Source organism: Enterobacter sp. E12, from assembly GCF_014596715.2.
Classification (GTDB): Bacteria; Pseudomonadota; Gammaproteobacteria; order Enterobacterales; family Enterobacteriaceae; genus Enterobacter; species Enterobacter bugandensis.
The window spans coordinates 4766651-4824321 of record NZ_CP115601.1; the positions used below are offsets into that span (position 1 = coordinate 4766651).

At 54.0% G+C, this 57671-nt stretch carries 50 protein-coding genes, 1 tRNA gene and 3 rRNA genes (2 of these 54 running past the window's edge); 35 read left to right on the forward strand and 19 right to left on the reverse strand.

Annotation, left to right across the window (positions count from 1 at the left end; all coding sequences use genetic code 11):
- The 4 genes from glnA to IB212_RS22830 all read left to right on the forward strand — a co-directional run.
- Positions 1 to 298, forward strand: the end of a protein-coding gene (gene glnA, locus IB212_RS22815; protein WP_008501856.1) for a glutamate--ammonia ligase. The gene continues 1112 nt to the left of window position 1, outside the view; the window shows 298 of its 1410 coding nt (coding positions 1113–1410); its start codon lies beyond the left edge, outside the window; its stop codon occupies positions 296 to 298.
- A 169-nt stretch (positions 299 to 467) separates the two neighbouring features.
- The gene (glnL, locus tag IB212_RS22820) at positions 468 to 1517 is read left to right on the forward strand and encodes a nitrogen regulation protein NR(II) (protein WP_014172250.1); all 1050 of its coding nucleotides are present in this window, start codon (positions 468 to 470) and stop codon (positions 1515 to 1517) included.
- A gap of 11 nt (positions 1518 to 1528) precedes the next feature.
- Positions 1529 to 2941, forward strand: a complete 1413-nt coding sequence (glnG, locus tag IB212_RS22825; protein WP_028014893.1) for a nitrogen regulation protein NR(I) — start codon at positions 1529 to 1531, stop codon at positions 2939 to 2941.
- A gap of 110 nt (positions 2942 to 3051) precedes the next feature.
- Positions 3052 to 3162: a YshB family small membrane protein gene (locus tag IB212_RS22830; protein WP_017382667.1), complete on the forward strand. Its 111-nt coding sequence runs from the start codon at positions 3052 to 3054 to the stop codon at positions 3160 to 3162.
- 53 nt (positions 3163 to 3215) lie between these two features.
- Here IB212_RS22830 and hemN read toward each other — a convergent pair whose 3' ends face one another.
- A complete protein-coding gene (hemN, locus tag IB212_RS22835; RefSeq protein WP_188246132.1) occupies positions 3216 to 4589 on the reverse strand; it encodes an oxygen-independent coproporphyrinogen III oxidase in 1374 nt (457 codons plus the stop codon).
- A gap of 188 nt (positions 4590 to 4777) precedes the next feature.
- Complete coding sequence (yihI, locus tag IB212_RS22840) at positions 4778 to 5293, reverse strand: Der GTPase-activating protein YihI (RefSeq protein ID WP_028014895.1); 516 nt, start codon at positions 5291 to 5293, stop codon at positions 4778 to 4780.
- A gap of 577 nt (positions 5294 to 5870) precedes the next feature.
- Between yihI and yihA the strand changes: the two genes are divergently transcribed.
- Positions 5871 to 6500 (forward strand): ribosome biogenesis GTP-binding protein YihA/YsxC, encoded by a 630-nt coding sequence (gene yihA / locus IB212_RS22845; protein ID WP_014885764.1) that lies wholly within the window; start codon positions 5871 to 5873, stop codon positions 6498 to 6500.
- 312 nt (positions 6501 to 6812) lie between these two features.
- Here the strand turns inward: yihA and polA are convergent, their stop codons facing one another.
- Both polA and IB212_RS22855 read right to left on the reverse strand, forming a co-directional pair.
- A complete protein-coding gene (polA, locus tag IB212_RS22850; protein WP_188246131.1) occupies positions 6813 to 9605 on the reverse strand; it encodes a DNA polymerase I in 2793 nt (930 codons plus the stop codon).
- 361 nt (positions 9606 to 9966) lie between these two features.
- Entirely contained in the window at positions 9967 to 10206 is a 240-nt protein-coding gene (locus IB212_RS22855) for a hypothetical protein (protein ID WP_227013203.1), read from the reverse strand.
- On the opposite strand from IB212_RS22855, the gene IB212_RS22860 reads away from it, so the two are divergent.
- Positions 10103 to 10954, forward strand: coding sequence for an acyltransferase (locus IB212_RS22860; protein WP_223824783.1), 852 nt, complete (start codon positions 10103 to 10105; stop codon positions 10952 to 10954). The two genes, IB212_RS22855 and IB212_RS22860, sit on opposite strands and share 104 nt — an antisense overlap.
- 23 nt (positions 10955 to 10977) lie before the next feature.
- Here IB212_RS22860 and dsbA read toward each other — a convergent pair whose 3' ends face one another.
- From dsbA to IB212_RS22875, 3 genes are all read right to left on the reverse strand, one after another.
- Entirely contained in the window at positions 10978 to 11601 is a 624-nt protein-coding gene (dsbA, locus tag IB212_RS22865; RefSeq protein ID WP_028014899.1) for a thiol:disulfide interchange protein DsbA, read from the reverse strand.
- A 27-nt stretch (positions 11602 to 11628) separates the two neighbouring features.
- Positions 11629 to 12615: a serine/threonine protein kinase gene (locus IB212_RS22870; RefSeq protein WP_188246130.1), complete on the reverse strand. Its 987-nt coding sequence runs from the start codon at positions 12613 to 12615 to the stop codon at positions 11629 to 11631.
- Between the two features lie 75 nt (positions 12616 to 12690).
- On the reverse strand, positions 12691 to 12960 hold the full coding sequence (locus IB212_RS22875) for a YihD family protein (RefSeq protein ID WP_008501866.1): 270 nt from the start codon (positions 12958 to 12960) through the stop codon (positions 12691 to 12693).
- Between the two features lie 68 nt (positions 12961 to 13028).
- On the opposite strand from IB212_RS22875, the gene mobA reads away from it, so the two are divergent.
- On the forward strand, positions 13029 to 13613 hold the full coding sequence (gene mobA / locus IB212_RS22880) for a molybdenum cofactor guanylyltransferase MobA (protein WP_045630629.1): 585 nt from the start codon (positions 13029 to 13031) through the stop codon (positions 13611 to 13613).
- Positions 13610 to 14113 carry a molybdopterin-guanine dinucleotide biosynthesis protein MobB gene (gene mobB / locus IB212_RS22885; RefSeq protein ID WP_188246129.1) on the forward strand — a complete coding sequence of 168 codons (504 nt, stop codon included), beginning with the start codon at positions 13610 to 13612 and terminating at the stop codon, positions 14111 to 14113. The genes mobA and mobB overlap by 4 nt, the downstream gene beginning before the upstream one ends.
- Before the next feature lie 98 nt (positions 14114 to 14211).
- Here the strand turns inward: mobB and rrf are convergent.
- The 4 genes from rrf to IB212_RS22905 all read right to left on the reverse strand — a co-directional run bounded on the left by rrf (position 14212) and on the right by IB212_RS22905 (position 19181).
- Positions 14212 to 14327, reverse strand: a 5S ribosomal RNA gene (rrf, locus tag IB212_RS22890).
- 65 nt (positions 14328 to 14392) lie between these two features.
- A 23S ribosomal RNA gene (locus IB212_RS22895) occupies positions 14393 to 17296 on the reverse strand.
- A gap of 184 nt (positions 17297 to 17480) precedes the next feature.
- Positions 17481 to 17556 (reverse strand) — tRNA-Glu (locus IB212_RS22900).
- A gap of 85 nt (positions 17557 to 17641) precedes the next feature.
- Positions 17642 to 19181: ribosomal RNA gene (locus tag IB212_RS22905) — 16S ribosomal RNA — on the reverse strand.
- The 16S, 23S and 5S rRNA genes sit together here with 1 tRNA gene alongside, the layout of an rRNA operon.
- A gap of 453 nt (positions 19182 to 19634) precedes the next feature.
- Between IB212_RS22905 and IB212_RS22910 the strand changes: the two genes are divergently transcribed.
- Both IB212_RS22910 and mdtD read left to right on the forward strand, forming a co-directional pair.
- Complete coding sequence (locus IB212_RS22910; protein WP_028014903.1) at positions 19635 to 20342, forward strand: FadR/GntR family transcriptional regulator; 708 nt, start codon at positions 19635 to 19637, stop codon at positions 20340 to 20342.
- A complete protein-coding gene (gene mdtD / locus IB212_RS22915; RefSeq protein WP_028014904.1) occupies positions 20339 to 21772 on the forward strand; it encodes a multidrug transporter subunit MdtD in 1434 nt (477 codons plus the stop codon). The genes IB212_RS22910 and mdtD overlap by 4 nt, the downstream gene beginning before the upstream one ends.
- Here the strand turns inward: mdtD and rbsR are convergent.
- The 7 genes from rbsR to kup all read right to left on the reverse strand — a co-directional run bounded on the left by rbsR (position 21738) and on the right by kup (position 29687).
- Positions 21738 to 22730 carry a ribose operon transcriptional repressor RbsR gene (gene rbsR / locus IB212_RS22920; RefSeq protein WP_028014905.1) on the reverse strand — a complete coding sequence of 331 codons (993 nt, stop codon included), beginning with the start codon at positions 22728 to 22730 and terminating at the stop codon, positions 21738 to 21740. The two genes, mdtD and rbsR, sit on opposite strands and share 35 nt — an antisense overlap.
- 3 nt (positions 22731 to 22733) lie before the next feature.
- Positions 22734 to 23663 (reverse strand): ribokinase, encoded by a 930-nt coding sequence (gene rbsK / locus IB212_RS22925; RefSeq protein ID WP_045631283.1) that lies wholly within the window; start codon positions 23661 to 23663, stop codon positions 22734 to 22736.
- Positions 23664 to 23771: 108 nt separating this feature from the next.
- A complete protein-coding gene (rbsB, locus tag IB212_RS22930) occupies positions 23772 to 24662 on the reverse strand; it encodes a ribose ABC transporter substrate-binding protein RbsB (RefSeq protein WP_010426610.1) in 891 nt (296 codons plus the stop codon).
- 27 nt (positions 24663 to 24689) lie between these two features.
- Entirely contained in the window at positions 24690 to 25655 is a 966-nt protein-coding gene (gene rbsC, locus IB212_RS22935) for a ribose ABC transporter permease (protein WP_006808742.1), read from the reverse strand.
- Positions 25656 to 25659: 4 nt separating this feature from the next.
- The gene (rbsA, locus tag IB212_RS22940) at positions 25660 to 27165 is read right to left on the reverse strand and encodes a ribose ABC transporter ATP-binding protein RbsA (protein ID WP_041911754.1); all 1506 of its coding nucleotides are present in this window, start codon (positions 27163 to 27165) and stop codon (positions 25660 to 25662) included.
- Between the two features lie 7 nt (positions 27166 to 27172).
- A complete protein-coding gene (gene rbsD, locus IB212_RS22945; protein WP_003862392.1) occupies positions 27173 to 27592 on the reverse strand; it encodes a D-ribose pyranase in 420 nt (139 codons plus the stop codon).
- A 226-nt stretch (positions 27593 to 27818) separates the two neighbouring features.
- Positions 27819 to 29687, reverse strand: a complete 1869-nt coding sequence (gene kup / locus IB212_RS22950; RefSeq protein WP_045261172.1) for a low affinity potassium transporter Kup — start codon at positions 29685 to 29687, stop codon at positions 27819 to 27821.
- 221 nt (positions 29688 to 29908) lie between these two features.
- Here kup and ravA point away from each other — a divergent pair, with 221 nt between their 5' ends.
- Both ravA and viaA read left to right on the forward strand, forming a co-directional pair.
- Entirely contained in the window at positions 29909 to 31405 is a 1497-nt protein-coding gene (gene ravA, locus IB212_RS22955) for an ATPase RavA (RefSeq protein WP_188245842.1), read from the forward strand.
- Positions 31399 to 32850, forward strand: coding sequence for an ATPase RavA stimulator ViaA (viaA, locus tag IB212_RS22960; RefSeq protein ID WP_188245841.1), 1452 nt, complete (start codon positions 31399 to 31401; stop codon positions 32848 to 32850). Before ravA ends, viaA begins: the two co-directional genes overlap by 7 nt.
- On the opposite strand, the gene asnA is transcribed toward viaA, so the two are convergent.
- Positions 32851 to 33843 carry an aspartate--ammonia ligase gene (asnA, locus tag IB212_RS22965; protein ID WP_041911750.1) on the reverse strand — a complete coding sequence of 331 codons (993 nt, stop codon included), beginning with the start codon at positions 33841 to 33843 and terminating at the stop codon, positions 32851 to 32853.
- A gap of 151 nt (positions 33844 to 33994) precedes the next feature.
- Here asnA and asnC point away from each other — a divergent pair, with 151 nt between their 5' ends.
- The 23 genes from asnC to pstB form a co-directional block, all read left to right on the forward strand.
- Positions 33995 to 34453 carry a transcriptional regulator AsnC gene (asnC, locus tag IB212_RS22970; protein WP_188245840.1) on the forward strand — a complete coding sequence of 153 codons (459 nt, stop codon included), beginning with the start codon at positions 33995 to 33997 and terminating at the stop codon, positions 34451 to 34453.
- Positions 34454 to 34543: 90 nt separating this feature from the next.
- Positions 34544 to 34993 (forward strand): FMN-binding protein MioC, encoded by a 450-nt coding sequence (gene mioC / locus IB212_RS22975; RefSeq protein ID WP_041911749.1) that lies wholly within the window; start codon positions 34544 to 34546, stop codon positions 34991 to 34993.
- Between the two features lie 374 nt (positions 34994 to 35367).
- Entirely contained in the window at positions 35368 to 37257 is a 1890-nt protein-coding gene (mnmG, locus tag IB212_RS22980; protein ID WP_045261176.1) for a tRNA uridine-5-carboxymethylaminomethyl(34) synthesis enzyme MnmG, read from the forward strand.
- A gap of 106 nt (positions 37258 to 37363) precedes the next feature.
- Positions 37364 to 37987, forward strand: coding sequence for a 16S rRNA (guanine(527)-N(7))-methyltransferase RsmG (gene rsmG, locus IB212_RS22985; RefSeq protein WP_188245839.1), 624 nt, complete (start codon positions 37364 to 37366; stop codon positions 37985 to 37987).
- 616 nt (positions 37988 to 38603) lie between these two features.
- On the forward strand, positions 38604 to 38984 hold the full coding sequence (gene atpI / locus IB212_RS22990) for a F0F1 ATP synthase subunit I (protein ID WP_008500194.1): 381 nt from the start codon (positions 38604 to 38606) through the stop codon (positions 38982 to 38984).
- 8 nt (positions 38985 to 38992) lie between these two features.
- Positions 38993 to 39808 carry a F0F1 ATP synthase subunit A gene (gene atpB, locus IB212_RS22995; protein WP_028014916.1) on the forward strand — a complete coding sequence of 272 codons (816 nt, stop codon included), beginning with the start codon at positions 38993 to 38995 and terminating at the stop codon, positions 39806 to 39808.
- A 49-nt stretch (positions 39809 to 39857) separates the two neighbouring features.
- On the forward strand, positions 39858 to 40097 hold the full coding sequence (gene atpE / locus IB212_RS23000) for a F0F1 ATP synthase subunit C (protein ID WP_000429386.1): 240 nt from the start codon (positions 39858 to 39860) through the stop codon (positions 40095 to 40097).
- A 48-nt stretch (positions 40098 to 40145) separates the two neighbouring features.
- Positions 40146 to 40616: a F0F1 ATP synthase subunit B gene (gene atpF / locus IB212_RS23005; protein ID WP_003862370.1), complete on the forward strand. Its 471-nt coding sequence runs from the start codon at positions 40146 to 40148 to the stop codon at positions 40614 to 40616.
- A gap of 14 nt (positions 40617 to 40630) precedes the next feature.
- Complete coding sequence (gene atpH, locus IB212_RS23010) at positions 40631 to 41164, forward strand: F0F1 ATP synthase subunit delta (protein ID WP_003862369.1); 534 nt, start codon at positions 40631 to 40633, stop codon at positions 41162 to 41164.
- A gap of 12 nt (positions 41165 to 41176) precedes the next feature.
- The gene (gene atpA / locus IB212_RS23015) at positions 41177 to 42718 is read left to right on the forward strand and encodes a F0F1 ATP synthase subunit alpha (RefSeq protein WP_003862367.1); all 1542 of its coding nucleotides are present in this window, start codon (positions 41177 to 41179) and stop codon (positions 42716 to 42718) included.
- Between the two features lie 51 nt (positions 42719 to 42769).
- Positions 42770 to 43633 carry a F0F1 ATP synthase subunit gamma gene (gene atpG / locus IB212_RS23020; protein WP_003862364.1) on the forward strand — a complete coding sequence of 288 codons (864 nt, stop codon included), beginning with the start codon at positions 42770 to 42772 and terminating at the stop codon, positions 43631 to 43633.
- A 31-nt stretch (positions 43634 to 43664) separates the two neighbouring features.
- Complete coding sequence (atpD, locus tag IB212_RS23025) at positions 43665 to 45047, forward strand: F0F1 ATP synthase subunit beta (RefSeq protein WP_003862362.1); 1383 nt, start codon at positions 43665 to 43667, stop codon at positions 45045 to 45047.
- Positions 45048 to 45067: 20 nt separating this feature from the next.
- Positions 45068 to 45487 carry a F0F1 ATP synthase subunit epsilon gene (locus IB212_RS23030; protein ID WP_006177560.1) on the forward strand — a complete coding sequence of 140 codons (420 nt, stop codon included), beginning with the start codon at positions 45068 to 45070 and terminating at the stop codon, positions 45485 to 45487.
- A gap of 138 nt (positions 45488 to 45625) precedes the next feature.
- A complete protein-coding gene (gene glmU / locus IB212_RS23035; protein WP_041911746.1) occupies positions 45626 to 46996 on the forward strand; it encodes a bifunctional UDP-N-acetylglucosamine diphosphorylase/glucosamine-1-phosphate N-acetyltransferase GlmU in 1371 nt (456 codons plus the stop codon).
- 224 nt (positions 46997 to 47220) lie between these two features.
- On the forward strand, positions 47221 to 49050 hold the full coding sequence (glmS, locus tag IB212_RS23040; protein WP_041911745.1) for a glutamine--fructose-6-phosphate transaminase (isomerizing): 1830 nt from the start codon (positions 47221 to 47223) through the stop codon (positions 49048 to 49050).
- Positions 49051 to 49376: 326 nt separating this feature from the next.
- Positions 49377 to 49958, forward strand: a complete 582-nt coding sequence (locus IB212_RS23045) for a chaperone-usher fimbrial major subunit (RefSeq protein ID WP_041911744.1) — start codon at positions 49377 to 49379, stop codon at positions 49956 to 49958.
- 101 nt (positions 49959 to 50059) lie between these two features.
- Positions 50060 to 50713, forward strand: coding sequence for a fimbrial chaperone (locus IB212_RS23050; protein WP_080339190.1), 654 nt, complete (start codon positions 50060 to 50062; stop codon positions 50711 to 50713).
- 20 nt (positions 50714 to 50733) lie between these two features.
- Positions 50734 to 53262 (forward strand): fimbria/pilus outer membrane usher protein, encoded by a 2529-nt coding sequence (locus IB212_RS23055; protein ID WP_041911743.1) that lies wholly within the window; start codon positions 50734 to 50736, stop codon positions 53260 to 53262.
- Between the two features lie 4 nt (positions 53263 to 53266).
- Positions 53267 to 54343 carry a fimbrial protein StgD gene (stgD, locus tag IB212_RS23060; protein ID WP_081753000.1) on the forward strand — a complete coding sequence of 359 codons (1077 nt, stop codon included), beginning with the start codon at positions 53267 to 53269 and terminating at the stop codon, positions 54341 to 54343.
- A 257-nt stretch (positions 54344 to 54600) separates the two neighbouring features.
- Positions 54601 to 55641: a phosphate ABC transporter substrate-binding protein PstS gene (pstS, locus tag IB212_RS23065; RefSeq protein WP_041911742.1), complete on the forward strand. Its 1041-nt coding sequence runs from the start codon at positions 54601 to 54603 to the stop codon at positions 55639 to 55641.
- Positions 55642 to 55722: 81 nt separating this feature from the next.
- Positions 55723 to 56682, forward strand: coding sequence for a phosphate ABC transporter permease PstC (gene pstC / locus IB212_RS23070; RefSeq protein WP_041911741.1), 960 nt, complete (start codon positions 55723 to 55725; stop codon positions 56680 to 56682).
- Positions 56682 to 57572 carry a phosphate ABC transporter permease PstA gene (gene pstA / locus IB212_RS23075; protein ID WP_014881893.1) on the forward strand — a complete coding sequence of 297 codons (891 nt, stop codon included), beginning with the start codon at positions 56682 to 56684 and terminating at the stop codon, positions 57570 to 57572. The genes pstC and pstA overlap by 1 nt, the downstream gene beginning before the upstream one ends.
- A gap of 47 nt (positions 57573 to 57619) precedes the next feature.
- On the forward strand, positions 57620 to 57671 hold the 5' portion of the coding sequence (gene pstB / locus IB212_RS23080) for a phosphate ABC transporter ATP-binding protein PstB (RefSeq protein WP_010426574.1). 722 nt of this gene lie beyond the right edge of the window; only the first 52 of its 774 coding nucleotides appear in the window; the start codon lies at positions 57620 to 57622; its stop codon lies beyond the right edge, outside the window.

Sequence of the window (57671 nt, forward strand, 5' to 3'; positions counted from 1 at the left end):
CTTCGCAGCGCTGCTGATGGCCGGTCTGGACGGTATCAAGAACAAGATCCACCCAGGCGAAGCGATGGACAAAAACCTGTACGACCTGCCGCCAGAAGAAGCGAAAGAGATCCCACAGGTTGCTGGCTCTCTGGAAGAAGCCCTGCAGGCGCTGGATGCAGACCGCGAGTTCCTGACTGCGGGTGGCGTATTCACTGACGACGCTATCGATGCTTACATCGCCCTGCGTACTGAAGAGAACGACCGCGTGCGTATGACTCCGCATCCGGTTGAGTTCGAACTGTACTACAGCGTTTAATTTAGTTGTTTTACCCGGCGTCAAAAGCGCCGGGGGTAGTTGCCGTGGAAACTTTTAGCCCATCTCCGGATGGGCTTTTTTCTCCACCAACAACCTGATCTCACGCGCTTTTTACGCCGAAACCGCTATACTGCACTAAAACAGTGCAACGACTCCAGGAGACTGCTGAATGGCAACTGGCACGCTGCCCGATGCTGGGCAGATCCTCAATTCTTTGATTAACAGCATCCTGCTGGTCGACGACGAGCTGGCCGTCCATTACGCCAACCCGGCGGCGCAACAGCTGCTCGCCCAGAGTTCACGCAAACTGTTTGGCACCCCGCTTCCTGAGTTGTTGAGCTATTTCTCGCTGAATATTGGCCTGATGCAGGAAAGTTTGCAGGCCGGTCAGGGGTTCACCGATAACGAAGTCACGCTGGTGATCGACGGGCGCTCACATATTCTCTCTCTTACCGCGCAACGTCTTCCCGAAGGACTGATCCTGCTGGAAATGGCGCCGATGGATAATCAGCGTCGCCTGAGCCAGGAGCAGCTTCAGCATGCGCAGCAAATTGCCGCCCGTGACCTGGTGCGCGGTCTGGCGCATGAAATCAAAAACCCGCTGGGTGGGTTACGCGGCGCGGCGCAGCTTCTGACCAAGGCGCTGCCCGATCCCGCGCTGGCGGAGTACACCAACGTCATCATTGAGCAGGCGGACCGCCTGCGTAACCTGGTCGATCGCCTGCTCGGGCCGCAGCAGCCGGGTATGCACGTTTCAGAAAGCATTCATAAAGTCGCTGAACGGGTGGTGAAGCTCGTCTCCATGGAGCTGCCGGAGAACGTCACGCTGGTGCGTGATTACGACCCAAGCCTGCCGGAACTGGCGCATGACCCGGACCAGATTGAGCAGGTTCTGCTGAATATTGTGCGCAATGCCCTGCAGGCGCTGGGGCCGGAAGGGGGCGAGATTATTTTACGCACCCGCACCGCCTTCCAGCTCACGCTGCACGGCGTGCGCTATCGTCTGGCGGCACGCATCGACGTTGAGGATAACGGGCCTGGCATTCCTTCTCATCTGCAGGACACCCTGTTCTACCCAATGGTAAGCGGGCGCGAAGGCGGTACGGGACTGGGCTTATCTATCGCCCGCAGCTTGATCGATCAGCACTCCGGAAAAATTGAATTTACCAGTTGGCCGGGACATACCGAGTTTTCGGTTTTCCTGCCGATTAAAAAATAAAGGTGACGTTTATGCAACGAGGGATAGTCTGGGTAGTCGATGACGATAGCTCCATCCGTTGGGTGCTTGAACGCGCGCTCACAGGGGCAGGTTTAAGCTGCACGACGTTTGAGAGCGGCAGCGAGGTGCTCGACGCACTCACCACCAAAACGCCGGACGTTCTGCTGTCGGATATTCGCATGCCGGGCATGGACGGGCTGGCGCTGTTAAAGCAGATCAAACAGCGCCATCCTATGCTTCCGGTCATCATAATGACGGCTCATTCCGACCTGGATGCCGCGGTGAGCGCCTATCAGCAAGGGGCATTCGATTATCTGCCCAAACCGTTCGATATCGACGAAGCGGTGGCGCTGGTTGAGCGCGCGATTAGCCACTACCAGGAGCAACAACAGCCGCGCCACGCGCCCGATTTTGGGCCAACCACTGACATCATCGGCGAAGCGCCGGCAATGCAGGACGTGTTTCGCATTATTGGCCGTCTGTCCCGCTCGTCCATCAGCGTGTTGATTAACGGAGAATCGGGTACAGGTAAAGAGCTGGTGGCGCATGCGTTACATCGCCACAGCCCGCGGGCAAAAGCGCCGTTTATCGCCCTCAATATGGCGGCGATCCCGAAGGATTTGATTGAGTCCGAGCTGTTCGGCCACGAAAAAGGGGCGTTTACCGGCGCGAATACCATTCGCCAGGGGCGCTTTGAGCAGGCTGACGGCGGCACGCTATTCCTGGACGAGATCGGCGATATGCCGCTGGACGTTCAAACTCGCCTGCTGCGCGTGCTGGCCGACGGGCAGTTTTACCGCGTGGGCGGCTATGCGCCGGTGAAGGTGGACGTGCGTATTATCGCCGCGACGCACCAGAACCTGGAGCTGCGCGTGCAGGAGGGCAAATTCCGTGAGGATTTATTCCATCGCCTGAACGTGATCCGCGTCCACCTGCCGCCGTTGCGCGAGCGTCGGGAAGATATCCCGCGCCTGGCGCGTCATTTCCTGCAGGTGGCGGCCCGCGAGCTGGGCGTGGAAGCCAAGCAGCTTCACCCGGAAACCGATGCCGCCCTCACCCGTCTGGCGTGGCCGGGCAACGTGCGCCAGCTGGAAAACACCTGCCGCTGGCTGACCGTGATGGCCGCCGGACAGGAAGTGTTGATTCAGGATCTCCCTGCCGAACTGTTTGAGGCCACCGCGCCCGAAAGCAGCACCGGGCACGCGCTGCCGGACAGCTGGGCAACGCTGCTGGCGCAGTGGGCCGACCGCGCGCTGCGTTCCGGTCATCAAAACCTGCTGTCTGAGGCTCAGCCAGAGATGGAGCGTACGCTGTTGACCACCGCGCTTCGTCATACGCAGGGCCATAAGCAGGAAGCCGCGCGCCTGCTGGGATGGGGGCGTAATACCCTGACGCGCAAGCTGAAAGAGCTGGGAATGGAGTGATCGTACCCCGCTGTGTAAAGGTTATTAATTGAGCGCAAATTGCCGTTATTTTGCGCTTTACTGTTCCGATGAGTTTTGTATGATCGTGCCCGGAAATTGGGGGAACCATCATGCTGGAATCATTAGTGACTTTACTGTCGAGCGGAGCAGCTGAAAGCCACACGCCACAAACTGCCGTTGCGGCGGTATTATGTGCGGCGCTGGTTGGGCTGTTTAGCTAGCAGGGTGAAATGTAAAAGCCGGGTAGCGGCTTCGCCTTACCCGGCTTTGCGCCTTAAATCACCCGTGAAAACTGCTGCATACGCGCCTTCTGGCGCAGATACGCGTCAAAGCACATGCAGATATTACGGATCAACAGACGCCCTTTCGGCGTGACCTCAATCGCGTTCTCCGACACATCCACCAGCCCGTCTTTCGCCAGCGGCGCAATCAGCTTCAGGTCTTCCGCAAAATATTCGCTGAATGTCAGATCCCACTGTGCTTCCACGTCGCTAAAGTCGAGACGGAAGTTGCAGATAAGCGCCTTAATCACATCACGACGAATGCAGTCGTCACGGGTCAGCGCGATGCCGCGCCATAGCGCGTTGCCGGTTGCATCAACCTGCTGGTAGTAGAGCTTCAGCTCTTTCTGGTTCTGCGCGTAGCAGTCACCGATCATGCTGATGGCGGAGACACCCATGCCGAGCAGATCGGTATCGCCCTGAGTGGTGTAACCCTGGAAGTTGCGGTGCAGAACGCCGTCACGCTGGGCAATCGCCAGCTCGTCATCCGGACGGGCAAAGTGATCCATGCCGATAAATTGATAGCCGCTCTCGGTCAGAGAGGTGATGGTTTCCTGCAGGATATCCAGCTTCTGCTGGGCAGAAGGCAGATCGGCATCTTTGATTTTGCGCTGGGCGGCGAATAGCGTCGGCAGGTGCGCGTAGTTAAATACGCTCAGGCGGTCCGGGCTAAGTTCAGCCACGCGCTTCAGCGTGAAGGCGAAGCTCTCCGGCGTCTGCTTTGGCAGGCCGTAAATCAGGTCGATGTTGGTCGAGGTAAAGCCGATGTCGCGCGCGTGGTTGAGTAAGGCGAAGATAAATTCCTCGTCCTGCTCGCGGTTGACCAGACGCTGCACCTCTTTATTGAAATCCTGCACGCCCATGCTCAGACGATTAAAGCCTTCGGCGCGTAAGTGATCCAGTACATCCAGCTCAATTTCACGCGGATCGACTTCGATCGAGATTTCGGCGTCGTCGTTAAAATTGAAATTTCCGCGCAGCAGCGTCATCAGGCGGCTTATTTGCGCCTTATTGAGATACGTTGGCGTGCCGCCGCCCCAGTGAAGCTGGCTGACGTGACGCCCTCTAAAAAGCGGTGCGCGGTGCACAATTTCCTGTTCGAGCGCATCGAGGTATTGGTCGGCTTTATGCTGCTGACGGGTCACGATTTTATTACAGCCGCAGAAGTAGCAGAGCTTGTGGCAGAACGGAATATGGACGTAGAGCGACAGCGGACGCTCTGGATAGCGCGCGACGGCCTGAAGAAAATCCGCCTCGCCGAAGGCATCGGAGAACTCCAGCGCGGTGGGGTATGAGGTATAACGCGGCCCGGAATAGTTATACTTCTGGATTAGGGCCAAATCCCAGTCGATAGTTGGTGCTGACATGCTCACTCCTTCCGTTGGTGTCGCGTTCGTATACGGCGGCCCGTTCTGGCCCCATCGCGGGCCATCATTCGGGTGCGCAGCCACTTCTGTCGCCGCGACAACCGCCGTAGTTTAACGAATAACCACACCAGATAACATATAACCGGAAGGGTTATAAGCAGGACTATCGTGCCTGCCGGGTGCAAATGTTAGTTTCCACCTTTCAGAAGACGCATCATATCTTCCTGCTTTTCTTCTTCCTCTTCGTCGTCTTCGTCATCGTAAGACAGACCCAGCTTCTGCATTAGCTCATCAATGCGGTCCAGTTTGGCATCTACCCATGACTGCTCTTCGGCGGTCAGGGTTTCACCCTCTTCAAGACGTTCCAGCAGCGCGTCCAGGCGCTCATCGTTCTCCAGCATATCCAGCTCAGCCTGCGGTGAAAGCATAGGTTTCTCGCTCTTTGGTTTGTGCTGCTTAGTGACCGGGGTGTCTGTCACACCCAGTGGAATGGGAGTTTTACTGCCGATACGAGGGTCTTTCTGCTGTTTGCCTTTTGCAGAGGCGCCCGCTGCACCACCGCCGTTGGCACGGCTACCCGCAGCATGGCCACGATGCTTCTTGTCGCGTTTGCGATCGCGCGCTTCCTGGTTTAGTTCTTCGCGCGTTTTGCGGCGTGCTTTTGCAGGGCGTTTCGCGCCCGCAGCGGAGGTTGGTTTTTTCATGATGTTTTATCTTAAAGTCGTTTTCTTCAGTATAGAATTGCGGCGAAATCTAGCAGAAAGCAAGCAAAGAAAAAAGGCGACAGAGCAATCTGTCGCCTTTTTTCCTGACTCACAACCCTTAACGGGTCAGACATTCCATGTTTACCAACAACACACCCTGTTTATCCTTTGGCTGATACCGTCCGTGTATGGTTCCATTTCCTGTTAAAACGCCTCCAGGCGCTGGTCGTCCTGACTATCCTGCGTCTTCGCCTCCTGGCGCTCCTGACCCTAATCCTTAAGTCGATTTCCTGTTGGCTTCCTCGCCTTGCCGCATACTTTACCTTGTTCCGTTAAACTAACAAGCAACGAAACGGTACAAATACAGATTTTCAGATAATTACCTGGAAATAAGATTATGATTTAAAACAGTTTGCATTTTTTGACACATGCGAATTCTCTGAAATCTCCCATAGCAACATTAGCCGATCTCTCACAGCCGTTTGGGCATTCGCCTGCAAGCCTTGTGCAATCAGAAAAGCCTTTTGCCCGCATTCGGGTATAATCCCTCCAGATTACGATTTTTGGAGACGACCACGTGACTACCTGGAACTACCAACAGACGCATTTTGTCACCAGTGCGCCCGATATTCGCCACCTGCCTTCTGATACCGGTATTGAAGTTGCATTTGCTGGCCGCTCAAATGCGGGGAAATCCAGCGCCCTGAATACGCTGACCAATCAGAAGAACCTGGCGCGCACCTCAAAAACACCTGGCCGTACCCAGCTGATTAACCTCTTTGAAGTGGCTGAAGGCAAACGCCTCGTAGACTTGCCGGGATACGGCTACGCGCAGGTGCCTGAAGAAATGAAGATCAAGTGGCAGCGTGCGCTGGGCGAATACCTGGAAAAACGCATGTGCCTGAAAGGTCTGGTGGTGCTGATGGATATTCGTCACCCGCTAAAAGATCTCGATCAGCAGATGATCGACTGGGCCGTAGCAAGCGATATTGCCGTGCTGGTGCTGCTTACGAAAGCCGACAAGCTGGCAAGCGGCGCGCGTAAAGCGCAGGTGAATATGGTTCGCGAAGCGGTACTGGCCTTCAATGGCGATGTACAGGTTGAGCCTTTCTCTTCGCTGAAAAAACAGGGCGTGGACAAGCTGCGTCAGAAGCTCGACAGCTGGTTTAACGAGCTGGAACCCGCGACGGAAGCGGAAGAAGAGTAATACCGAGCGCGGCGATGTCCGCGCTTTTTTTTGCCCGAACTTTTATTTGCCGCAATAAAAAACGCCCCAGTCATTACTGACTGGGGCGGCTAAAATATTCAGCCAAATCCGATTACGTGAAGTAAAAGGTCTGAAAGATAGAACATCTTACCTCTGTACCCTACGTCGATAACTCTACCCCTTTTTTTGCTGTAGAAAAAGCACTTTTTGTAGTTTTTTTTCATTCTTTACATAGGGAATTCTAATGATCGTCACAAAACGCGCGTTGTTATGTTGCTAACTTACATAAAAAGCGCGTTATTCACAGAACCTTTAGTGAGCCTGATCCCAGTTTTCACCACTTCCCACTTCCACCAGCAACGGCACGTCCAGCGTCATGCTGCTTTCCATCAGTTCGTGGATCTTTTTCGACACAATATCGAGATCGTCTTTGTGCACTTCAAACACCAGTTCATCGTGTACCTGCATGATCATTTTCACGCGCGGCTTCTCTTTCTCCAGCCAGGCATCAACAGCGATCATTGCGCGCTTGATGATGTCCGCTGCGGTACCCTGCATCGGGGCGTTGATCGCCGCACGCTCTGCGCCAGCGCGGCGCGCCGCGTTGCTGGATTTGATGTCCGGGAGATAGAGACGACGGCCATCCAGGGTTTCAACGTAACCTTTCTCTTTCGCCTGCGCGCGGGTGCGTTCCATATATTCCAGAACGCCCGGATAACGCTCGAAGTAAAGATCCATATACTTCTGCGACTCTTTGCGCGGAATGTTTAGCTGCCGTGAAAGGCCAAACGCGCTCATGCCGTAGATTAGACCGAAGTTGATCGCTTTTGCACTGCGGCGCTGTTCGTTGGTCACGTTGTCCAGCGGTAAACCAAAGACCTCCGCCGCGGTCGCCCGGTGGATGTCTTTTCCTTCCGCAAATGCCGTCAGCAGACCTTTATCGCGGGACAGGTGCGCCATAATGCGCAGTTCAATTTGCGAGTAGTCCGCCGAGACAATCAGATAATCCTCTGGTGCGATGAAAGCCTGGCGAATACGGCGGCCCTCTTCGTTACGCACCGGAATGTTCTGCAGGTTAGGATCGGTTGACGAGAGACGCCCGGTTGCCGCTACCGCCTGATGATACGAAGTGTGCACACGGCCCGTTTTCGGGTTGATCATCAGCGGAAGTTTGTCCGTGTAGGTAGACTTCAGCTTCGCGAGACCACGGTACTGCAGAATCACTTTTGGCAGCGGGTAGTCCAGCGCCAGCTCTTCCAGCACCTCTTCAGAGGTTGACGGCGCGCCGCCAGGGGTTTTCTTCAGCGGCTTGATGCCCTGCTTTTCAAACAGAATGGTTTGCAGCTGCTTCGGTGAAGAGAGGTTAAACGGCTCGCCTGCAAGTTCATGCGCTTTCTGCTCGAGCTCGGTCAAACGCTGCGCGAGCTCGCCAGAGTGGTTATGCAGCACCGTTGGATCGATCTTAACGCCATTGCGTTCGATACGGGACAGCACGGGCACCAGCGGCATTTCAATATGCTGGAATACGTTCAGCGGACCTTCGTGCTTCTGCAGTTTCGGCCACATCTTCAGATGCAGTTGCAGCGTGACGTCGGCATCTTCCGCCGCGTAGCGCCCTGCTTCTTCAAGAGCAATCTGGTTAAAGGTGAGCTGATTTTTCCCTTTACCGGCAATCTCTTCAAAGGTAATGGTTTTGTGCTTGAGCCAGCGGTCAGATAAGGAATCCATATCATGACGGCCCGCCACGCTGTCCAGAATGTAGGATTCGAGCATAGTGTCAAAGGCAATCCCGCGCAGCTCAATACCGTAGTTCTGCAGAATGCCGCGGTCGTACTTGAGGTTTTGACCAACCTTCAGCGCCTTTTCGTCTTCCAGAATCGGCTTCAGTAGCTCGAGCGCGCGCTCGCGGGAGATCTGCTCCGGCGCATCCAGGTAGTCGTGCGCCACGGGAACGTAGGCGGCAATACCCGGCTCTGTCGCAAAGGACAATCCCACCATATTGGCTGAGATGTTGTCGAGGCTGTCTGTTTCGGTGTCAAAGGCAAAGACCGGCGCTTTTTTCAGTTTCTCGATCCAGGCGATCAGCTGTGACTCTTCCAGAATGGTTTCGTAGTTGTCGAAGGAGAGCGCTGCGGCTTCTTCTTCCGCCTGATCTTCGGCATCAACGACAATCGTCTCTTTCGGCTTAGCAGCAGGTTTGGCCCCTTTTGCCTGCAGCCATTTACCGGCTTCCACGTCAGTGGTCCAGCGCTTGAATTCGTATTTCTTAAACAGGCTCAGCAGGTCGTCAGCGGAAGGCTGTTGCACTTCCAACTGCTCACAGCCCAGCTCCAGTTCCACATCGGTTTTGATTGTTGCCAGCTTATAGGAGAGATAAGCCACCTCTTTGTTCTCTTCCAGCTTCCCGGCCATGGTTTTTGCGCCACGGAAGGAAAGTCCGGCGATTTTGTCTGATTCCGCGTAGAGCGTATCCAGGCCACCCAGCCCCTGAAGCAGCGCCTGCGCGGTTTTTTCACCGACGCCAGGAACGCCAGGAATGTTATCCGAGGAGTCGCCCATCAACGCGAGGAAGTCGATAATCAGCTCTGGCGGCACGCCATACTTAGTGACTACTTCTTCTGGCCCCAGAATGGTGTTGGTCATGGTGTTGATCAGGGTAATACCTGGCGTCACCAGCTGCGCCATATCTTTATCACCGGTGCTGATCAGCACCGGACGGCCCATTTTTTCAGCTTCACGCGCCAGCGTACCGATGACGTCGTCGGCCTCCACGCCAGAGACGGCCAGCAGCGGCAGGCCCATTGCTTTCACCATGGCGTGCAGTGGCTCAATCTGCGCACGCAGATCGTCAGGCATTGGCGGACGATGGGATTTGTAATGTTCGAACAGCTCATCGCGGAAGGTTTTGCCTTTCGCATCAAAAACGACAGCCGCATGGGTGGGCTGATACTGAAGAATCAGGCTGCGCAGCATGTTCAGCACGCCGTACATCGCGCCGGTAGGTTCCCCTGCGCTATTGGTCAGAGGAGGAAACGCATGGTACGCCCGATACAGGTAAGAAGAGCCGTCGACGAGAATAAGTGGGTTTTCTGGGATCTGAACCATAATGTCCGTGCCTTTAATCAATTTATGCGTAAAGGATGCCACAGAAGGATGAAAACATCAGTTATTCAGGTTCGATACAGGAAAAGATTTTGCGATCGTGAGGATCGCTCGCAAAATTCAAACTGTGGATAAGTTTGTGAATATTTTCACTTCAAATGAAAAACAGATACTAAAAGCAGGTGCGCGTTGAGAATAAATTATTACATATCATAACGTTAACAACTAACACTGCATGAAAATAGCCTGCTGATGGCAATTTAGTCTATGTGGATATAAGTCCTGATTAGCGCACAATAATAGAGAAATCTTCTGCTTCAGGGGAAAAGCCGTCTATTGACGATATGAAAGCGCCATAATTTTGTCACTTTTCTGATAAAATCAGCCCCCAGCGCCGTATCATCGGCGGGTCCATTAAAGCTAACCACCTGAAAAAGCTCATCATGTCGAGATTGCTCGCTGCAATAACATTACCGCTAAGCATCATTTTAACAATTCTGGTGACGATTGCGTGTTCTGTGCCAATCATTATCGCCGGGATCGTTAAACTGCTGCTGCCTGTGCCTGCGGTGTGGCGATCCGTCTCTGCGTTTTGTAATTTCATGATGTATTGCTGGTGTGAAGGGCTAGCGATCCTGCTGTGCCTGAATCCGCATCTGAAGTGGGATGTCGAAGGGCTGGAGAGCCTCAACAAAAAGAACTGGTACCTGCTGATCTGCAATCATCACAGCTGGGCGGACATCGTGGTGTTATGCGTGCTTTTTCGCAAACATATCCCGATGAACAAGTACTTCCTGAAGCAGCAGCTCGCCTGGGTGCCCTTTATCGGGCTGGCCTGCTGGGCGCTCGATATGCCGTTTATGAAACGCTATTCGCGCAGCTATCTGATTCGTCATCCGGAGCGTCGCGGTAAGGATGTGGAGACCACGCGCCGCTCCTGTGAAAAGTTTCGCGCACATCCAACGACCATCGTGAACTTTGTGGAAGGCTCACGGTTTACGGAAGATAAACGTCAACAAACACGCTCCCCTTATCAGAACCTGCTTCCGCCAAAGGCGGCGGGTATTGCGATGGCGCTTAACGTGCTGGGTGCACAGTTCGATAAACTTCTGAACGTTACGCTCTGCTATCCGGAAAATGACAGGACGCCATTCTTCGATATGCTCAGCGGCAAGCTGACTCGCATTGTTGTTCGGGTGAATTTAGTGCCGATCGATGCCGGCCTGCACGGTGACTACGTTAACGATAAGAATTTCAAACGTGGTTTCCAGCAGTGGCTTAATACGCTCTGGAAAGAGAAAGACGAACAGATAGACAGCATTAAATCTTCATACAAAAACGCCGGTCAGTGACCGGCGTTTTCATATCAACGAAATTACTTCTTCTCAACCAGATATTTCACGGTATCAGCATACTGCTGTACGAAAATATCCATGCTGCTGGTGTCCATGCCCTGCATGTTCAGCTGATATTTGCCGTTAACAAACATCGCCGGAACGCCCTGAAGCTGCAGATCAGCAGCCGCTTTTTCCTGCTGAGCAACCAGAGATTTCACTACAAAGCTGTTCCACGCGGCGTCGTACTCTTCACCTTTCACACCGGCATCAACGAACACTTTGCGGATATCCGCAGTGGTCTGAACGGTCTGGGTTTTCTGTACGGCCTCGAACATTGGAGCAGTGATTTTATCTTCCACGCCCAGCGCCATCGCAACCGCCCACGCCTGAGTCAGGTCTTTACCCAACGGGCCCAGGAATTCAACGTGGTACTTGGTCATTTTGGTGCCTTCCGGCAGCTTTTTCTTCACGTTGTCAGAAACATGCAGCACCTCTTCGAATTGATAGCAGTGCGGGCAATAGAATGAGAAGAACTCCAGAACCTGTGGCTCGCCAGCAACCGGCTTTTCCAGCGTGATAAACTGTTTACCGTCGGTAAACTGCGCAGCAGAAGCGCTAAATGCCAGAATCATACCTGCCAGCGCCAGCCAAATTTTTTTCATGATTAACTCTCTCCTGGGTGTGTCCAATTAATACATCGGCGTTAATTGCAGAGGGGGTTCCTGAAGAACCTTAACCTGCTGAGTGAATGTAGATATCTGGCTGCGCCAGTAATCTTCTCCGGTAAGCCACGGGAAATTACGAGGAAATGCGGGATCGTCCCAACGCCTGATTAACCATGCGAGATAATAAACAAAACGCATCGCACGTAAAGGCTCAATCAGGGCAATTTCGTCTGAATTAAACGGGCTAAATTCTTCATAGGCTTCAATAATCGTTTCAAGCTGCATGCGCTGCTCGGTTTTGTCGCCATTGAGCAGCATCCACAGATCCTGAACCGCTGGTCCCATGCGCGCATCGTCGAGATCGACAAACAACGGCCCATCGCGCCAGAGAATATTTCCGGCATGACAATCGCCATGCAGGCGCAGAACGGAAATATCATCACGCCAGCAGGTTTTCACCGCAGCAATAAGCTTATCGGTGGCGTTGAGGAAATCATCCTTTAACGCAGCGGGGATCAGCGCAGACGTTTCGAATATCTGACGTGGTTCGGTGAGATATTCATGAATCCCGATCGTTGGTCGGGCAGTGAACGATGTTTTACGTCCCGTCTGATGAATGCGTCCCAGATAGCGAGCAACCCACTCCATCTGATCGATATTATCCGCTTCAAACTGGCGGCCACCCAGACTGGGGAATACGGCGTAGTAAAACCCTTCATGCGTGAGCAGCGTTTGGTTATTGAACTTTATCGGCGCGGCAACGGGAACGTCATCAACCAGCAGATCGTGAGCAAACTGGTGCTCCTCCTGAATTTGCTGTGCAGACCAACGTTCAGGGCGATAGAACTTTACGACGAAGCGCTGACGATCCTCGTCCTGAAATTGATAGACGCGGTTTTCGTAGCTGTTTAACGGAGTTAGCCCGGAATCCACACGAATACCCTGTTCAAACAGGGCATCCATAATGGTATCCGGGTGTAGTGTCTGGAAAGTAAAAGCCTGGTCGTTCATCCGATCATCCGGAAATTATACGAATGATTCAGGATATCATCTTGTAGCGATTTCGGTGGCTCCGCTTACAAGCTTTTACTCTTTAATTACGCCTCGGGCGCGCAGCAATGCAGTTTTAAAATCTTCCTCATAATCCTTCTGAATACCAGGAATAACAGCATCTTTGGCTGAGTCGCGCATTTTGAGGTGGTAGATCAGGATGTCGTCAGAAAGGTCTGCCAGATCGCCGTCAAAACCTGACTCTTTTGCCAGTTTCTGTAAGAATTGCATCAGATTCAGCTCTGGCTCTTTTTGCCAGGCTGGCTGGAGGAGTTCAATGACTTCATTCAGACGTTTACATTTCATGGTGGTGCTCCTTTCATTTAGAGTGACACGTTAGCAGGGTCAATCCCACAATAAAAGAGGCGATATTCGTGAATCTTAGCCTGGAAATCACTGGGGTCGTTCTGGCAGGCGGCAGAGCTACGCGGATGGGCGGGGAAGATAAGGGACTGCAGCTCCTGAAAGGCAAGCCCTTATGGCAGCATGTCGCTGATACGCTTGTCGATCAGGTATCGGCAATGGCGCTGAGCGCAAATCGCCATATCGATATTTACCAGCGCAGCGGGTTTCCCGTTTATCAGGATAATCTCGCAGATTTTCCGGGGCCGCTGGCAGGCATGCTTTCGGTGATGCAGCAGTCGCAGGGAGAGTGGTTTCTCTTTTGTTCGTGTGATACGCCTTTTATACCCACCTGCCTGGTGGAACGGATGGTGCAACAGCGAGGTGATTCACCCGTGGTCTGGGTGCATGACGGCGAGCGCGACCACCCAACTATCGCGCTCATTAACCGATCCTTGATTCCTGCTATGAGCGACTATCTGGCTTCCGGAGAGCGAAGAGTGATGGTGTTTATGCGTAAGGTCGGCGGACATACTGTTGATTTTAGCGACATGAAAACATCGTTCGTGAATGTGAACACAATAGAAGATTTACAGGCCATGCAGGAGAAGAGATGAATTCTGTTTTAGCCATTTCAGCCTGGAGTGGGACAGGAAAAACCACGTTGCTGAAAAAACTGATACCCGCACTGTGCGCCCGCGGTATTCGTCCAGGCTTGATTAAGCATACTCACCATAATATGGATGTCGATAAGCCGGGCAAAGATAGCTATGAGCTGCGCAAAGCGGGTGCCGCGCAGACAATGGTAGCAAGCAACCAGCGTTGGGCATTGATGACAGAAACGCCGGGTGAGGCACCGCTGGATCTCGCGTATCTGGTGAGCCGGATGGATCACTCCATGCTGGATCTGGTGCTGGTTGAGGGATTTAAGCATGAGGCCGTGCCTAAGATCCTACTGTTCAGAAGCGATGCCGGGCACAATATCAGCGAGTTAACGCTGGATGAGCATGTGATTGCGGTGGCCAGCGATGTTGCTCTCGATGTTGAGGTTCCGGTGCTGGATTTAAATGATGAGGATGGGATTGCTGAGTTTATTGTGAAGTGGTGTGCGGTCTGACTTGCCGGGTGGCGGCTTCGCCTTACCCGGCCTACGGTTTGTGCAGCGCAGAAACGCAAAAAGGCCATCCTTTCGGATGGCCTCTTCACTTGTTTGATGCCTGGCAGTTCCCTACTCTCACATGGGGAGACCCCACACTACCATCGGCGCTACGGCGTTTCACTTCTGAGTTCGGCATGGGGTCAGGTGGGACCACCGCGCTAAAGCCGCCAGGCAAATTCTGTTATCTGTATCAGGCTGAAAATCTGTCTCTCACCGCCAAAACAGCTTCGGCGTTGTAAGGTTAAGCCTCACGGTTCATTAGTACCGGTTAGCTCAACGCATCGCTGCGCTTACACACCCGGCCTATCAACGTCGTCGTCTTCAACGTTCCTTCAGGAGACTTATAGTCTCAGGGAGAACTCATCTCGGGGCAAGTTTCGTGCTTAGATGCTTTCAGCACTTATCTCTTCCGCATTTAGCTACCGGGCAGTGCCATTGGCATGACAACCCGAACACCAGTGATGCGTCCACTCCGGTCCTCTCGTACTAGGAGCAGCCCCCCTCAATTCTCCAGCGCCCACGGCAGATAGGGACCGAACTGTCTCACGACGTTCTAAACCCAGCTCGCGTACCACTTTAAATGGCGAACAGCCATACCCTTGGGACCTACTTCAGCCCCAGGATGTGATGAGCCGACATCGAGGTGCCAAACACCGCCGTCGATATGAACTCTTGGGCGGTATCAGCCTGTTATCCCCGGAGTACCTTTTATCCGTTGAGCGATGGCCCTTCCATTCAGAACCACCGGATCACTATGACCTGCTTTCGCACCTGCTCGAGCCGTCACTCTCGCAGTCAAGCTAGCTTATGCCATTGCACTAACCTCCTGATGTCCGACCAGGATTAGCTAACCTTCGTGCTCCTCCGTTACTCTTTGGGAGGAGACCGCCCCAGTCAAACTACCCACCAGACACTGTCCGCAACCCGGATCACGGGTCCACGTTAGAACACCAGCCATTAAAGGGTGGTATTTCAAGGACGGCTCCACGCAGACTGGCGTCCACGCTTCAAAGCCTCCCACCTATCCTACACATCAAGGACCAGTGTTCAGTGTCAAGCTATAGTAAAGGTTCACGGGGTCTTTCCGTCTTGCCGCGGGTACACTGCATCTTCACAGCGAGTTCAATTTCACTGAGTCTCGGGTGGAGACAGCCTGGCCATCATTACGCCATTCGTGCAGGTCGGAACTTACCCGACAAGGAATTTCGCTACCTTAGGACCGTTATAGTTACGGCCGCCGTTTACCGGGGCTTCGATCAAGAGCTTCGCGTTGCCGCTAACCCCATCAATTAACCTTCCGGCACCGGGCAGGCGTCACACCGTATACGTCCACTTTCGTGTTTGCACAGTGCTGTGTTTTTAATAAACAGTTGCAGCCAGCTGGTATCTTCGACTGATTTCAGCTCCGTCCGCAGGGACTTCACCTACATATCAGCGTGCCTTCTCCCGAAGTTACGGCACCATTTTGCCTAGTTCCTTCACCCGAGTTCTCTCAAGCGCCTTGGTATTCTCTACCTGACCACCTGTGTCGGTTTGGGGTACGATTTCGTGTTACCTGATGCTTAGAGGCTTTTCCTGGAAGCAGGGCATTTATCACTTCAGCACCGTAGTGCCTCGTCATCACGCCTCAGTGTTAAAGTGAACCGGATTTGCCTGGAACACACACCTACACGCTTAAACCGGGACAACCGTCGCCCGGCTGACATAGCCTTCTCCGTCCCCCCTTCGCAGTAACACCAAGTACAGGAATATTAACCTGTTTCCCATCGACTACGCCTTTCGGCCTCGCCTTAGGGGTCGACTCACCCTGCCCCGATTAACGTTGGACAGGAACCCTTGGTCTTCCGGCGAGCGGGCTTTTCACCCGCTTTATCGTTACTTATGTCAGCATTCGCACTTCTGATACCTCCAGCATGCCTCACAGCACACCTTCAACGGCTTACAGAACGCTCCCCTACCCAACAACACATAGTGTCGCTGCCGCAGCTTCGGTGCATGGTTTAGCCCCGTTACATCTTCCGCGCAGGCCGACTCGACCAGTGAGCTATTACGCTTTCTTTAAATGATGGCTGCTTCTAAGCCAACATCCTGGCTGTCTGTGCCTTCCCACATCGTTTCCCACTTAACCATGACTTTGGGACCTTAGCTGGCGGTCTGGGTTGTTTCCCTCTTCACGACGGACGTTAGCACCCGCCGTGTGTCTCCCGTGATAACATTCTTCGGTATTCGTAGTTTGCATCGGGTTGGTAAGCCGGGATGGCCCCCTAGCCGAAACAGTGCTCTACCCCCGAAGATGAGTTCACGAGGCGCTACCTAAATAGCTTTCGGGGAGAACCAGCTATCTCCCGGTTTGATTGGCCTTTCACCCCCAGCCACAGGTCATCCGCTAATTTTTCAACATTAGTCGGTTCGGTCCTCCAGTTAGTGTTACCCAACCTTCAACCTGCCCATGGCTAGATCACCGGGTTTCGGGTCTATACCCTGCAACTTAACGCCCAGTTAAGACTCGGTTTCCCTGCGGCTCCCCTATACGGTTAACCTTGCTACAGAATATAAGTCGCTGACCCATTATACAAAAGGTACGCAGTCACACCACGAAGGTGCTCCCACTGCTTGTACGTACACGGTTTCAGGTTCTTTTTCACTCCCCTCGCCGGGGTTCTTTTCGCCTTTCCCTCACGGTACTGGTTCACTATCGGTCAGTCAGGAGTATTTAGCCTTGGAGGATGGTCCCCCCATATTCAGACAGGATACCACGTGTCCCGCCCTACTCTTCGAGTTCACAACCTGTGCATTTTCGTGTACGGGACTGTCACCCTGTACCGTGCGACTTTCCAGACGCTTCCACTAACACACAAGCTGATTCAGACTCCGGGCTGCTCCCCGTTCGCTCGCCGCTACTGGGGGAATCTCGGTTGATTTCTTTTCCTCGGGGTACTTAGATGTTTCAGTTCCCCCGGTTCGCCTCGTTAACCTATGTATTCAGTTAACGATAGTGTGACGGATCACACTGGGTTTCCCCATTCGGACATCGACGGGTCAAAGGTTCATATCACCTCGCCGTCGCTTTTCGCAGATTAGCACGTCCTTCATCGCCTCTGACTGCCAGGGCATCCACCGTGTACGCTTAGTCGCTTAACCTCACAACCCGAAGATGTTTCACTTCATGATTGCGAAAATTTGAGAGACTCGAACACACCATTTAAGATGTGTCGTTTCAATTTTCAGCTTGATCCAGATTTTTAAAGAGCAAATATCTCAAACATGACTCGCAAGTCAGTTTTGAGATATGACGGCAGGTGACTTTCACTCACGAACCAGCAAGTGGCGTCCCCTAGGGGATTCGAACCCCTGTTACCGCCGTGAAAGGGCGGTGTCCTGGGCCTCTAGACGAAGGGGACACTGAAGTCTCAATCGCAAGACGCCTTGCTGTTTACTTTTCATCAGACAATCTGTGTGAGCACTGCAAAGGCAGGTTCTTTAAGGTAAGGAGGTGATCCAACCGCAGGTTCCCCTACGGTTACCTTGTTACGACTTCACCCCAGTCATGAATCACAAAGTGGTAAGCGCCCTCCCGAAGGTTAAGCTACCTACTTCTTTTGCAACCCACTCCCATGGTGTGACGGGCGGTGTGTACAAGGCCCGGGAACGTATTCACCGTGGCATTCTGATCCACGATTACTAGCGATTCCGACTTCATGGAGTCGAGTTGCAGACTCCAATCCGGACTACGACGCACTTTATGAGGTCCGCTTGCTCTCGCGAGGTCGCTTCTCTTTGTATGCGCCATTGTAGCACGTGTGTAGCCCTACTCGTAAGGGCCATGATGACTTGACGTCATCCCCACCTTCCTCCAGTTTATCACTGGCAGTCTCCTTTGAGTTCCCGGCCTAACCGCTGGCAACAAAGGATAAGGGTTGCGCTCGTTGCGGGACTTAACCCAACATTTCACAACACGAGCTGACGACAGCCATGCAGCACCTGTCTCAGAGTTCCCGAAGGCACCAAAGCATCTCTGCTAAGTTCTCTGGATGTCAAGAGTAGGTAAGGTTCTTCGCGTTGCATCGAATTAAACCACATGCTCCACCGCTTGTGCGGGCCCCCGTCAATTCATTTGAGTTTTAACCTTGCGGCCGTACTCCCCAGGCGGTCGACTTAACGCGTTAGCTCCGGAAGCCACGCCTCAAGGGCACAACCTCCAAGTCGACATCGTTTACGGCGTGGACTACCAGGGTATCTAATCCTGTTTGCTCCCCACGCTTTCGCACCTGAGCGTCAGTCTTTGTCCAGGGGGCCGCCTTCGCCACCGGTATTCCTCCAGATCTCTACGCATTTCACCGCTACACCTGGAATTCTACCCCCCTCTACAAGACTCTAGCCTGCCAGTTTCGAATGCAGTTCCCAGGTTGAGCCCGGGGATTTCACATCCGACTTGACAGACCGCCTGCGTGCGCTTTACGCCCAGTAATTCCGATTAACGCTTGCACCCTCCGTATTACCGCGGCTGCTGGCACGGAGTTAGCCGGTGCTTCTTCTGCGGGTAACGTCAATCGATGAGGTTATTAACCTCACCGCCTTCCTCCCCGCTGAAAGTACTTTACAACCCGAAGGCCTTCTTCATACACGCGGCATGGCTGCATCAGGCTTGCGCCCATTGTGCAATATTCCCCACTGCTGCCTCCCGTAGGAGTCTGGACCGTGTCTCAGTTCCAGTGTGGCTGGTCATCCTCTCAGACCAGCTAGGGATCGTCGCCTAGGTGAGCCGTTACCCCACCTACTAGCTAATCCCATCTGGGCACATCTGATGGCAAGAGGCCCGAAGGTCCCCCTCTTTGGTCTTGCGACGTTATGCGGTATTAGCTACCGTTTCCAGTAGTTATCCCCCTCCATCAGGCAGTTTCCCAGACATTACTCACCCGTCCGCCACTCGTCACCCGAGAGCAAGCTCTCTGTGCTACCGTTCGACTTGCATGTGTTAGGCCTGCCGCCAGCGTTCAATCTGAGCCATGATCAAACTCTTCAATTTAAGTTTGATGCTCGTGAATTAAACTTCGTAATGAATTACGCATGTTCACTCAGAGACTTGGTATTCATTTATTGTCCGAAGACATTAAGAATCCATGTCACTTTGAGTGCCCACACAGATTGTCTGATAAATTGTTAAAGAGCAGTGCCGCTTCGTTTTCGCTGCGACGCGGGGTGTGCATATTACGCTTTCCCGCTTCAGAGTCAAGCGTTTATTTTCGCTGTTCTCTGCTGACCCGGCGGCGTGTGTGCCGTTGTTCCGTGTCAGTGGAGGCGCATTATAGGGCGTTATTCTTAAGTGACAAGAGGAAATTCAAAAAAAGTTTCTGACCGTGTTTTTTTTCACCAACAGAGGTGATATCAAGCTACAAATTGTTCTATTTGATGTATCTGCAACCACAATCACATTCGAGGTGGCATAATTAACAGCATGAAACATTAAGGAATAAAAGCGATGCCATTAAGCGCACAACAGCTGGCCGCCCAAAAAAATCTGTCCTATGTGCTGGCAGAAAAGCTGGCGCAGCGGATTTTAGCGGGTAAATATGCCCCGGGGAGCATCCTGCCGGGTGAATTGGAGCTGGGTGAGCAGTTTGGAGTAAGCCGTACCGCGGTTCGCGAGGCGGTGAAAACCCTGACGGCAAAAGGCATGGTGCTTCCACGCCCTCGTATTGGCACGCGCGTGATGCCACAGAATAACTGGAATTTTCTCGATCAGGAGCTGCTCTCCTGGTGGATGACCGAAGACAACTTCCATCAGGTCGTCGATCACTTTCTTGTAATGCGCAGCAGCCTTGAACCTCAGGCATGCCTGCTTGCCGCCACGCTCGGGACAGCAGAGCAGAAAGCGCAGCTTAACGCACTCATGGAAGAGATGGTGTTCCTGAAAAAACACTTCAACCGGGAACGATGGATTGAGGTCGATATGGCCTGGCATGAACATATCTATATGATGAGCGCCAATCCGTTCCTCACTTCCTTTGCTTCGTTATTCCATTCGGTGTACCACACCTACTTTACCTCTATTACACAAGACGAAGTGGTAAAGCTGGATTTGCATCAGGCGATAGTAGATGCCATTCAGGAGAGCGACGGGCAGCGAGCCCTGACTGCATGTCAGGCATTGCTGACCGCACCAACCCACCAGCAGGTAAATAAATGACAGAGAAAAAAGCGCGCAGCATGGCCGGATTGCCGTGGATTGCAGCCATGGCGTTCTTTATGCAGGCACTGGATGCCACCATCCTCAATACGGCGCTTCCCGCCATTGCGCAAAGCCTTAACCGCTCCCCGCTGGCAATGCAGTCCGCCATCATCAGCTACACCCTCACGGTGGCGATGTTGATCCCGGTAAGTGGCTGGCTGGCCGATCGCTTCGGTACCCGCAGAGTTTTCATGCTGGCCGTAACGCTGTTTACGCTCGGTTCACTGGCCTGCGCGCTCTCCACTTCATTAACGGAGCTGGTTATCTTTCGCGTACTGCAGGGAATAGGCGGCGCGATGATGATGCCGGTGGCGCGCCTCGCTTTGCTGCGTGCCTACCCACGCAGCGAACTGCTCCCCGTACTCAACTTTGTCACCATGCCAGGGCTGGTCGGCCCAATACTTGGCCCGGTCCTCGGGGGTGTGCTGGTTACCTGGGCAAGCTGGCACTGGATTTTCCTGATTAATATTCCGATTGGCGTGGCAGGGCTGATCTATGCCCGCAAATATATGCCGAACTTCACCACGCCAAGGCGCAGCTTCGATATGGGCGGCTTTTTCCTGTTTGGACTGAGTCTGGTGCTGTTCTCCAGTGGCATGGAGCTCATTGGCGAGAAGCTCGTTGAAACGTGGCTGGCGCTCGCCGTCATCCTCAGTGGTATTCTGCTGTTCCTTCTTTATATACGCCATGCGCGTCGTCACCCGACACCGCTTATCTCTTTATCTCTCTTTAACACCCGAACCTTTTCCGTCGGGATCGCGGGCAATATTGCCTCACGTCTGGGCACGGGCTGCGTACCGTTCCTGATGCCATTGATGCTGCAGGTGGGGTTCGGCTACCCGGCGCTGATTGCCGGCTGCATGATGGCGCCCACGGCAATGGGTTCCATTCTGGCGAAATCAACGGTCACGCAGGTACTGCGCTGGTTTGGCTATCGTAAAACGCTGGTTGGCGTGACGGTCTTTATCGGTCTGATGATTGCGCAGTTCTCGCTGCAATCCGCGGCGTTACCGGTCTGGATGTTGATCCTGCCGCTGTTTGTGCTGGGAATGGCGATGTCAACGCAGTTCACGTCGATGAACACCATCACCCTTGCGGACCTGACCGACGAGAACGCGAGCAGCGGCAACAGCGTACTGGCGGTGACCCAACAGCTGTCGATCAGCCTCGGGGTAGCCGTGAGCGCGGCGGTGCTGCGGTTTTATGAAGGGTTTGACGGCACGAATACCGTTGAGCAGTTCCACTATACCTTTATCACCATGGGCGCGCTTACCGTGGTGTCGGCGCTGGTCTTTATGTTGTTAAAACCGAAAGATGGCCGGAACCTGATTAAAGAGCGTCACAAAGAGAAAGCTAAACCGAACCGCGTTCCATCAGAACAGGAGTAAGCTGCAAACGTTGCTGTTGCAGCGTGGGCTGCGCCATACGGTGGATCAACACGTCGATGGCCAGCTCACCTAGTTCATCCTTCGGCTGATGGATCGTGGTCAGCGGCGGCGTCATGTAGCGCGCCAGTTCGATATCATCGTAACCGACGATCGCCATATCGTCCGGAACGCGCAGTCCCGCCTGATACAGCGCCTGATAGGCACCAAACGCCATCGCATCGTTGCCGATAAACACCGCCTGCGGGCGAGGCTCTTGCGCCAGCAGCGTCTGCATTGCCTCGAAACCGCCGTTAAACTCGAAATCGCCGGTGATGCGATAGCCATCAGGAATGGCAAGCCCTGCCCGCTCCATTGCCGAAAGATAGCCTTCCAGACGCAAGCGCGCCGGGGTTTTATCCAGCGGGCCGGTAATGCAGGCAATGCGGGTATGGCCTTTATCAATCAGGTGCTGCGTCGCCATATCGCCACCCAGCAGCGAGTTATCCTGAATCAGATCGCTGGTCCCGTCGAACGGCGCCCAGTCCATCATTACCGTGGGAATAGAAGGATAGCGCTGAATGATCTCTTTTGAAGGTTGATGCGTTTCGGTACAGAGCAGCAGCAGCCCGTCGACGCGTTTTTGCATCAGCGTTTCCAGGTTGCGGTTCATACGCTGCTCGTCGCCTTCAGTATTGCACAGCACCAGACTGTAGCCACGCTCGAAGCAGCTGCGCTCTACGCCACGAACAAGTTCAGAATAGAAAGGATTGGTACTGGCCGTGATCAGCATGCCGATGGTGCGCGTCTGGTTAAGCTTCAGACTGCGCGCCAGCGCCGACGGCGCATAGTTGAGATCTTTTACTGCGGCTTCGACTTTCTCCCGAATCGCCTCGCTGACGAAGCGGTCGTTATTAATAACGTGAGAGACGGTCGAAGTAGAAACGCCCGCCATGCGGGCGACATCTTTCATCGTAGCCAAGCGTTACCCCTGCTGACTTAAGAATTCATCGATCTCTTTACGCCACGGAACGGAAGGCTGTGCGCCTTTGCGCGTCACCGCAATCGCGGCGGCGGCATGCGCAAAGCGGATCGCGTCATCCATCGCTTTTCCTTCCAGCAATGCCGTCACCAGCGCACCGTTGAAGGTGTCTCCAGCGGCGATGGTATCAATGGCTTTGACCTTAAAGCCCGGCACGCGACGGCCTTCGCCATTGACGCTAGCCCACACCCCGCGGCTACCAAGAGTAATGATAACGGTCCCGATGCCTTTTGCATGCAGCACTTTCGCCGCACGCGCGGCATCATTGTCATTTTCAACGCGAATGCCCGTCAGCTTTTCCGCTTCGGTTTCGTTCGGGGTGATGATATCCACCAGCGCCAGCAGTTCGTCTGATAATACACGGGCAGGCGCAGGGTTAAGTACGACAGTGGTATGATTTTCATGCGCAATTTTCGCGGCGGTCAGCACGCTTTCAACCGGGGACTCCAGCTGCATCAGCAGGGCTTCCGCTCCGGCGATGATCCCACGCTGCGCTTCGACGCGTTCAGTCGTTAACGCGGCGTTAGCCCCCGCATGAATACCGATGACATTCTCACCTTCCGCATTGACGAAGATCAGCGCCACACCGGTAGATTCCCCTTCAACAACGCTGACGGGTGCAGTATCGATGTTGTCACTTGCCAGCTGCTTGCGTACGCGCTCGCCGGTATCGTCATCACCCGTACAGGCGATAAACGCGATATTCGCCCCGCTGCGCCCGGCGGCAACTGCCTGGTTTGCGCCCTTACCGCCGAACGCGACCTGATACTGATTGCCGGTGACGGTTTCGCCCGGAGTGGGGAACGTTTCAAGGTTAAGAATGTGATCGGCATTGATACTGCCAAGGACGACGAGGTTGCCTGCGGTTTTCATGTATTGAGGTGTCCATCTGAGAGCGCCACCGGTATTACCCGGTGGCGTATGCCACACTTTTCTTTTATTTGGTGTCCCTCAGGCAGCCAGCGACTGCCTGAATCGCCTTTACTGCTTAATGACCAGCTTCAGGTCAACAGGGTATTTGGCCTGAACTTTTTCGCCCTTCAGCACTTTGTCGGCAGTTTCAACGCCAGTCGCGCCAATCTGCTCAGGCAGCTGAGCGATGGTCGCAGCCAGTTTGCCATCATTTACTGCTTTTTCACCATCCGGCGTGCCGTCAAATCCGACAACCATCACATCTGATTTACCTGCGGTCTGGAGCGCACGCAGCGCACCGAGCGCCATCTCATCGTTCTGTGCAAATACCGCCTGCACATCTGGATGCGCGGTCAGCAGGTTCTGCATGACGTTCAGACCCTTAGTACGGTCGAAGTCTGCCGGCTGGCTGGCCAGCACGTTGAATTTGTGTGCAGCCACGGCCTGCTGGAAGCCTTCACCACGTTCACGGGCCGCGGAAGTACCGGCGATACCCTGCAGTTCGATAACTTTCGCGCCTTCACCGGCTTTCTTCGCGATGTAGTCACCAGCAATTTTACCGCCCAGCACGTTATCAGACGCAATGTGGCTCACAACTTCGCCTTTCGTTGCCTGACGGTCCAGAGTGATCACCGGAATTTTCGCCTGGTTTGCCATCTTCACGGCGTTGCCTACGGCATCAGAATCGGTTGGGTTGATCAGCAGAATTTTGGTGCCACGAACGGTTAAGTCCTGAACGTTAGCCAGCTCTTTCGCCGGGTTGTTCTGTGAATCCAGCACCACCAGGTTGTAGCCCAGTTTGTCCGCTTCTTTCTGCGCACCGTCCTTCAGGGAGACGAAGAACGGGTTGTTCAGGGTAGAGACAACCAGCGCGATGGTATCTTTCGCCATGGCGTTAGCACTTACGGTTGCGCTCAGCGCGACAGCAGAAACCAGGGTAGCCAGTTTTTTCATGTTCATATCTAAGATGTCCTGTAGTGTCGTCAGTTACTGTTTTTTGTTGTCTACCAGTACCGCCAGCAAAATCACCACTGCCTTAACGATCATCTGGTAATAGGAGGAAACACCTAACAAATTCAAACCATTATTCAGGAAACCGAGGATCAGTGCGCCGATCAATGTCCCAACAATGCGACCTTTACCGCCCGCAAGGCTCGTACCGCCCAGAACCACCGCCGCGATGGCATCCAGCTCGTACCCCGTCCCCGCCGTCGGCTGCGCGGAAGAGAGGCGCGCCACTTCGATGATGCCCGCCAGTGACGCCAGCAGGCCGCACAGGGAGTACACGATAATTTTGACTTTATTAACGCTGATACCGGACAGGCGCGTGGCCGCTTCGTTACCGCCCAGGGCATAGATATAACGTCCCAGACGGGTATGGTGCAGCATGTACCACGCCGCCAGGAAGACGATAGCCATGATCCAGACCGGGGTCGGGACACCCAGCGGGCGACCGATACCGAACCAGCCAAACAGATCCGCGTTATCCGTAAACCCGGTATTCACCGGGCTACCGTTGGTGTAAACCATGGTCACACCGCGCAGCAGCAGCATCATCACCAGCGTGGCGATAAACGCCTGAACGCGGCCTTTTGCCACAATCACACCGGTAACGGCACCAATCGCCGCGCCAGCCGCCAGTGCAGCCGCAACGGCCACCAGCGCGTTGACCTCAATTCCCACAATTGAAGCGGCGATCGCACCGGTGAGCGCCAGCAGGGAACCGACGGACAGATCGATACCCGAGGTCAAAATCACCAGCGTCATGCCGACCGCCATAATGGCGTTCACCGACGTCTGCTGCAGAATGTTGAACAGATTATTGACGGTAAAAAAGTTCGGGCTCATGGTCGAGACAATCGCGATCAGCACCAGCAGGGCAATCAGCGATTTTTGTTCCATCAGCCATGCCTTTGTGAAATAGCGGCGACCAGAAACAGCCTGGGTAGTCATCTTCTTACTCCTGATTCACGCGATTAAGCTTGCCCACAGCGGCAGCCATCAGAACTTCCTGGGTGGCCTGCTCGCGAGTGAATTCACCGCCGAGATGCCCTTCATGCATGACGATAATGCGATCGCTCATGCCTAATACCTCTGGCATCTCGGAAGAGACCAGAATGATGCTCAGACCGTCGGCCTTGAACTGGTTAATCAGCTGATAGATCTCTTTTTTCGCGCCCACGTCCACGCCGCGGGTTGGCTCGTCGAGGATCAACACCTTCGGGCGCGTCATCAGCCCGCGGGCAATCGCCACTTTCTGCTGATTCCCGCCGGACAACAGGCCAATAGCCTGCTCCATCGACGGGGTTTTAACGTTGAAGAGACGGATAAAATCACTGACCGCCTGCTGCTCATCTTTATGCTTCAGGCTGCCGCCGCTATGGCTGAAATAGCGCAGCGCGGTGAGGGACATATTCTCTTTCACCGACATGCCCAGCACTAAGCCGTCGCGCTTGCGGTCTTCGGAGATATAGACGATGCCGTTCGCCAGCCCGTCCTGCGGCGAGCGGGTCACCACTTCATGGCCGTCAAGAGTAACGTAACCGCTGGTGCGCGGCAGTGCGCCGTACAGCACTTTCATCAGCTCGGTACGGCCCGCGCCCATCAGGCCCGCCACGCCCAGGATCTCGCCCTGACGCAGGGTAAAGGTCACATCGTTTACGCCTGGGCCGCAGAGGTTATCTACCTTCAGGCGGATCTCGCCCGGCGCTTTGTCCAGATGCGGATATTGGTCTTCGAGCTTACGTCCCACCATCATTTCGATCAGCGTATCTTCGGTCAGCGTTGCCACTTCGCGCTCGGCGATAAACTGGCCGTCGCGGAAGACGGTAACGTCGTCGCAAATTTCGAAGATCTCTTTCATGCGGTGAGAGATATAGACAATGCCGCGTCCCTGCGCTTTCAGCTCGCGGATCACGCGGAACAGGGATTCGGTTTCGGTATCGGTCAGGGCGTCGGTCGGTTCATCCATAATGATGACCTTCGACTCGAAGCTCAGCACCTTCGCGATTTCCACCATCTGCTGATCGCCGATGGAGAGGTCGCCCACCAGGCGGTCGCTCTTAAAGCGCAGGTTCAGCTTCGCCAGCAGCTTGTCCGCTTCGGCGTACATGGTTTTCCAGTCGATTTTGCCGAACCGGTTCACGAACTCGCGGCCCAGGAAGATGTTCTCCGCAATGGTCAGCTGCGGGATCAGGTTCAGCTCCTGGTGAATAATGCCGATGCCCGCTTCCTGAGAGGATTTCGGGCCGTTAAAGGTGGTTTCTTTACCCAGCCAAACGAGTGAACCGGCATCACGCTGATAGATCCCGGTCAGCACTTTCATCATGGTGGATTTGCCGGCACCGTTTTCGCCCACCAGCGCCATCACGCGTCCTGGGTAGACGTTAAGCGCCGCACCGGAGAGGGCTTTTACGCCCGGGAACGACTTATCGATCCCTTTGAGTTGCAGTAATGCGTCCATGATGGCCTCAGAAGGTGACGCCAGCACAGAGAATGATATTCGCATACGGGGAACACTCCCCGCTGCGAATCACCGCCTGACTGTCTGCGGTTTGTTGTTTGAACTGTTCGTGCGTTGTGTAACGAATTTCTATGGTGTTTCCCTGGTGTTGTTGCAGTTGCTCAATGTGGCTGAGCAACGTTTCGTGGAGTTGCGGATTATGTTGTTTGATTTCCGCCGCGAGAATGGCCGCCTCAACCTGCATCTCCGCCGTCACCACCTCCAGTACCTGCATAAACGAGGGCACGCCCTGCGTTAACGCCATATCGATACGGGTTGTGCTGCGCGGAACCGGTAAGCCTGCATCGCAAACCACCAGCGTATCGGTATGCCCAAGACGGGAAATAACCGATGAGATTTCTGAGTTGAGAACCGTGCCTTTCTTCATTTTCTTGCTCCACTAGCGAAACGTTTCGCTAAAAATAGTGTAGCCGCATAAATGTTCAGAAAACCATCATGACGTAACGGATTTGTGATCAACGTCGAAACGTTTCGCTAAGTGAAATGGAAGGGGAGGTAAATGCAAAACGGTAACCGTCAGGTTACCGTTTTAGATGTTTGCGCCCTCTCCCTGTGGGAGAGGGACGGGGTGAGGCATCAGGCCGCACGGCGACTTAAATCTCGACCTGCGTCCCCAGCTCAATGACGCGATTAGGCGGGATCTCAAACTGGTCAGGCGCGCGCAGGGCGTTACGTTGCAGGATGAGATACAGCTTACCGCGCAGACGCAGGTACCATGGGCGCTTGCCGATGATTAGCGACTCGTGGGACATAAAGAACGACGTCTCCATCATCCGGCAGCTTAACCCTTCCAGACCGCAGCGGTGGAACACCTCTTCCACGTTCGGCGTTTCGCGCCAGCCGTAGCTCGCCACCACGCGCCAGAAGGTCGGGGACAGCTGCTCAATCTGTACGCGGCGCACGTTGTGAACGTACGGCGCATCTTCGGTGCGCAGCGTCAGCAGGATCACGCGCTCGTGCAGCACTTTGTTGTGCTTAAGGTTATGCATCAGCGCAAACGGGATCACATTCAGGGCACGAGACATGTAAACCGCGGTACCCGGCACGCGCACCGGCGGGGATTTCTCAAGCGACGCGATCATCGCCTCCAGAGAATTACCGTGCTCATGCATGCGGCGCAGCAGGCGGAAGCGCTCGCTTTTCCATGTGGTCATGACAATGAACATCAACAGGCCCAGCGTCAGCGGCAGCCAACCACCGGAGACAATTTTGTCGAGGTTCGCAGAGAACAGCGGCACGTCAATGCACAGGAAGCCCACCAGAATCATCCCCACGAGGAACTTATTCCAGTGCCAGTTGCGGTACGCCACCGTGGTGGAGAGAAGCGACGTCAGCACCATCGTACCGGTCACGGCAATACCGTAGGCCGCCGCCAGATTACTGGAGTGTTCGAAGCTAACAATCACGATCACAACAGCAAAATAGAGCAGCCAGTTAACGAACGGGATGTAGATCTGGCCCGACTCCATCTCTGAGGTATGGATGATGCGCATTGGCGAGAGATATCCCAGACGAACGGCCTGACGGGTCAGAGAGAACACCCCGGAAATCACCGCCTGAGAGGCAATCACGGTCGCCAGCGTTGCGAGGATCAGCATAGGCACCAGCGCCCAGTCAGGTGCCAGCAGGAAGAATGGGTTCTTAATCGCTTCCGGGTTCTTGAGCAACAGCGCGCCCTGACCGAAGTAGTTCAGCACCAGCGACGGGAGCACCACAATAAACCATGCCACGCGGATAGGCAGCTTCCCGAAATGCCCCATGTCAGCATAGAGCGCCTCCACACCGGTGATGGAGAGCACGACCGCACCCAGCGCCACGAAGGAAACCACTTTGTATTCAAGGAAGAAATGCACCGCCCAGTAAGGGTTCAGCGCATGCAGCACTTCCGGGTTCGCAATAATGCTGCGCAAACCGAGCGCCGCCAGGATCAGGAACCAGGCCAGCATAATCGGCGCAAACAGTTTGCCCACCAGCCCGGTACCGTGTTTCTGGATCATGAACAGCAGCGTCAACACGATGATTGCCAGCGGGACAACCCAGGCATCAAGCTGCGGGGCAATAATCTCCAGCCCTTCAATCGCCGAGAGCACCGAGATAGCCGGTGTTATCACCACTTCCCCGTAGAAGAAGCTGCCACCTATCAGGCCGATAATCACCAGCACAGACGTCATTCTGGCCGAGGTATTGCGACCGGCAAGGGACATCAGGGTCAGGATCCCGCCTTCGCCCGCATTATCTGCACGCATAACGAAGGAGAGATATTTAACGGAAACGACCAGGATCAGCAGCCAGAAGATGAGGGACAGGAAGCCAAACACGGCATCGCGCTCAACACCAAAGCCAAATTGGCCGGACAAACATTCACGAAGCGTATAAAGTGGGCTGGTGCCGATATCACCGTAGACAACCCCGATCGCCGCAAGCGTTATTGCGGGTAATGATTGCTTATTATCAGTGCTCATAGACTAGTCTTTTCGTTTAAATAACAAATGTGTTCCTGTCCCTTGGTCCACAAAAAGCGCACAGTATGCACGATTCATTGCAAAATCGTACCCCTAAATGCAACCGCATTAATGTAGCGCAAAGAAAATTGCGCCGCACTTCAGCCTATTACCAGCCCTGACTGAAACGTCTATACTCGCTTCAATTGGCCGCCACAACGGCGAAAGGATGCAAAACTATTATGGCTCACTCACATTTATTAGCAGAAAGAATTTCCCGCCTCAGCAGCGCGCTGGAGAAAGGCCTTTACGAGCGTAGCCACGCCATTCGCCTTTGCCTGCTGGCGGCATTGAGCGGTGAAAGCGTATTTCTGCTGGGACCGCCGGGCATTGCCAAAAGTTTGATTGCACGCCGCCTAAAGTTCGCTTTTCAGAACGCTCGTGCATTCGAGTATTTGATGACGCGCTTCTCCACGCCAGAAGAAGTTTTCGGCCCGCTTTCTATTCAGGCGCTGAAAGATGAAGGGCGCTATGAGCGTCTGACGGCGGGCTATCTCCCGGAAGCGGAAATCGTCTTTCTTGATGAGATCTGGAAAGCCGGCCCGGCCATTCTGAATACCCTGCTGACGGCAATCAACGAACGCCGCTTCCGCAACGGCGCGAGCGAAGAGAAGATCCCCATGCGCCTGCTGGTGGCCGCGTCAAACGAACTGCCCGAAGCCGACAGCAGCCTGGAAGCGCTGTATGACCGCATGCTGATCCGCCTGTGGCTGGATAAAGTCCAGGATAAATCAAACTTCCGTTCAATGCTGGTGAGCCAGCAGGACGAAAACGAAAACCCGGTGGCACCTTCACTGCAGGTGACGGACGAGGAGTACCATCAGTGGCAGGACGAGATCGGCAAAATTAAGTTGCCCGACGCCGTCTTTGAGCTGATCTTCATGCTGCGCCAGCAGCTTGATTCCCTGCCTTCCGCCCCGTACGTCTCGGATCGTCGCTGGAAAAAAGCGATCCGTCTGCTCCAGGCCAGCGCGTTGTTCAGCGGTCGCGACGCGGTCGCCCCTATCGATCTGATCCTGCTAAAAGACTGCCTCTGGCACGACGCAGAAGGCATGAACCTGATGCAGCAGCAGCTGGACGTTTTGATGACCGGGCACGCCTGGGGGCAGCAGGCGATGCTCAACCAGCTGGGGGTGATTGCCCAACGGCGCATTCAGCTCCAGCAGCAGCAAAGCGATAAAACCGCGCTAAAAGTGAACCGACTGGGCGGCATGTTCGCCCGCAAACCGCATTACGAGCTACCTGCCGATCTGACCGGCACGACGCTGACACTGCTGCTCCAGCAGCCCCTCAAGCTGCATGATATGCAGGTGGTGCACATTACGATTGAGCGCGAGCCGCTGGCGCAGTGGCTGGATAAGGGCGGGGAGATCCGCGGAAAGCTCAACGGCATCGGTTTCGCGCAGCCGCTGAATATGGAAGTGGACAGCAGTCAGCACCTTGTGATCCGCGACGTGAGCCTTCAGGGATCGCGTCTTGCGCTTCCCGGCACCGCCTCGGACAGCGTGCCGGAAGAGATTAAACAGCAGCTGGAAGCGCTGGATACCGAATGGCATCAGCAGCACACCCGCTTCAGCGAGCAGCAAAAATGCCTCTTTATTCATAGCGACTGGCTAGGTCGCATTGAAGCCAGCCTGCAGGACGTCAGCGCGCAGATCAAACAGGCGCGTCAATGCTAACGCTGGACACGCTCAATATGATGCTGGCCGTCAGCGAGGAAGGGTTGATCGAGGAGGTGGTGATTACCCTTCTGGCATCGCCGCAGCTGGCGGCCTTCTTTGAAAAATTCCCGAAACTCAAAAAAGCGATGACGGACGATCTCCCGCGCTGGCGCGACAATCTGCGGCAGCGGTTTAAGGAGACAGAAGTCCCGCCCGAACTGACGGAGGAAGTCGCGGCCTATCAGCAGTGTCAGCGGCTATCGACGCCACAGTTTATCGTCCAGATCCCGCAAACCCTTACCCTGCTCGATAAAGTCCACTCTCCGTTTGCCAGCCAGGCCAGAACGCTGGTCACAGAAAACGTCACCTTTACCCCGGCGCTGCACACGCTCTTTTTACAGCGCTGGCGCCTGAGCCTGGTCGTCCAGGCTACCACGCTGAACCAACAGCTTCTGGATGAAGAACGGGAACAGCTGCTCAGCGAAGTCCAGGAACGCATGACGCTGAGTGGCCAGCTCGAGGAGGTGCTGGTAGAAAATGAAAACGCCGCTGGTCGCCTCTGGGATATGAGCGCCGGGCAGCTGCGGCGCGGGGATTATCAGCTGATCGTGAAGTACGGCGACTTTCTTACCCAGCAGCCGGAGCTGATGAAGCTCGCGGAACAGCTCGGCCGCTCGCGAGAGGCCAAATCGGTCCCAAAGAAAGATGCCCCGATGGAAACCTTCCGCACCCTTGTACGCGAACCGGCTACCGTGTCGGAGCAGGTCGACGGACTCCAGCAAAGCGATGACATCCTGCGCCTGCTGCCGACCGAGCTAAGCACGCTGGGGATGACCGAACTGGAGTATGAGTTTTACCGTCGGCTGGTGGAAAAACAGCTTCTCACCTATCGGCTGCACGGCGAAGCCTGGCGAGAGAAGCTCAGCCAGCGCCCGGTCGTGCATCAGGACTTTGATGAGCAGCCGCGCGGGCCGTTTATTGTCTGCGTGGATACGTCCGGCTCAATGGGCGGCTTTAACGAGCAGTGTGCGAAGGCGTTCTGTCTGGCGCTGATGCGCGTGGCGCTCGCTGACCGCCGTCGCTGCTTTATCATGCTCTTCTCCAGTGAAGTCGTGGGCTACGAGCTGACGAACCAGCAGGGCATTGAGCAGGCCATCCGCTTTTTAAGCCAACGTTTTCGCGGCGGCACCGATCTGGCCAGCTGTTTTCGCAGCATTGTAGAACGGATGCAGGGCGGCGACTGGTACGACGCTGACGCGGTGGTGATTTCCGATTTCATTGCCCAGCGGCTGCCGGAAGATGTGGTAAATAAAGTGAAGGAGCTGCAACGCGTGCACCAGCACCGTTTTCATGCCGTGGCGATGTCCGCACATGGAAAACCCGGCATCATGCGCATCTTCGATCATATCTGGCGCTTTGATACCGGGTTGCGTAGCCGCCTGCTCAGACGCTGGCGGCGTTAATTAAAGAAGAGAATCGACGCTTTCACGTACCTGCTGCGGCCAGACCCCACACTGCACCTGACCAATGTGAGACAGTTGCAGCAGCAGCATGGTCAGACGGGACTGCCCGATACCGCCGCCGATGGTCTGCGGCATTTCACCGCGCAGCAGCGCCTGATGCCACTCTAATTTAAGGCGATCTTCATCACCGGTCACCGCCAGCTGGCGCTTCAGCGCCTCTGCATCCACGCGGATCCCCATCGAAGAGAGCTCAAACGCATCTTCCAGAACCGGGTTCCAGACCAGAATATCGCCGTTCAGACCGGCATATTCGCTTTCGCCCGCGGTGCTCCAGTCATCATAATCCGGCGCACGAACGTCGTGACGTTTGCCATCAGACAGTTTGCCGCCGATGCCAATCAGAAATACCGCGCCCAGCTCTTTGGCGATCGCCCGCTCGCGGCCTTTGGCATCAAGATCCGGGAAGCGGCTCAGCAGTTCCTGGCTGTGGACAAAGTGGATCGTATCCGGCAGGAACGGTACCAGACCAAACTCTTTGCTCACGGCAGCTTCGGTCGCTTTGATCCCCGCGTAGATCGCCTCAACGGTGGATTTCAGCGTACCGACATGACGCTCGCCGTCACCCATTACGCGCTCCCAGTCCCACTGGTCAACGTAGACAGAGTGAATCGGGGAGAGGCGGTCTTCATCGGGGCGAAGGGCTTTCATGTGCGTGTAGAGCCCTTCGCCCGCGCTGAAGTCGTGTTGTCCCAGGGTTTGACGCTTCCACTTCGCCAGGGAATGCACCACTTCGAACTGGGCGTCTGGCAGTGTTTTCACTTTTACCTGTACCGCTTTTTCGCAACCAGACAGGTTATCCTGCGTCCCGTCACCCACGCGGCTCAGAATCGGCGCCTGAACTTCAATAAGACCAAGCTTCTCTTCAAGCTGGCGGGAAAAATGGGATTTTACGAAACTGATCTGGCGTTGTTTTGCGATGTAAGCGGTTTTCATTATTTATACTCCTGCGTCCTGTTGATAATGATTAAGCAACAGAACCGACACTTAATTCAATAACCCATCAACAAAAAGCCACCTTCACTTTTGATTCGTTAAAATAAGACGCTAGAATAGACGTATTCATTAATCTTCGTAAGAAAAAGCTATGGAAAATTATCAGATCGACAATCTGGACCGCGGCATCCTTGAGACCTTAATGGCCAATGCCCGTACAGCCTACGCCGAACTGGCGAAACAGTTTGGCGTCAGCCCGGGAACCATTCACGTTCGCGTAGAGAAGATGAAGCAGGCAGGGATCATTACCGGTGCGCGCATCGACGTCAGCCCGAAGCAGCTGGGTTATGACGTCTGCTGCTTCATCGGCATTATTCTTAAAAGCGCAAAAGACTACCCCTCCGCGCTGGCAAAGCTGAACGCGCTCGATGAAGTCACCGAGGCGTACTACACCACCGGGCATTACAGCATCTTTATTAAAGTGATGTGCCGATCCATCGATGCCCTCCAGCAGGTACTTATCAACAAGATCCAAACAATCGATGAAATTCAGTCCACCGAGACACTGATCTCCCTGCAAAACCCGATCATGCGTACCATCCGCCCGTGATCGGGCAAATTCATTCCCACATTTTCCACAGGTAGATCCCAGCTCGTTCACAGCGTACAATGATCCCCTCTTTATCTGAGCGAGCGATCAATGGCGGACATTACCCTTATCAGCGGCAGCACTCTTGGCGGTGCGGAATACGTAGCGGAACATCTGGCTGAGAAGCTGGAAGATGCAGGCTTTTCTACACAAACGCTGCACGGGCCGCTGCTTGAAGATCTCCCGGCTGACGGGGTCTGGCTGCTGATCACCTCCACGCACGGCGCGGGCGATCTGCCGGATAACCTGCAACCTTTATATGACGAACTGCTGGAACAGCAGCCCGACCTGTCAAACGTCCGTTTTGGCGCAGTGGGGATCGGCAGTCGTGAATATGACACCTTTTGCGGGGCAATAGAGAAGGTCGAAGCCGCTGTTACCGCTTGCGGAGCAAAACAGCTGGGTGAAACGCTCAAGATTAACATCCTCGATCATGACATTCCGGAAGATCCAGCCGAGATCTGGCTCGCGGAATGGAAAAATTTACTCAAAAACGATTAAAGATCGCGCGAACAGATGTGGATAACTCTGGTTAAAAGCTCGTATTAACCCGTAGTTATCCAAAGAACAACCCTAGCGTCGTTTTTGGCCTGTGTATAAAGTCGCGATCTGATCCCAGCTTATACGGTCCTGGATCACCGATCATTCACAGCAAACGATCCTTCCTAACTGCATGATCTTATTTGCAGGATCGGACTTATCCACACGTGTCCGCGATCCTAATAAGAGATCACAATAGAACAGATCTCTAAATAAAAAGATCTTCTTTTTAATAGCCCAGGATCCCAATGCTTTCTCGAAAGACTAAAGTTGAGTAGAATCCACGGCCCGGGCTTCAATCCATTTTCATACCGCTTTACGCGAGGCAGACCACCATGTTTTATCAGGATCCTTTTGACGTCATCATCATTGGCGGGGGTCATGCAGGCACTGAGGCCGCAATGGCCGCAGCGCGAATGGGTCAGCAGACCCTGCTTTTGACACACAATATCGACACGCTGGGACAAATGTCCTGTAATCCGGCGATTGGCGGCATTGGGAAAGGACACCTGGTAAAAGAAGTGGATGCACTTGGCGGCCTGATGGCGAAAGCGATCGATCATGCGGGCATTCAGTTTAGGATACTAAACGCGAGTAAAGGCCCTGCTGTTCGCGCCACTCGTGCGCAGGCAGACCGCGTGCTTTACCGCCAGGCCGTGCGCACCGCGCTGGAGAACCAGCCGAACCTGATGATCTTCCAGCAGGCGGTAGAAGATCTTATCGTTGAGAACGATCGCGTCGTGGGCGCCGTGACCCAGATGGGCCTCAAGTTCCGCGCCAAAGCCGTGGTGCTGACGGTCGGGACATTCCTGGATGGCAAAATCCATATTGGTCTGGACAACTACAGCGGTGGCCGTGCTGGCGATCCGCCGTCCATTCCGCTGTCTCGTCGTCTGCGTGAACTGCCGCTGCGCGTCAGCCGTCTGAAAACCGGCACGCCGCCGCGTATCGATGCGCGCACCATTGATTTCAGCGTACTGGCCCAACAGCACGGCGATAACCCGATGCCGGTTTTCTCGTTCATGGGCAACGCGGCGCAACACCCGCAGCAGGTACCGTGCTACATCACGCATACCAACGAAAAAACCCATGACGTGATCCGCAATAACCTCGATCGCAGCCCAATGTACGCTGGCGTGATCGAAGGGATCGGCCCACGTTACTGCCCGTCGATCGAAGACAAAGTGATGCGCTTTGCCGATCGTAACCAGCATCAGATCTTCCTGGAGCCGGAAGGGCTGACCTCGAACGAAATTTACCCGAACGGCATCTCCACCAGCCTGCCATTCGACGTGCAGATGCAAATTGTTCGCTCAATGCAGGGGATGGAGAATGCGAAAATCGTTCGCCCTGGCTACGCTATTGAGTACGATTTCTTCGACCCACGTGACCTGAAGCCGACGCTGGAGAGCAAATTCATCCACGGTCTGTTCTTCGCGGGGCAGATTAACGGCACCACCGGCTACGAAGAAGCGGCTGCACAGGGCCTGCTTGCCGGTCTGAACGCCGCCCGCTTCTCTGCCGAGAAAGAGGGCTGGGCGCCGGCGCGTTCTCAGGCCTATCTGGGCGTTTTGGTCGACGATCTCTGCACGCTGGGCACCAAAGAACCGTACCGTATGTTTACCTCTCGCGCGGAATATCGTCTGATGCTGCGCGAGGACAACGCCGACCTGCGTCTGACCGAGATAGGCCGCGAGCTGGGTCTGGTGGATGACGAACGCTGGGCGCGCTTCAACGAGAAGCTGGAACGTATTGAACAGGAACGTCAGCGCCTGAAAACTACGTGGGTAAACCCACAGGCGGAAACCGCTGCCGAAGTGAACGCTCACTTAACAGCGCCGCTGTCGCGTGAAGCCAGCGGCGAAGATCTGCTGCGTCGTCCTGAAGTCACCTACGAGAATCTGGTCAAACTGACCGCGTTCGCACCGGGCCTTGAAGACGCTGAAGCTGCCGAGCAGGTCGAAATTCAGGTGAAGTACGAAGGCTACATCGCGCGTCAGCAGGATGAGATCGAAAAACAGCAGCGCAACGAAAACACGCTGCTGCCGGAAATGCTGGATTACCGTCAGGTGACGGGCCTTTCCAACGAAGTGATCGCTAAGCTGAACGATCACAAACCGGTATCGATTGGCCAGGCCTCCCGTATCTCGGGCGTTACGCCGGCAGCGATTTCGATCCTGCTGGTGTGGCTGAAAAAGCAAGGCATGCTGCGCCGTAGCGCGTAATTGACATTGCTTTTGGCGGGTGGCGCTTCGCTGACCCGCCCTACTTATTCGTAGGCCCGGTAAGCGGTAGCGCCACCGGGCAAAAAACTCTCAACAGGTATTCACCGTGCTCAACAAACTCTCTCGTCTGCTGGATCAGGCTGGTATTTCGCTCACCGATCACCAGAAAAGCCAGCTGGTGGCGTATGTCGATATGCTGAACAAATGGAATAAAGCGTACAACCTGACGTCTGTGCGCGATCCCAACGAGATGCTGGTTCGCCATATTCTCGATAGTATCGTGGTGGCGCCGTACCTGAAAGGTGGACGTTTTATCGACGTGGGAACGGGGCCGGGTTTGCCGGGCGTTCCGCTGTCGATTGTCCGACCTGAGAGCCATTTCACGCTGCTGGACAGCCTGGGCAAGCGCGTGCGCTTTTTACGCCAGGTTCAGCATGAACTGAAGCTCGATAACATCACGCCCGTACAGAGCAGGGTAGAAGAGTTTCCGGCAGAGCCGCCGTTTGACGGCGTTATCAGCCGTGCGTTTGCTTCGCTCAATGACATGGTGAGCTGGTGTAAGCATCTGCCGGCAGAAGATGGCCGTTTTTATGCGCTGAAAGGACAGCTGCCCGGTGATGAAATTGAACAGCTTCCGGACGGTTTTAGCGTTGAAACCATCGAGAAATTAAACGTTCCGCAGCTCGACGGTGAACGTCATCTGGTGATAATTAAGCCAAACAATTTTTAAAAAAATAATAAAAAATGTGGAATTTGTGCTGTTCTGAGTATGTTAAAAAACAGCACAACTAACCGGGATTAACCAGAGAGCGTTTAACCGCTTTTTTACCAGGGATTTTCTTGCGGTTAACCTCAAGTCGATTATTCATCGCGAAGATAGTCAACTATGAAAATATCAGCCTGCTAAAAGTGGAAGGCTGTAACCAGAACGCAATGTTAATTATTTATTAAGAATGTCAATAAAAGGTTTTTATTGTGTACGGGGCTGTTTTGAAAATAGTTGCGATATTTTGTGTTTAATTTCAGAAGGATAATCCTGGGCGATTTACGGCTTTGATAAATACAACCTTATCGCAAATGTGTGTTTTGTGATCTCGTGCACGCTTTGTAGTCAACGTTTTCGCGCTGTTTGCAGTTTTGCTCGAAGGTCGGTGCTTTCTTCGAAAGTTAAAAAATAGCGCTGGGGAAAAATATTTAAACATTTATTCACCTTTTCGCTACTTAATGTTTGAAATCACGGGTACGCACCGTATAATTTGTCCGCTTTTTGATGCTTGACTCTGAGCCTTAAAGGACGTTTTATACGACACGCGGCATACCTCGAAGGGAGCAGGAGTAAAAACGTGATGTCTGTGTCGCTCTTGAGTAGAAACGTTGCTCGTAAGCTTCTGTTCATTCAGTTTCTGGCTGTGATAGCAAGTGGACTGCTGTTTAGCCTCAAAGACCCCTTCTGGGGCATCTCCGCCGTGTGCGGGGGTTTGGCGGTCGTGCTGCCAAACGTGTTGTTTATGATTTTTGCCTGGCGTCATCAGGCGCATACACCCGCCAAAGGCCGCGTGGCCTGGTCCTTCGCCCTCGGCGAAGTGTGTAAGGTGTTGCTGACCTTTGCTCTACTGGTGATGGCGCTGGCGGTTTTGAAAGTGGTATTCATGCCGCTGATAGCAACGTGGGTTTTGGTGCTGGTGGTACAAGTTCTGGCTCCAGCTGTAATCAATAACAAAGGGTAAAAGGCATCATGGCTTCAGAAAATATGACGCCGCAGGATTACATAGGTCACCATCTGAATAACCTTCAGCTGGACCTGCGTACATTCTCGCTGGTGGATCCACATAACCCCCCGGCCACCTTCTGGACGATCAACATCGACTCCATGTTCTTCTCGGTGGTTTTGGGTCTTCTGTTCCTGGCCATGTTCCGCAGCGTTGCTAAAAAAGCGACCAGCGGTGTTCCAGGGAAATTCCAGACGTTCGTTGAGATGATCATCGGCTTCGTCCATGGCAGCGTGAAAGACATGTACCATGGTAAGAGCAAGCTGATTGCTCCGCTGGCCCTGACCGTGTTCGTTTGGGTCTTCCTGATGAACCTGATGGACCTGCTGCCAATTGACCTGCTGCCGTTCATCGGCGAGCACATCTTCGGCCTGCCTGCGCTGCGTGTTGTACCGTCTGCGGACGTGAACATCACCCTGTCAATGGCGCTGGGCGTGTTTATCCTGATTCTTTTCTACAGCATCAAAATGAAAGGCGTAAGCGGCTTTGTGAAAGAGCTTACCTTGCAGCCGTTCAACCACTGGGCGTTTATTCCGGTCAACCTGATCCTGGAAGGCGTTAGCCTGCTGTCCAAACCTGTTTCACTGGGTCTGCGACTGTTCGGCAACATGTATGCGGGTGAGCTGATTTTCATTCTGATCGCGGGTCTTCTGCCGTGGTGGTCACAGTGGGTTCTGAATGTGCCATGGGCCATTTTCCACATCCTGATCATTACGCTGCAAGCCTTTATCTTCATGGTTCTGACGATCGTCTATCTGTCGATGGCGTCTGAAGAGCACTGATTTTTTACCAACACTACTACGTTTTAATTGAAACAAACTGGAGACTGTCATGGAAAACCTGAATATGGATCTGCTGTACATGGCTGCCGCTGTGATGATGGGTCTGGCGGCTATCGGTGCTGCGATCGGTATCGGCATCCTCGGAGGTAAATTCCTGGAAGGCGCAGCGCGTCAACCTGATCTGATTCCTCTGCTGCGTACTCAGTTCTTTATCGTTATGGGTCTGGTGGATGCTATCCCAATGATCGCTGTAGGTCTGGGTCTGTACGTGATGTTTGCTGTCGCGTAGTAGTTGTTTTAAAACCCCAAGCCACAGAAATTTAAGAGGTATTGTGCTGTGAACATGAACGCAACAATCCTCGGCCAGGCCATCGCGTTTATTCTCTTTGTCTGGTTCTGCATGAAGTATGTATGGCCGCCTTTAATGGCTGCCATCGAAAAACGTCAGAAAGAAATTGCTGACGGTCTGGCTTCCGCAGAACGCGCTAAGAAAGATTTGGACCTTGCACAGGCCAACGCGACAGACCAGCTGAAAAAAGCGAAAGCTGAAGCTCAGGTAATCATTGAACAGGCTAACAAGCGCCGTTCTCAGATCCTGGACGAAGCCAAAGCTGAAGCAGAACAGGAACGTACTAAGATCGTGACACAGGCTCAGGCTGAAATTGAAGCTGAGCGTAAACGTGCTCGTGAAGAACTGCGTAAGCAGGTTGCGATTCTGGCTGTTGCTGGCGCCGAGAAGATCATCGAACGTTCCGTGGATGAAGCTGCTAACAGCGACATCGTGGACAAACTTGTCGCTGAACTGTAAGGAGGGAGGGGCTGATGTCTGAATTTGTTACGGTAGCTCGCCCCTACGCCAAAGCAGCTTTTGACTTTGCTGTCGAACACCAAAATGTCGATCGCTGGCAGAATATGCTGGCGTTTGCCGCTGAGGTGACGAAAAACGAACAAATGGCCGAGTTGCTTTCCGGTGCGTTAGCGCCTGAAACCCTCGCCGCGTCGTTTATCGCCGTGTGCGGAGAGCAACTGGATGCCAACGGCCAGAACCTGATTAAGGTCATGGCAGAAAATGGTCGTCTCCGTGTGCTCCCGGATGTTCTCGAGCAGTTTGAGCACTTACGTGCCCTTAGTGAAGCAACTGCAGAAGTCGAAGTGACTTCCGCGACTGAACTGAGTGACGAACAGCTTGCGAAAATCACCGCCGCGATGGAAAAACGTCTGTCACGCAAAGTTAAGCTGAATTGCAAAATCGATAAGTCTGTAATGGCAGGCGTAATCATCCGCTCGGGTGATATGGTCATTGATGGCAGCGTACGCGGCCGTCTTGAGCGCCTTGCAGACGTCTTGCAGTCTTAAGGGGACTGGAGCATGCAACTGAATTCCACCGAAATCAGCGAACTGATCAAGCAGCGCATTGCTCAGTTCAATGTTGTGAGTGAAGCTCACAACGAAGGTACTATTGTTTCTGTAAGTGACGGTGTTATCCGCATCCACGGCCTGGCCGATTGTATGCAGGGTGAGATGATTTCCCTGCCGGGTAACCGTTACGCTATCGCACTGAACCTGGAGCGCGACTCCGTAGGTGCAGTTGTGATGGGTCCATACGCTGACCTCGCCGAAGGCATGAAGGTTAAGTGTACTGGCCGTATTCTGGAAGTGCCGGTTGGCCGTGGCCTGCTGGGTCGCGTTGTTAACACCCTGGGTGCGCCAATCGACGGTAAAGGTCCGGTTGAGCACGATGGCTTCTCCCCAATCGAAGTTATCGCACCAGGCGTTATCGACCGTCAGTCCGTTGATCAGCCAGTGCAGACTGGTTATAAGTCCGTTGACGCCATGATCCCAATCGGTCGTGGTCAGCGTGAACTGATCATCGGTGACCGTCAGACCGGTAAAACCGCGATGGCAATCGACGCCATCATCAACCAGCGTGACTCCGGCATCAAATGTGTGTACGTGGCTATCGGCCAGAAAGCGTCCACCATTTCTAACGTGGTTCGTAAACTGGAAGAGCACGGCGCACTGTCTAACACCATCGTTGTGGTAGCAACCGCGTCTGAATCTGCTGCACTGCAATACCTGGCGCCATACGCCGGTTGCGCAATGGGCGAATACTTCCGTGACCGCGGTGAAGATGCGCTGATCGTATACGATGACCTGTCTAAACAGGCTGTTGCTTATCGTCAGGTTTCCCTGCTGCTCCGTCGTCCACCAGGACGTGAAGCATTCCCGGGCGACGTATTCTACCTCCACTCTCGTCTGCTGGAGCGTGCTTCCCGCGTTAACGCGGAATACGTCGAGAACTTCACCAAAGGTGAAGTGAAGGGCAAAACAGGTTCTCTGACCGCGCTGCCGATCATTGAAACCCAGGCGGGTGACGTTTCTGCGTTCGTTCCGACCAACGTAATCTCCATTACCGATGGTCAGATCTTCCTGGAAACCAACCTGTTCAACTCCGGTATTCGTCCGGCGGTTAACCCGGGTATCTCTGTATCCCGTGTGGGTGGTGCTGCTCAGACCAAGATCATCAAGAAACTGTCCGGTGGTATCCGTACCGCGCTGGCACAGTATCGTGAACTGGCTGCGTTCTCTCAGTTCGCATCAGATCTGGACGAAGCAACCCGTAAACAGCTGAGCCACGGTCAGAAAGTGACCGAGCTGCTGAAGCAGAAACAGTACGCTCCAATGTCTGTTGCTCAGCAGGGCCTGGTACTGTTCGCGGCTGAACGCGGTTACCTCGAAGATGTGGAACTGGCGAAAATCGGTAGCTTTGAAGCCGCTCTGCTGGCTTACGTCGACCGTGATCACGCTCCGCTGATGCAAGAGATCAACCAGACCGGTGGCTATAACGACGAAATCGAAGGCAAGCTGAAAGCTATCCTCGATTCCTTCAAAGCAACCCAATCCTGGTAATCGTCCGGCGGCTTGTCTCAGGGCAAGCCGCCTGGCATTGAGGAGAAGCTCATGGCCGGCGCAAAAGAGATACGTAGTAAGATCGCAAGCGTCCAGAACACGCAAAAGATCACTAAAGCGATGGAGATGGTCGCCGCTTCCAAAATGCGTAAATCGCAGGATCGCATGGCGGCCAGCCGTCCTTATGCAGAGACCATGCGCAAAGTGATTGGTCACCTTGCAAACGGTAATCTGGAATATAAGCACCCTTACCTGGAAGAACGCGACGTTAAGCGCGTGGGCTACCTGGTGGTGTCGACTGACCGTGGTCTGTGTGGCGGCTTGAACATTAACCTGTTCAAAAAACTGCTGGCGGATATGAAAGGCTGGTCTGATAAAGGCGTTCAGTGCGATCTGGCACTGATTGGCTCTAAAGGCGTCTCTTTCTTTAACTCCGTTGGTGGCAACATTGTCGCTCAGGTGACCGGTATGGGTGATAACCCGTCCCTGTCCGAACTGATCGGCCCGGTTAAAGTGATGTTGCAGGCCTACGATGAAGGCCGTCTGGACAGACTGTACGTTGTCAGCAACAAATTCATTAACACCATGTCTCAGGTTCCAACGCTCACTCAGATGCTGCCGTTACCGGCATCAGAAGATGACGAGCTGAAGCAGAAAGCCTGGGATTACCTGTATGAACCCGATCCGAAACCGCTGCTGGATACCCTGCTGCGTCGTTACGTTGAATCTCAGGTTTATCAGGGCGTTGTAGAAAACCTGGCCAGCGAGCAGGCCGCACGAATGGTGGCGATGAAAGCCGCGACCGATAATGGCGGCAGCCTGATTAAAGAGCTGCAGTTGGTTTACAACAAAGCTCGTCAGGCCAGCATTACTCAGGAACTCACCGAGATCGTCTCGGGGGCCGCCGCGGTTTAACCAGGTTTACGAATTACGTAGAGGATTCAAGATGGCTACTGGAAAGATTGTCCAGGTAATCGGCGCCGTGGTGGACGTCGAGTTCCCTCAGGACGCCGTACCACGCGTGTACGACGCGCTTGAGGTACAGAATGGTAACGAGAGCCTGGTGCTGGAAGTTCAGCAGCAGCTCGGCGGCGGTATCGTGCGTACCATCGCCATGGGTTCTTCCGACGGTCTGCGTCGTGGTCTGGAAGTCAAAGACCTTGAGCACCCGATCGAAGTCCCGGTAGGTAAAGCAACGCTGGGTCGTATCATGAACGTATTGGGTCAGCCAATCGACATGAAAGGCGACATCGGTGAAGAAGAGCGTTGGGCTATCCACCGCGCGGCACCTTCCTACGAAGAGCTGTCCAGCTCTCAGGAACTGCTGGAAACCGGCATCAAAGTTATCGACCTGATGTGTCCGTTTGCGAAGGGCGGTAAAGTTGGTCTGTTCGGTGGTGCGGGTGTAGGTAAAACCGTAAACATGATGGAGCTGATCCGTAACATCGCGATCGAGCACTCCGGTTACTCCGTGTTTGCGGGCGTAGGTGAACGTACTCGTGAGGGTAACGACTTCTACCACGAAATGACCGACTCCAACGTTCTGGACAAAGTATCCCTGGTTTACGGCCAGATGAACGAGCCACCAGGAAACCGTCTGCGCGTTGCGCTGACCGGCTTGACAATGGCTGAGAAATTCCGTGACGAAGGTCGTGACGTTCTGCTGTTCGTTGATAACATCTACCGTTACACCCTGGCCGGTACTGAAGTATCTGCACTGCTGGGTCGTATGCCTTCAGCGGTAGGTTATCAGCCTACGCTTGCGGAAGAGATGGGTGTTCTTCAGGAACGTATCACCTCTACCAAAACCGGTTCTATCACCTCCGTTCAGGCGGTATACGTACCTGCGGATGACTTGACTGACCCATCTCCAGCAACCACCTTTGCGCACTTAGACGCAACCGTGGTACTGAGCCGTCAGATCGCGTCTCTGGGTATCTACCCGGCTGTTGACCCGCTGGACTCCACCAGCCGTCAGCTGGATCCACTGGTTGTTGGTCAGGAACACTACGACACCGCGCGTGGCGTACAGTCCCTGCTGCAGCGTTACCAGGAACTGAAAGACATCATCGCCATCCTGGGTATGGATGAACTGTCTGAAGAAGACAAACTGGTGGTAGCACGTGCGCGTAAGATCCAGCGCTTCCTGTCCCAGCCGTTCTTCGTTGCGGAAGTATTCACCGGTTCTCCGGGTAAATACGTTTCCCTGAAAGACACCATCCGTGGCTTTAAAGGCATCATGGAAGGCGAATACGATCACCTGCCAGAGCAGGCGTTCTACATGGTTGGTTCCATCGAAGAAGCCGTGGAAAAAGCCAAAAAACTTTAACGCCTTAATCGGAGGGTGATATGGCAATGACTTACCACCTGGACGTCGTCAGCGCAGAGCAACAAATGTTCTCTGGTCTGGTCGAGAAAATCCAGGTAACGGGCAGTGAAGGTGAACTGGGTATTTTCCCGGGTCACGCACCGCTGCTCACCGCCATTAAGCCTGGTATGATCCGCATCGTTAAACAGTTCGGTCACGAAGAGTTTATCTATCTGTCCGGCGGCATTCTTGAAGTGCAGCCTGGCAGTGTGACCGTTCTGGCCGATACCGCTATTCGTGGCCAGGATCTCGACGAAGCGCGAGCCCTGGAATCGAAGCGTAAGGCTGAAGAGCACATTAGCAGCTCTCATGGTGACGTGGATTACGCTCAGGCGTCTGCGGAGCTGGCCAAAGCGATCGCGAAACTGCGCGTTATCGAGTTGACCAAAAAAGCGATGTAACACCGGCTTGAAAAGCACAAAAGCCAGTCTGGATACCAGGCTGGCTTTTTTTTTCATCCTTAATTCATGATGAAAAAGATGTAGAATTTTAGGCATCAAACGTTTTTACTTCTCACTCAAACTACCGTCAGGATGCGTATGTCAAACAGTGCGATGAGCGTGGTGATCCTTGCCGCTGGCAAAGGTACCCGCATGTATTCCGATCTGCCTAAAGTGCTCCACACGCTGGCAGGAAAGCCAATGGTGCAGCATGTCATTGATGCAGCGAATGAACTGGGTGCCCGTCAGGTTCACCTGGTCTACGGCCACGGCGGCGATCTGCTTAAAAAGACGCTGAGCGATGATGCGCTCAACTGGGTGCTTCAGGCTGAACAGCTGGGTACCGGTCATGCGATGCAACAGGCTGCGCCGTTCTTTGCCGATGACGAAGATATTCTGATGCTTTACGGCGACGTTCCACTGATCTCCGTTGAAACGCTGACTCGCCTGCGTGCAGCCAAGCCGCAGGGCGGCATCGGTTTATTGACCGTTGTTCTGGACGATCCAACGGGCTATGGCCGTATCACGCGTGAAAACGGTAACGTGACGGGGATTGTTGAGCATAAAGATGCCAGTGATGAACAGCGCAAGATTCAGGAGATCAACACCGGCATCCTGATTGCCAATGGCGCGGACATGAAGCGCTGGCTCTCTCAGCTCGACAACAATAACGCGCAAGGTGAGTACTACATCACCGACATCATTGCGATGGCGTATTACGAAGGGCGTGAGATCGCCGCCGTTCATCCGGCGTGCATCAGCGAAACGGACGGCGTGAATAACCGCCTGCAGCTTTCCCGTCTTGAGCGTATTTATCAGTCCGAGCAGGCAGAGAAGCTGCTGCTTGCTGGCGTCATGCTGCGCGATCCGGCGCGTTTCGATTTGCGCGGCACCGTGTCTCACGGGCGCGATGTTGAGATCGATACTAACGTTATTCTTGAAGGCAACGTCACGCTGGGCAACCGCGTCAAAATTGGCGCCGGCTGCGTGATTAAAAACAGCGTCATCGGTGACGACTGCGAAATCAGCCCGTACAGCGTGGTGGAAGATGCTCATCTTGAAGCCGCGTGTACCATCGGCCCGTTTGCGCGTCTGCGCCCGGGTGCTGAGCTGCTGGAAGGCGCGCACGTGGGCAACTTCGTGGAAATGAAAAAAGCGCGTCTGGGTAAAGGCTCCAAAGCGGGTCATTTAACCTATCTGGGCGACGCGGAGATTGGCGATAACGTGAACATTGGTGCAGGAACCATTACCTGTAACTATGACGGCGCCAATAAGTTTAAAACCATCATCGGCGATGACGTGTTCGTGGGCTCGGACACGCAGCTGGTGGCACCGGTTACCGTGGGTAACGGCGTGACCATTGCCGCCGGCACGACCGTCACGCGCGACGTAGCGGATAACGAGCTGGTGTTAAGCCGCGTGCCGCAGGTACACAAGCAGGGCTGGAAACGCCCGGTGAAGAAAAAGTAACAACAAGGCGGGTGGCGCTACGCTTACCCGCCCTACGATGGAGTAGGCCTGATAAGGCGTAGCCGTCATCAGGCAAACCCGGGAGAGGAGATAAATATATATCTCCCCCCACAAGCAGTACCCATAAAAATAACCCCACTCTCTACAAGGCTCGGGGCGCCCGGAAAGGGTAAATACAGGTCAGCGACAACGCAGGCATAATGCCTAAATTCGGAATCTAAAATATGTGTGGAATTGTTGGCGCAGTTGCGCAGCGTGATATTGCTGAAATCCTTCTCGAAGGTTTACGTCGTCTGGAATACCGTGGTTACGACTCTGCCGGTCTGGCTGTCGTGGATGCAGAAGGGCATATGACCCGTCTGCGTCGTCTCGGTAAAGTGCAGATGCTGGCCCAGGCTGCGGAAGAACATCCGCTGCACGGTGGTACCGGTATCGCGCACACCCGCTGGGCGACGCACGGCGAACCGTCTGAAGGTAACGCGCACCCGCATGTGTCTGAACACATCGTGGTGGTGCATAACGGCATTATCGAAAACCACGAACCGCTGCGCGAAGAACTGAAAGCGCGCGGCTATACCTTCGTCTCTGAAACCGACACCGAAGTGATTGCTCACCTGGTGCACTGGGAGCTGGCAAAGGGCGGTACGCTGCGTGATGCGGTGCTGCGCGCTATCCCTCAGCTGCGCGGTGCGTATGGTACGGTGATCATGGACTCCCGCGATCCATCTACCCTGCTGGCCGCGCGTTCCGGTAGCCCGATGGTTATCGGTCTGGGCATGGGTGAAAACTTTATCGCCTCCGATCAGCTGGCGCTCCTGCCGGTCACCCGTCGCTTTATCTTCCTGGAAGAGGGCGATATCGCGGAAGTGACGCGCCGCAGCGTGACCGTCTTCGACACCAAAGGCGAGCAGGTGAAGCGTCAGGAGATCGAATCTAACCTGCAGTACGACGCGGGCGACAAAGGCGCTTACCGTCACTACATGCAGAAAGAGATCTACGAGCAGCCGAACGCTATCAAAAACACTCTGACCGGGCGCATCAGCCACGGCGAGGTGGATCTGAGCGAGCTGGGGGCAAACGCCAACGAACTGCTCGGCAAGGTTGAACATATTCAGATCGTAGCCTGCGGTACCTCATATAACTCCGGTATGGTCTCTCGCTACTGGTTTGAATCCCTGGCGGGTGTGCCGTGCGACGTGGAAATCGCATCTGAGTTCCGCTATCGCAAGTCTGCGGTGCGTCGTAACAGCCTGATGATCACCCTTTCCCAGTCCGGCGAAACGGCGGATACGCTGGCAGCGCTGCGTCTGTCTAAGGAATTGGGTTATCTGGGCTCGCTGGCCATCTGTAACGTCCCGGGCTCATCCCTGGTGCGTGAGTCCGATCTGGCGCTGATGACCAAAGCGGGTACCGAAATCGGCGTGGCCTCCACCAAAGCGTTTACCACTCAGCTGACCGTTCTGCTGATGCTGGTGGCGAAGCTGGCGCGTCTGAAAGGCGAAGATGCTTCCGTTGAGCACGACATCGTTCACGGTCTCCAGGCGCTGCCGAGCCGTATTGAGCAGATGCTGTCTCAGGACAAACGCATTGAAGCGCTGGCGGAAGACTTCTCTGACAAACATCACGCGCTGTTCCTGGGGCGTGGCGATCAGTATCCGATCGCGCTGGAAGGCGCACTGAAGCTGAAAGAGATCTCCTACATCCACGCTGAAGCCTACGCGGCAGGCGAGCTGAAACACGGCCCACTGGCGCTGATTGATGCGGATATGCCGGTCATCGTTGTGGCACCTAACAACGAACTGCTGGAAAAACTGAAATCCAACATCGAAGAAGTACGCGCCCGCGGCGGTGTCCTGTACGTCTTCGCCGACAAGGATGCCGGTTTTGTCAGCAACGACAACATGCACATCATTGAGATGCCACATGTGGAAGAGGTGATTGCACCGATCTTCTACACCGTTCCGCTGCAACTGCTGGCCTATCACGTGGCGCTGATCAAAGGCACCGACGTTGACCAGCCGCGTAACCTGGCGAAATCGGTTACGGTGGAATAATAGTCCGTTTATTTTCGATAAAGCCTTAGCGCCATGCTAAGGCTTTTTTATTTCTATATAAATATAATCTGAAAAACAAACCCCGTTTTTTCTTCTCATACACGCTTATTGTAAACTTAAATTTATACGAAATAATATTGATTCGGGCCTGGTGTTTTATTCGTTTATTATATTATTCCTCCTTACATAATAACTCCTTTAAAAATATAATTTTATTTCTTGCTGAGTTTAATTTTATTTGTATTATATCGGCCGAACGCAGGTTCCATGATTTATTTAAATCATGAATGTAATAGATGGATTTATTAATTTAATGGCGGAGTACTATGAAACGTAATATTTTTACAGGGATTTTGGCGTTATCTTCACTGTTTTTAGCGAATCAGGTTATCGCATCTGACGGTATTGTACACTTCCGTGGCGAAGTGGTGGATACCACATGTGAAGTCACTTCAGATACGGCTGGGCAGACGGTGAATATCGGTAAGGTGGGTAAAACTGCTTTCACGGGTATTGACTCTACGGCATCGGTAAAAGATTTTCATATCCGACTGGATAAATGCCCAACCACATACACTCAGGCTGCCGTTCGCTTTGATGGTACGGAAGATAAGGACACTATCGGCAAGGGCTATCTTGCCATCGGTACGCCTGTTGCAGGTGAAACGGGGACCGACGGTACCTTCACCGGTGGGGATACCGCTGTCACAGCAACGGGGGTAGCGATTAAACTGTACAACCTGAAGGACGATACTGCTGTCCCGCTGTACGGCAATTCTGCTTATAGCCCCATCACCGCAGGCAAAGCCGATTTAGGGTTTAAAGCGAAATATGTGCAGACCCTGGCTACGGTCACGCCGGGTACGGCTAACGCTGATTCTCAATTTACTATTGAATATTTGAAATAATATCACCCCGCACACTCTGTTGAGCCTGATGGTTGCCCTTTTTCTGCCAGGCTCTTTATATAAAGGATTATTTCGTGATAAGAGTGTTATTCGGCGTACTCATGACGCTGTGGCTGGTCTTTTTTTCATGTTTTTCAACCGCGGGCATCATTATTGGTGGAACGCGTATTATATATTCCAGTGATAAATCCGATGCGACCATTTCGGTTCGTAACAATGATAATACGCTGCCCTATTTGATTCAGACATGGGTTGATCCCTTCGAAAGTCGCGATCGCTCTTCACCGCCTTTCACCGTTATTCCTCCAGTTTCCCGGCTGGAGCCGCAGCAGGAAAAAATTCTGCGAATTATGAAAGTCAAAGGGGCACTGCCTGACGATCGCGAATCCGTCTTTTGGCTGAACGTAAAAAATATTCCGCCTTCGGGCAACAGCCCAAACCGGCTGGAAATCGCCATCAAAACGCGCATCAAACTCTTCTGGCGTCCGGCTGCGCTCAAGGTCACCCCGGAAGCCGCCGCGCCGAAAGTCACCTGGCATACCGAAGGCGGTTTTTTGGTTGTGCATAATCCCAGCGCCATTCACGTCAACGTGATGAATGTGACGGTCGACGGGAAGGATGTGCCTTTGAATATTATCCGCCCGTTTGAAACCCTGCGTCTTCCGCTGCCTGCGGGAACGTCCGGTCATAACATGGTCTGGCGCTACGTCAATGACTACGGCGGCATCAGTAACACTATTGCGCTTACCCTCTGATCATCGGGATATCCTGGCAAATGGCCTCCTCACCGCTCGTAAAACTCCTGATGATCTCAGGGATATTCTTTTCTGCTGCGAAAATGTCTGCGGCAAACGATCTGTTTAATCCCGCCTTGCTGGAGATCGATCACCCCGTTGATGTGGACATCAGCCAGTTCAACCGGGCAAACAGCCTGCCTGCCGGGGATTACAAGGTCGATATTTTTGTTAACGGTAAGCGTATTGAACAACGCGTCGTGACGTTTGTTCAGGATAATGCAGAGGCGGAAATCACCCCCTGTTTTGTGGATGCGAAAAGCGTCCTGGCCTCCTTTGGCGTAAAAGTTGAAGCGGTAAAGGCGCTGGCAGAGATCGACGAGAAGCAGTGCATCCGTCCTGCGGCGGTGATAGAGGGGGCGACCTCGACGTTTAATACGGATGAGCTGGCCCTCAATCTGACCATCCCGCAGATTTATATTGATGCCGCTGCCCATGATGCGATAAGCCCTTCCCGCTGGGATGAAGGCATTAACGCGTTGATGGTGAATTATGATTTTTCAGGCTCTGAAACGCTTCGCGACGATGACGGTGATGACGAGGCGTTTTACTACCTCAACCTGCGCAACGGGATAAACGTGGGGGCATGGCGCCTGCGTAACTACAGTACCCTCAATATCAGCAACGGGCAGTCAGCCTATGACACTATAAGCACCTACGCCGAGCGGAATATTGCCGCGCTTCGTAGCCAGGTGATGATTGGAGATACGTTTACCGCCAGCGATGTGTTTGACAGCACGCAGCTTCGCGGCGTGCGGCTCTACACGGATAACGACATGCTTCCCGCCAGCCAGAACGGGTTTGCTCCGGTGGTTCGCGGCGTGGCAAAAAGTAACGCCACCGTCATCGTCAGGCAGAATGGATACGTTATTTATCAATCAGCCGTTCCGCCGGGCGCCTTTTCGCTGACCGATCTCAATACTACCCACTCAGGCGGCGATCTGGATGTCACCATCAAAGAAGAGGACGGCAGCGAACAACGCTTCACGCAGCCCTATGCGTCGTTAGCCATACTGAAGCGCGAGGGACAGACCGATGTGGATATCAGCGCTGGTGAGTTGCGCGACCAACAATCTTTCACACCGGAAGTGTTTCAGGCTCAGCTGCTGCGCGGTATGCCGTGGGGATTAACGCTGTATGGCGGCATGCAGCTGGCGCAGGATTATCGCGCCGCTGCGCTCGGGGTCGGCAAGGATATGGGGTCGCTGGGCGCACTCTCCTTTGACGTCACCCACGCAGCCGCCTGGTTCGACGAGAACGACAATGAACAGGGGCAGTCCTATCGTTTCCTCTATTCAAAACGCTTTGATGATACCGACACGACGCTCCGGCTGGTGGGTTACCGGTACTCGACGGAAGGGTACTACACGCTGAATGAGTGGGCTTCACGCCAGAATAACCAAAGCGATTTCTGGGTAACCGGTAACCGGCGCAGCAGGCTGGAAGGTACGTGGACCCAAACTTTCGGCGAAGGTATGGGCAACCTCTATCTGACGTTGAGCCGCCAGCAGTACTGGAAGACGGACGCTGTCGAACGACTGGTGCAATTCGGCTACAGCAATAGCTGGCGTTCTATCTCCTGGAACCTCTCCTGGAACTATTCGGATTCTGCCACCACTTCCAGCGGCCGCCAGGATGCCGATAGCACCTCATCAGAAAGCGAGCAGATCTTCATGTTTTCCGTATCGGTTCCGCTATCGGGCTGGCTCAGCAACAGCTACGTCTCGTATAGCGCGACGCAAAATAACCACGGTAAAGGGATGCATCAGGTAGGCGTAAACGGTACGGCGCTTGAAGGACATAACCTCTCTTATAACATTCAGCAATCCTGGGATGCTGATGAACGAGAGAGCAACGGCAGTGCAGGACTTGGGTATGACGGAACATACGGCTCGGTGAATGCCAGCTATGACTATAGCCGGGAATCAGAGCGCCTTAACTATGGTGTGAAAGGTGGCATTCTGGCGCACAGCGAAGGGATCACTTTTTCTCAGGAACTGGGTGAGACCGTCGCGCTGATTAAAGCCCCCGGAGCCGTCGGTCTTGAGCTGGAAAACGCTGGTGGCATCGCCACTGACTGGCGGGGCTTTACCGTCCAGACGCAGCTCAACCCCTACGATGAAAACCGTGTCGCTTTCGACAGCGATTACTTCGCCAAAGCCAACGTCGAACTTGATAACAGCGTCCTTACCCTGGTGCCCACGCGTGGCGCCGTGGTGAAGGCTGAATTTGTTACGCACGTTGGCTACCGCATCTTGTTTAACGTTCGTCAGGCGAATGGACAACCCGTCCCCTTTGGCGCGATGGCGTCCGCGGAGCTTGAGTCCGGCAGCGTGACCGGCATTGTCGGGGATAACGGCGATGTCTACCTTTCCGGTATGCCGGAAGACGGTACGTTTTCACTGAACTGGGGAAAGGGGAATGCCAGTCGCTGCACGGTGCATTACCACATTAACAAGCCGACAGGTGTCGAGCTGGTTCAGACAACGGCAGTTTGCCAACAGGAATAGCGCGATGAAATTGGGTTTGAAAAGGCTGTTTGTTGTAATGACGCTTTTATTCAGTACATGGAGCAAGGCTGCGCTTGCGGGGGATGGGATCTGCCATGCAGTAGGTGGAACCTATCTCTACAATCTGAATGTGAATAATCAGCAAATACCGGCTGATAAAAATAAAGCGGGTATGGAGATAAGAGATCTGGAGACCCTAACGTCCCCCACGACCTATAAAGTTGAATGTAATTGCCTGACGCGCTATACCACCGTCTTTCGAGAGATTTACTATACGGCCACTTCGCCTCTGAACGTCGATACGACGAGAAACGGTTATACCTACTACAGACTGAATGACAACTTGAGTATTGCCTCCTCGATTCATGTATTGGGACGTAACTTTATTCCCGTACCCTTTTCTGCGGAACCAAATCGCGTAACCTCCGGTATGTACTGCTATGCGGATGGCGAAGAAGGCAACCAGGCGATACTGGATACGGGATCGGAGATCAAGCTGTCATTTCTGGTTAACAAACCTTTTATCGGCAAGGTCACGGTACCCGGCACGATCGTCGCGGATCTGTACGGCGGAATAAACACACAATCCTCTTTGGCGAGTACCGAAAAGCTGGCAGAAATCCGTATTTCAGGTGATATCGTCGCACCGCAAAACTGTGAGATTGCGTCGGGGCAGTCGCTGGAAATCGATTTTGGTAAAATTCCTTCTACGGCGTTTTCTGCGGTGCAGGGCACGCCCGTTTCCAGCCACAAGGTGACCAAAACCATCCTCGTCCAGTGCACCGGAATTAGGGATGAAAATATCGTCTACTCTTCCCTTCATGCCGATCCGGTTGACTCCAGCGCGACAATGATGAAAGTCAACGGTAATGATGATGTCGGGATTGTCATTTATGACAAGGCCGACCGCGCGGTGAATGTGAACGGCGGCAGCATGAGTATGGACAGGGGGCCGAACAATCAGGGGGCAGAAACCAACTCGCTGACGTTTTCCGCGGCGCCAGCCAGTGCGACAGGCGCTCAGCCCAGGCCGGGGACCTTTGACGCCTACGCCACCATCACGCTGGAGATCGCCAACTGAATAAACACAGGGGCGAAATGTTTCCGCCCCTGTTACATATTACAGTCATTGTCATTTTTTCCATTCTGAACCACACTTCCTTTCATCATGATGCTTTAGTGAAAAATAAAATCATGTGTTTATTCATGAGGTTAACGTGCAGGCATGCATTGTCATAAAACTGTCATATTTCGTACATTTATCTGTCACCTGTTTGTCCTATTTTGCTCATCGTAGCCACTTAAACAATGATTTACGAAATCCTTGCAGGAGACATTATGAAAGTTATGCGTACCACTGTCGCAACTGTTGTCGCCGCGACCTTATCCATGAGCGCTTTCTCTGTATTCGCAGCAGCAAGCCTGACAGGTGCCGGTGCAACCTTCCCTGCGCCGGTGTATGCCAAATGGGCGGATACCTACCAGAAGGAAACCGGTAACAAGGTTAACTATCAGGGTATCGGCTCCTCCGGTGGCGTAAAACAAATTACCGCGAATACCGTTGATTTCGGCGCATCCGACGCTCCGCTGTCTGATGAAAAACTGAATCAGGAAGGCCTGTTCCAGTTCCCGACCGTGATCGGCGGCGTTGTGCTGGCTGTTAACATCCCTGGCCTGAAATCAGGCGAGCTGGTGCTGGACGGCAAAACCCTGGGTGACATCTACCTGGGCAAAATCAAAAAATGGGATGACGAAGCCATCACCAAACTGAACCCGGGCGTTAAGCTGCCTTCGCAGAACATTGCTGTGGTTCGTCGTGCTGATGGTTCCGGTACCTCCTTCGTGTTCACCAGCTACCTGGCAAAAGTGAACGAAGAGTGGAAATCGAAAGTCGGCTCCGGCTCTACCGTTAACTGGCCAACCGGTCTGGGCGGTAAAGGTAACGACGGCATCGCTGCCTTCGTACAGCGTCTGCCTGGCTCTATCGGTTACGTAGAATACGCTTACGCTAAGCAGAACAACCTGGCTTACACCAAACTGGTTTCTGCTGACGGCAAACCGGTTAGCCCAACTGAAGAGAACTTCGCTAACGCAGCGAAAGGCGCTGACTGGAGCAAATCCTTCGCACAGGATCTGACTAACCAGAAAGGCGACAACGCGTGGCCAATCACTTCTACAACGTTCATTCTGATTCACAAAGATCAGAAGAAACCAGAGCAAGGTACTGAAGTGCTGAAGTTCTTTGACTGGGCATACAAAAACGGCGGCAAACAGGCTAACGACCTGGATTACGCCAGCCTGCCAGACAGCGTGGTTGAGCAGATTCGTGCTGCATGGAAAACCAACGTGAAAGACAGCAGCGGTAAAGCATTGTATTAATTTAGCATTCTGACGAAAATGGCGGGTGGCGCTTGCGCTTACCCGCCGATTTCGTAAACGCGTTTAACAGAAGAGTGATTTATGGCTGCAACCAAGCCTGCATTTAACCCTCCGGGTAAAAAAGGTGACATGATTTTCGGCGCGCTGGTCAAACTGGCTGCGCTGATTGTGCTATTACTGCTGGGCGGCATTATCGTGTCTCTGATTTTCTCCTCCTGGCCGAGCATTCAGAAATTCGGTTTCTCTTTCCTGTGGACCAAAGAGTGGGACGCGCCGAACGATATCTACGGTGCGCTGGTGCCGATTTACGGTACGCTGGTGACCTCGTTCATCGCCCTGCTGATTGCGGTTCCGGTAAGCTTCGGTATTGCGCTGTTCCTGACGGAGCTGGCGCCGGGCTGGCTGCGTCGCCCGCTGGGTATTGCCATCGAACTGTTGGCGGCCATCCCAAGTATCGTATACGGCATGTGGGGCCTGTTTATCTTTGCGCCGCTGTTTGCCACGTACTTCCAGGAGCCGGTAGGTAATATTCTCTCCGCTGTTCCGTTTGTGGGAGCCCTGTTCTCTGGCCCGGCATTCGGTATCGGTATTCTGGCGGCAGGTGTGATCCTCGCCATCATGATTATTCCGTACATTGCGGCGGTAATGCGCGATGTCTTCGAACAAACCCCGGTGATGATGAAAGAGTCGGCCTACGGCATCGGCTGTACCACCTGGGAAGTTATCTGGCGCATTGTCCTTCCGTTCACCAAAAATGGGGTGATCGGCGGCGTAATGCTGGGCTTAGGTCGCGCGCTGGGTGAAACGATGGCGGTCACCTTTATCATCGGTAACACCTACCAGCTCGACAGCGCTTCACTCTATATGCCGGGTAACAGTATTACCTCCGCGCTGGCAAACGAATTTGCCGAAGCGGAATCCGGGCTTCACGTCGCAGCGCTGATGGAGCTGGGTCTGATTCTGTTCGTTATCACCTTCATTGTTCTGGCGATTTCCAAGCTGATGATCCTGCGTCTCGCGAAAAATGAGGGGGCACGCTGATGGCAACTCTCGAAATGCAAAGCACCGCTCAGCTTGCCGAATCCCGCCGCAAAATGCAGGCGAAGCGTCGTTTTAAAAACCGCATTGCGCTGACGCTTTCCATGGCAACGATGGCATTCGGCCTGTTCTGGCTGATCTGGATCCTGATGTCCACCATCACCCGTGGTATTGATGGAATGTCTCTGGCGCTGTTCACCGAGATGACGCCGCCGCCAAATACGGCGGGTGGTGGTCTGGCGAACGCCCTGGCGGGCAGCGGCCTGCTGATCCTGTGGGCGACCGTTTTCGGTACGCCGCTGGGCATCATGGCCGGCATCTACCTGGCCGAGTACGGGCGTAAATCCTGGCTGGCAGAGGTGATTCGCTTCATTAACGACATCCTGCTTTCCGCTCCGTCGATTGTCGTGGGCCTGTTTGTTTACACCATTGTAGTCGCGCAAATGGAACACTTCTCCGGCTGGGCAGGCGTAATTGCGCTGGCGCTGCTGCAGGTGCCTATCGTCATTCGTACCACCGAAAACATGCTGAAACTGGTGCCGGATAGCCTGCGTGAAGCAGCTTACGCGCTGGGTACGCCGAAATGGAAAATGATTTCTGCGATCACCCTCAAAGCGTCGGTCTCCGGGATCATGACCGGTATCCTGCTGGCTATCGCCCGTATTGCTGGTGAAACGGCACCGCTGCTGTTTACTGCCCTCTCCAACCAGTTCTGGAGCACGGACATGATGCAGCCGATCGCCAACCTGCCGGTGACGATCTTTAAATTTGCGATGAGCCCATTCGCGGAATGGCAGCAGCTGGCCTGGGCCGGGGTGCTGATCATCACCCTTTGCGTACTGTTGCTGAACATTCTGGCGCGCGTCATTTTCGCGAAGAAGAAACACGGTTAATTTTTTATGGCGCGGCAGCTCGCGGCGTCGAATGAGGAAATGAGTCAATGAGTATGGTTGATACTGCCCCGGGTAAGATTCAGGTTCGTGATTTGAACT

Excerpts from the sequence above, each read along its gene's own strand:
- rbsA (WP_041911754.1), bottom strand. The coding sequence starts at position 27,165 with ATGGACGCATTACTGCAACTCAAAGGGATCGATAAGTCGTTCCCGGGC.
- IB212_RS23030 (WP_006177560.1), top strand. The coding sequence starts at position 45,068 with ATGGCAATGACTTACCACCTGGACGTCGTCAGCGCAGAGCAACAAATG.
- IB212_RS23050 (WP_080339190.1), top strand. The coding sequence starts at position 50,060 with ATGACGCTGTGGCTGGTCTTTTTTTCATGTTTTTCAACCGCGGGCATC.
- atpH (WP_003862369.1), top strand. The coding sequence starts at position 40,631 with ATGTCTGAATTTGTTACGGTAGCTCGCCCCTACGCCAAAGCAGCTTTT.
- mioC (WP_041911749.1), top strand. The coding sequence starts at position 34,544 with ATGGCGGACATTACCCTTATCAGCGGCAGCACTCTTGGCGGTGCGGAA.
- pstC (WP_041911741.1), top strand. The coding sequence starts at position 55,723 with ATGGCTGCAACCAAGCCTGCATTTAACCCTCCGGGTAAAAAAGGTGAC.
- IB212_RS23055 (WP_041911743.1), top strand. The coding sequence starts at position 50,734 with ATGGCCTCCTCACCGCTCGTAAAACTCCTGATGATCTCAGGGATATTC.
- IB212_RS22855 (WP_227013203.1), bottom strand. The coding sequence starts at position 10,206 with ATGAAATTACAAAACGCAGAGACGGATCGCCACACCGCAGGCACAGGC.
- IB212_RS22870 (WP_188246130.1), bottom strand. The coding sequence starts at position 12,615 with ATGAACGACCAGGCTTTTACTTTCCAGACACTACACCCGGATACCATT.
- atpA (WP_003862367.1), top strand. The coding sequence starts at position 41,177 with ATGCAACTGAATTCCACCGAAATCAGCGAACTGATCAAGCAGCGCATT.
- rbsB (WP_010426610.1), bottom strand. The coding sequence starts at position 24,662 with ATGAACATGAAAAAACTGGCTACCCTGGTTTCTGCTGTCGCGCTGAGC.
- rbsD (WP_003862392.1), bottom strand. The coding sequence starts at position 27,592 with ATGAAGAAAGGCACGGTTCTCAACTCAGAAATCTCATCGGTTATTTCC.
- rbsK (WP_045631283.1), bottom strand. The coding sequence starts at position 23,663 with ATGAAAACCGCAGGCAACCTCGTCGTCCTTGGCAGTATCAATGCCGAT.
- glmU (WP_041911746.1), top strand. The coding sequence starts at position 45,626 with ATGTCAAACAGTGCGATGAGCGTGGTGATCCTTGCCGCTGGCAAAGGT.
- IB212_RS22830 (WP_017382667.1), top strand. The coding sequence starts at position 3,052 with ATGCTGGAATCATTAGTGACTTTACTGTCGAGCGGAGCAGCTGAAAGC.
- hemN (WP_188246132.1), bottom strand. The coding sequence starts at position 4,589 with ATGTCAGCACCAACTATCGACTGGGATTTGGCCCTAATCCAGAAGTAT.
- dsbA (WP_028014899.1), bottom strand. The coding sequence starts at position 11,601 with ATGAAAAAAATTTGGCTGGCGCTGGCAGGTATGATTCTGGCATTTAGC.
- stgD (WP_081753000.1), top strand. The coding sequence starts at position 53,267 with ATGAAATTGGGTTTGAAAAGGCTGTTTGTTGTAATGACGCTTTTATTC.
- IB212_RS22910 (WP_028014903.1), top strand. The coding sequence starts at position 19,635 with ATGCCATTAAGCGCACAACAGCTGGCCGCCCAAAAAAATCTGTCCTAT.
- mobB (WP_188246129.1), top strand. The coding sequence starts at position 13,610 with ATGAATTCTGTTTTAGCCATTTCAGCCTGGAGTGGGACAGGAAAAACC.
- atpE (WP_000429386.1), top strand. The coding sequence starts at position 39,858 with ATGGAAAACCTGAATATGGATCTGCTGTACATGGCTGCCGCTGTGATG.
- mdtD (WP_028014904.1), top strand. The coding sequence starts at position 20,339 with ATGACAGAGAAAAAAGCGCGCAGCATGGCCGGATTGCCGTGGATTGCA.
- kup (WP_045261172.1), bottom strand. The coding sequence starts at position 29,687 with ATGAGCACTGATAATAAGCAATCATTACCCGCAATAACGCTTGCGGCG.
- IB212_RS23045 (WP_041911744.1), top strand. The coding sequence starts at position 49,377 with ATGAAACGTAATATTTTTACAGGGATTTTGGCGTTATCTTCACTGTTT.
- ravA (WP_188245842.1), top strand. The coding sequence starts at position 29,909 with ATGGCTCACTCACATTTATTAGCAGAAAGAATTTCCCGCCTCAGCAGC.
- yihI (WP_028014895.1), bottom strand. The coding sequence starts at position 5,293 with ATGAAAAAACCAACCTCCGCTGCGGGCGCGAAACGCCCTGCAAAAGCA.
- glnL (WP_014172250.1), top strand. The coding sequence starts at position 468 with ATGGCAACTGGCACGCTGCCCGATGCTGGGCAGATCCTCAATTCTTTG.
- asnC (WP_188245840.1), top strand. The coding sequence starts at position 33,995 with ATGGAAAATTATCAGATCGACAATCTGGACCGCGGCATCCTTGAGACC.
- atpG (WP_003862364.1), top strand. The coding sequence starts at position 42,770 with ATGGCCGGCGCAAAAGAGATACGTAGTAAGATCGCAAGCGTCCAGAAC.
- rbsC (WP_006808742.1), bottom strand. The coding sequence starts at position 25,655 with ATGACTACCCAGGCTGTTTCTGGTCGCCGCTATTTCACAAAGGCATGG.
- polA (WP_188246131.1), bottom strand. The coding sequence starts at position 9,605 with ATGGTTCAGATCCCAGAAAACCCACTTATTCTCGTCGACGGCTCTTCT.
- pstA (WP_014881893.1), top strand. The coding sequence starts at position 56,682 with ATGGCAACTCTCGAAATGCAAAGCACCGCTCAGCTTGCCGAATCCCGC.
- asnA (WP_041911750.1), bottom strand. The coding sequence starts at position 33,843 with ATGAAAACCGCTTACATCGCAAAACAACGCCAGATCAGTTTCGTAAAA.
- glnG (WP_028014893.1), top strand. The coding sequence starts at position 1,529 with ATGCAACGAGGGATAGTCTGGGTAGTCGATGACGATAGCTCCATCCGT.
- viaA (WP_188245841.1), top strand. The coding sequence starts at position 31,399 with ATGCTAACGCTGGACACGCTCAATATGATGCTGGCCGTCAGCGAGGAA.
- IB212_RS22875 (WP_008501866.1), bottom strand. The coding sequence starts at position 12,960 with ATGAAATGTAAACGTCTGAATGAAGTCATTGAACTCCTCCAGCCAGCC.
- pstS (WP_041911742.1), top strand. The coding sequence starts at position 54,601 with ATGAAAGTTATGCGTACCACTGTCGCAACTGTTGTCGCCGCGACCTTA.
- atpD (WP_003862362.1), top strand. The coding sequence starts at position 43,665 with ATGGCTACTGGAAAGATTGTCCAGGTAATCGGCGCCGTGGTGGACGTC.
- atpB (WP_028014916.1), top strand. The coding sequence starts at position 38,993 with ATGGCTTCAGAAAATATGACGCCGCAGGATTACATAGGTCACCATCTG.
- glmS (WP_041911745.1), top strand. The coding sequence starts at position 47,221 with ATGTGTGGAATTGTTGGCGCAGTTGCGCAGCGTGATATTGCTGAAATC.
- atpI (WP_008500194.1), top strand. The coding sequence starts at position 38,604 with ATGTCTGTGTCGCTCTTGAGTAGAAACGTTGCTCGTAAGCTTCTGTTC.
- mnmG (WP_045261176.1), top strand. The coding sequence starts at position 35,368 with ATGTTTTATCAGGATCCTTTTGACGTCATCATCATTGGCGGGGGTCAT.